At 69.0% G+C, this 57,671-nt stretch carries 48 protein-coding genes and 1 tRNA gene (1 of these 49 running past the window's edge); 31 read left to right on the forward strand and 18 right to left on the reverse strand.

The features are described from left to right. Nucleotides 1–111: 111 nt before the first annotated feature. Both KLK06_RS33330 and KLK06_RS33335 read right to left on the reverse strand, forming a co-directional pair. A complete protein-coding gene (locus tag KLK06_RS33330) occupies nt 112–408 on the reverse strand; it encodes a sialidase family protein (protein ID WP_214639572.1) in 297 nt (98 codons plus the stop codon). A gap of 148 nt (nt 409–556) precedes the next feature. Next, nucleotides 557–1,366 (reverse strand): AfsR/SARP family transcriptional regulator, encoded by an 810-nt coding sequence (locus KLK06_RS33335; RefSeq protein ID WP_214639573.1) that lies wholly within the window; start codon nt 1,364–1,366, stop codon nt 557–559. A gap of 236 nt (nt 1,367–1,602) precedes the next feature. Here KLK06_RS33335 and KLK06_RS33340 point away from each other — a divergent pair, with 236 nt between their 5' ends. Continuing rightward, nucleotides 1,603–1,818: a DUF397 domain-containing protein gene (locus KLK06_RS33340; protein WP_214639574.1), complete on the forward strand. Its 216-nt coding sequence runs from the start codon at nt 1,603–1,605 to the stop codon at nt 1,816–1,818. An 18-nt stretch (nt 1,819–1,836) separates the two neighbouring features. Here KLK06_RS33340 and KLK06_RS33345 read toward each other — a convergent pair whose 3' ends face one another. After that, complete coding sequence (locus KLK06_RS33345; RefSeq protein WP_214639575.1) at nt 1,837–2,718, reverse strand: helix-turn-helix transcriptional regulator; 882 nt, start codon at nt 2,716–2,718, stop codon at nt 1,837–1,839. A gap of 321 nt (nt 2,719–3,039) precedes the next feature. On the opposite strand from KLK06_RS33345, the gene KLK06_RS33350 reads away from it, so the two are divergent. Continuing rightward, the gene (locus KLK06_RS33350; protein ID WP_214639576.1) at nt 3,040–3,618 is read left to right on the forward strand and encodes a calcium-binding protein; all 579 of its coding nucleotides are present in this window, start codon (nt 3,040–3,042) and stop codon (nt 3,616–3,618) included. Nucleotides 3,619–3,736: 118 nt separating this feature from the next. Here KLK06_RS33350 and KLK06_RS33355 read toward each other — a convergent pair whose 3' ends face one another. Further along, the gene (locus KLK06_RS33355) at nt 3,737–4,525 is read right to left on the reverse strand and encodes an MBL fold metallo-hydrolase (protein ID WP_214639577.1); all 789 of its coding nucleotides are present in this window, start codon (nt 4,523–4,525) and stop codon (nt 3,737–3,739) included. Between the two features lie 61 nt (nt 4,526–4,586). Between KLK06_RS33355 and KLK06_RS33360 the strand changes: the two genes are divergently transcribed. Next, nucleotides 4,587–4,985 carry a MerR family transcriptional regulator gene (locus KLK06_RS33360; protein ID WP_308168552.1) on the forward strand — a complete coding sequence of 133 codons (399 nt, stop codon included), beginning with the start codon at nt 4,587–4,589 and terminating at the stop codon, nt 4,983–4,985. A 10-nt stretch (nt 4,986–4,995) separates the two neighbouring features. On the opposite strand, the gene KLK06_RS33365 is transcribed toward KLK06_RS33360, so the two are convergent. Beyond that, on the reverse strand, nt 4,996–6,180 hold the full coding sequence (locus KLK06_RS33365; protein ID WP_214639579.1) for a hypothetical protein: 1,185 nt from the start codon (nt 6,178–6,180) through the stop codon (nt 4,996–4,998). Between the two features lie 113 nt (nt 6,181–6,293). Beyond that, nucleotides 6,294–7,826 (reverse strand): dolichyl-phosphate-mannose--protein mannosyltransferase, encoded by a 1,533-nt coding sequence (locus tag KLK06_RS33370; protein ID WP_250906405.1) that lies wholly within the window; start codon nt 7,824–7,826, stop codon nt 6,294–6,296. A 189-nt stretch (nt 7,827–8,015) separates the two neighbouring features. Here KLK06_RS33370 and rsmI point away from each other — a divergent pair, with 189 nt between their 5' ends. Continuing rightward, nucleotides 8,016–8,864, forward strand: coding sequence for a 16S rRNA (cytidine(1402)-2'-O)-methyltransferase (gene rsmI / locus KLK06_RS33375; protein ID WP_308168554.1), 849 nt, complete (start codon nt 8,016–8,018; stop codon nt 8,862–8,864). Between the two features lie 10 nt (nt 8,865–8,874). Beyond that, nucleotides 8,875–10,461, forward strand: a complete 1,587-nt coding sequence (locus tag KLK06_RS33380; protein WP_308168555.1) for a phospholipid carrier-dependent glycosyltransferase — start codon at nt 8,875–8,877, stop codon at nt 10,459–10,461. On the opposite strand, the gene KLK06_RS33385 is transcribed toward KLK06_RS33380, so the two are convergent. After that, the gene (locus KLK06_RS33385) at nt 10,397–11,941 is read right to left on the reverse strand and encodes a hypothetical protein (protein WP_250906406.1); all 1,545 of its coding nucleotides are present in this window, start codon (nt 11,939–11,941) and stop codon (nt 10,397–10,399) included. The two genes, KLK06_RS33380 and KLK06_RS33385, sit on opposite strands and share 65 nt — an antisense overlap. Before the next feature lie 99 nt (nt 11,942–12,040). Here KLK06_RS33385 and KLK06_RS33390 point away from each other — a divergent pair, with 99 nt between their 5' ends. Both KLK06_RS33390 and metG read left to right on the forward strand, forming a co-directional pair. Further along, a complete protein-coding gene (locus KLK06_RS33390; protein ID WP_214639582.1) occupies nt 12,041–13,264 on the forward strand; it encodes a glycosyltransferase family 2 protein in 1,224 nt (407 codons plus the stop codon). A 61-nt stretch (nt 13,265–13,325) separates the two neighbouring features. After that, a complete protein-coding gene (gene metG, locus KLK06_RS33395; protein ID WP_214639583.1) occupies nt 13,326–15,107 on the forward strand; it encodes a methionine--tRNA ligase in 1,782 nt (593 codons plus the stop codon). Here metG and KLK06_RS33400 read toward each other — a convergent pair. Beyond that, complete coding sequence (locus tag KLK06_RS33400; RefSeq protein WP_214639584.1) at nt 15,052–16,275, reverse strand: FAD-dependent monooxygenase; 1,224 nt, start codon at nt 16,273–16,275, stop codon at nt 15,052–15,054. The genes metG and KLK06_RS33400 overlap by 56 nt on opposite strands. Before the next feature lie 24 nt (nt 16,276–16,299). Continuing rightward, nucleotides 16,300–19,482, reverse strand: coding sequence for a BTAD domain-containing putative transcriptional regulator (locus KLK06_RS33405; protein ID WP_214639585.1), 3,183 nt, complete (start codon nt 19,480–19,482; stop codon nt 16,300–16,302). Between KLK06_RS33405 and KLK06_RS33410 the strand changes: the two genes are divergently transcribed. From KLK06_RS33410 to dnaE, 3 genes are all read left to right on the forward strand, one after another. Next, nucleotides 19,481–20,356 (forward strand): TatD family hydrolase, encoded by an 876-nt coding sequence (locus KLK06_RS33410; protein WP_214639586.1) that lies wholly within the window; start codon nt 19,481–19,483, stop codon nt 20,354–20,356. The two genes, KLK06_RS33405 and KLK06_RS33410, sit on opposite strands and share 2 nt — an antisense overlap. A 142-nt stretch (nt 20,357–20,498) precedes the next feature. Then, a complete protein-coding gene (locus KLK06_RS33415; protein ID WP_214639587.1) occupies nt 20,499–21,356 on the forward strand; it encodes a resuscitation-promoting factor in 858 nt (285 codons plus the stop codon). Nucleotides 21,357–21,510: 154 nt separating this feature from the next. Further along, entirely contained in the window at nt 21,511–25,065 is a 3,555-nt protein-coding gene (gene dnaE, locus KLK06_RS33420) for a DNA polymerase III subunit alpha (protein WP_214639588.1), read from the forward strand. A gap of 17 nt (nt 25,066–25,082) precedes the next feature. On the opposite strand, the gene KLK06_RS61800 is transcribed toward dnaE, so the two are convergent. Next, nucleotides 25,083–26,294, reverse strand: coding sequence for an FG-GAP repeat protein (locus tag KLK06_RS61800; protein WP_214639589.1), 1,212 nt, complete (start codon nt 26,292–26,294; stop codon nt 25,083–25,085). After that, nucleotides 26,291–28,138 (reverse strand): serine/threonine-protein kinase, encoded by a 1,848-nt coding sequence (locus KLK06_RS33430; protein WP_214639590.1) that lies wholly within the window; start codon nt 28,136–28,138, stop codon nt 26,291–26,293. Before KLK06_RS33430 ends, KLK06_RS61800 begins: the two co-directional genes overlap by 4 nt. 70 nt (nt 28,139–28,208) lie before the next feature. On the opposite strand from KLK06_RS33430, the gene rsmA reads away from it, so the two are divergent. Both rsmA and KLK06_RS33440 read left to right on the forward strand, forming a co-directional pair. Next, nucleotides 28,209–29,069 (forward strand): 16S rRNA (adenine(1518)-N(6)/adenine(1519)-N(6))-dimethyltransferase RsmA, encoded by an 861-nt coding sequence (gene rsmA / locus KLK06_RS33435; protein ID WP_214639591.1) that lies wholly within the window; start codon nt 28,209–28,211, stop codon nt 29,067–29,069. Between the two features lie 410 nt (nt 29,070–29,479). Continuing rightward, entirely contained in the window at nt 29,480–30,400 is a 921-nt protein-coding gene (locus KLK06_RS33440) for a C40 family peptidase (protein WP_214639592.1), read from the forward strand. A gap of 75 nt (nt 30,401–30,475) precedes the next feature. Here the strand turns inward: KLK06_RS33440 and KLK06_RS33445 are convergent, their stop codons facing one another. Beyond that, nucleotides 30,476–31,447: an arginase family protein gene (locus tag KLK06_RS33445; protein WP_308168586.1), complete on the reverse strand. Its 972-nt coding sequence runs from the start codon at nt 31,445–31,447 to the stop codon at nt 30,476–30,478. A 485-nt stretch (nt 31,448–31,932) separates the two neighbouring features. On the opposite strand from KLK06_RS33445, the gene KLK06_RS33450 reads away from it, so the two are divergent. Together KLK06_RS33450 and KLK06_RS33455 are read left to right on the forward strand one after the other, a co-directional pair. After that, a complete protein-coding gene (locus tag KLK06_RS33450; protein WP_214639594.1) occupies nt 31,933–32,835 on the forward strand; it encodes a 4-(cytidine 5'-diphospho)-2-C-methyl-D-erythritol kinase in 903 nt (300 codons plus the stop codon). A gap of 436 nt (nt 32,836–33,271) precedes the next feature. After that, complete coding sequence (locus tag KLK06_RS33455; RefSeq protein ID WP_214639595.1) at nt 33,272–35,068, forward strand: ABC-F family ATP-binding cassette domain-containing protein; 1,797 nt, start codon at nt 33,272–33,274, stop codon at nt 35,066–35,068. Between the two features lie 391 nt (nt 35,069–35,459). Here KLK06_RS33455 and KLK06_RS33460 read toward each other — a convergent pair whose 3' ends face one another. After that, nucleotides 35,460–35,960 (reverse strand): MarR family transcriptional regulator, encoded by a 501-nt coding sequence (locus KLK06_RS33460; protein WP_308168556.1) that lies wholly within the window; start codon nt 35,958–35,960, stop codon nt 35,460–35,462. 109 nt (nt 35,961–36,069) lie between these two features. Here KLK06_RS33460 and KLK06_RS33465 point away from each other — a divergent pair, with 109 nt between their 5' ends. Genes KLK06_RS33465 through KLK06_RS33480 form a run of 4 tightly spaced genes read left to right on the forward strand, consistent with a single transcriptional unit; the run spans nt 36,070 to nt 39,891 of the window. Continuing rightward, the gene (locus KLK06_RS33465) at nt 36,070–36,831 is read left to right on the forward strand and encodes a trans-aconitate 2-methyltransferase (protein ID WP_250906407.1); all 762 of its coding nucleotides are present in this window, start codon (nt 36,070–36,072) and stop codon (nt 36,829–36,831) included. Continuing rightward, nucleotides 36,828–37,163, forward strand: coding sequence for a glyoxalase (locus KLK06_RS33470; protein ID WP_214639597.1), 336 nt, complete (start codon nt 36,828–36,830; stop codon nt 37,161–37,163). Before KLK06_RS33465 ends, KLK06_RS33470 begins: the two co-directional genes overlap by 4 nt. Nucleotides 37,164–37,216: 53 nt before the next feature. Then, nucleotides 37,217–38,719, forward strand: a complete 1,503-nt coding sequence (locus KLK06_RS62570) for a CYTH and CHAD domain-containing protein (RefSeq protein ID WP_214639598.1) — start codon at nt 37,217–37,219, stop codon at nt 38,717–38,719. After that, on the forward strand, nt 38,716–39,891 hold the full coding sequence (locus tag KLK06_RS33480; protein WP_214639599.1) for a cytochrome P450: 1,176 nt from the start codon (nt 38,716–38,718) through the stop codon (nt 39,889–39,891). Before KLK06_RS62570 ends, KLK06_RS33480 begins: the two co-directional genes overlap by 4 nt. Before the next feature lie 4 nt (nt 39,892–39,895). Here the strand turns inward: KLK06_RS33480 and KLK06_RS33485 are convergent, their stop codons facing one another. The 4 genes from KLK06_RS33485 to KLK06_RS33500 are packed head-to-tail and all read right to left on the reverse strand — an operon-like array spanning nt 39,896 to nt 44,735. Beyond that, complete coding sequence (locus tag KLK06_RS33485; protein WP_214639600.1) at nt 39,896–40,729, reverse strand: NUDIX hydrolase; 834 nt, start codon at nt 40,727–40,729, stop codon at nt 39,896–39,898. Further along, nucleotides 40,722–42,782, reverse strand: a complete 2,061-nt coding sequence (locus KLK06_RS33490) for an RNA degradosome polyphosphate kinase (RefSeq protein WP_214639601.1) — start codon at nt 42,780–42,782, stop codon at nt 40,722–40,724. The genes KLK06_RS33485 and KLK06_RS33490 overlap by 8 nt, the downstream gene beginning before the upstream one ends. Before the next feature lie 53 nt (nt 42,783–42,835). Next, the gene (locus KLK06_RS33495; protein ID WP_214639602.1) at nt 42,836–43,738 is read right to left on the reverse strand and encodes a TetR/AcrR family transcriptional regulator; all 903 of its coding nucleotides are present in this window, start codon (nt 43,736–43,738) and stop codon (nt 42,836–42,838) included. A gap of 58 nt (nt 43,739–43,796) precedes the next feature. Then, nucleotides 43,797–44,735, reverse strand: a complete 939-nt coding sequence (locus KLK06_RS33500) for an acyl-CoA desaturase (protein ID WP_214639603.1) — start codon at nt 44,733–44,735, stop codon at nt 43,797–43,799. A gap of 232 nt (nt 44,736–44,967) precedes the next feature. Here KLK06_RS33500 and KLK06_RS33505 point away from each other — a divergent pair. The 13 genes from KLK06_RS33505 (at nt 44,968) to KLK06_RS33565 (ending at nt 57,517) form a co-directional block, all read left to right on the forward strand. Further along, nucleotides 44,968–45,039 (forward strand) — tRNA-Gln (locus KLK06_RS33505). 118 nt (nt 45,040–45,157) lie between these two features. Beyond that, nucleotides 45,158–46,609 (forward strand): bifunctional UDP-N-acetylglucosamine diphosphorylase/glucosamine-1-phosphate N-acetyltransferase GlmU, encoded by a 1,452-nt coding sequence (gene glmU, locus KLK06_RS33510; protein ID WP_214639604.1) that lies wholly within the window; start codon nt 45,158–45,160, stop codon nt 46,607–46,609. A gap of 64 nt (nt 46,610–46,673) precedes the next feature. After that, complete coding sequence (locus KLK06_RS33515; protein ID WP_214639605.1) at nt 46,674–47,651, forward strand: ribose-phosphate diphosphokinase; 978 nt, start codon at nt 46,674–46,676, stop codon at nt 47,649–47,651. Nucleotides 47,652–47,744: 93 nt separating this feature from the next. Continuing rightward, nucleotides 47,745–48,353: a 50S ribosomal protein L25/general stress protein Ctc gene (locus KLK06_RS33520; protein WP_214639606.1), complete on the forward strand. Its 609-nt coding sequence runs from the start codon at nt 47,745–47,747 to the stop codon at nt 48,351–48,353. Between the two features lie 60 nt (nt 48,354–48,413). Continuing rightward, nucleotides 48,414–48,998: an aminoacyl-tRNA hydrolase gene (pth, locus tag KLK06_RS33525; protein WP_214639607.1), complete on the forward strand. Its 585-nt coding sequence runs from the start codon at nt 48,414–48,416 to the stop codon at nt 48,996–48,998. A gap of 112 nt (nt 48,999–49,110) precedes the next feature. Then, a complete protein-coding gene (locus KLK06_RS33530; RefSeq protein WP_214639862.1) occupies nt 49,111–50,550 on the forward strand; it encodes a sugar transferase in 1,440 nt (479 codons plus the stop codon). Continuing rightward, a complete protein-coding gene (locus KLK06_RS33535; RefSeq protein ID WP_214639608.1) occupies nt 50,550–51,326 on the forward strand; it encodes an inositol monophosphatase family protein in 777 nt (258 codons plus the stop codon). The genes KLK06_RS33530 and KLK06_RS33535 overlap by 1 nt, the downstream gene beginning before the upstream one ends. Before the next feature lie 18 nt (nt 51,327–51,344). Further along, nucleotides 51,345–52,259 (forward strand): sulfate adenylyltransferase subunit CysD, encoded by a 915-nt coding sequence (gene cysD / locus KLK06_RS33540; protein WP_214639609.1) that lies wholly within the window; start codon nt 51,345–51,347, stop codon nt 52,257–52,259. Nucleotides 52,260–52,263: 4 nt separating this feature from the next. Then, on the forward strand, nt 52,264–53,526 hold the full coding sequence (cysN, locus tag KLK06_RS33545; RefSeq protein WP_214639610.1) for a sulfate adenylyltransferase subunit CysN: 1,263 nt from the start codon (nt 52,264–52,266) through the stop codon (nt 53,524–53,526). A 198-nt stretch (nt 53,527–53,724) separates the two neighbouring features. After that, on the forward strand, nt 53,725–54,633 hold the full coding sequence (locus tag KLK06_RS33550; RefSeq protein ID WP_308168557.1) for a sulfotransferase: 909 nt from the start codon (nt 53,725–53,727) through the stop codon (nt 54,631–54,633). A gap of 97 nt (nt 54,634–54,730) precedes the next feature. Beyond that, nucleotides 54,731–55,651: a glycosyltransferase family 2 protein gene (locus tag KLK06_RS33555; protein WP_214639611.1), complete on the forward strand. Its 921-nt coding sequence runs from the start codon at nt 54,731–54,733 to the stop codon at nt 55,649–55,651. A 396-nt stretch (nt 55,652–56,047) separates the two neighbouring features. Next, nucleotides 56,048–56,851, forward strand: coding sequence for a WecB/TagA/CpsF family glycosyltransferase (locus KLK06_RS33560; RefSeq protein WP_214639612.1), 804 nt, complete (start codon nt 56,048–56,050; stop codon nt 56,849–56,851). A gap of 39 nt (nt 56,852–56,890) precedes the next feature. Beyond that, nucleotides 56,891–57,517: a hypothetical protein gene (locus KLK06_RS33565; RefSeq protein ID WP_214639613.1), complete on the forward strand. Its 627-nt coding sequence runs from the start codon at nt 56,891–56,893 to the stop codon at nt 57,515–57,517. Here KLK06_RS33565 and KLK06_RS33570 read toward each other — a convergent pair. Continuing rightward, nucleotides 57,492–57,671, reverse strand: the final stretch of a protein-coding gene (locus KLK06_RS33570) for a sulfotransferase (RefSeq protein ID WP_214639614.1). Its footprint extends 726 nt past the window's final position; the window shows 180 of its 906 coding nt (coding positions 727–906); the start codon falls outside the window, past its right edge — the gene reads right to left on this strand; it ends in the stop codon at nt 57,492–57,494. The genes KLK06_RS33565 and KLK06_RS33570 overlap by 26 nt on opposite strands.

Raw genomic sequence — 57,671 nt, forward strand, 5'->3', positions numbered from 1 at the left:
CGTCATCAAGACCACCGCCCGCGACGCCTACGGCTTCCGCAACCCAGGAAACCAGCGACTACGCACCCGATGCGCCACCACCCGAAAAGGCCGCGGACACCTCAACCCCGCTTAACTTCGAAGAGCCCGCATGACGATGTCGAAGGCGCCGTGATCCGCGCAGTTGTTCTTGTTGCGCCGCTCGGCGAAGGCGAGCAGCACGCCGTTCTTGGTCTTGACGACCGCCGGAAGCCTGAAGCAGGTCGTCACCGCCGATCCGGTGGCCGGATCCGTCGTCGTGTACTGCTGCCACAAGGTCTGCTTGTGGAAGGTGTAGGTGGGCGCCTGCGCGGCCGCCGCGGGCGACGCGGTGATCGCCACAGCCATCACCGCCCCGATCGCAGCACCTGACGTGCGTAACGTACGCATGGCTACCTCCCCATTCGTGTCCGCGCCATCATGATCCAGCGCTCGCGCCATGATCAAGAGAAGATCGATCTTCTGGTCGCGGATGGGGTCCCGGTAGGCGGCGATCGTCCACAGGGCCGCTCGTGAAGTGGCCCTGTGGCGAGGACGGCTATTCGGCCTTCTTCGCGTCGCCCTTCCTGGCGGCCTCGGCCACCCGGCGGACGGCGCTCTTCGCGGTCTCACGGGGGGATCGCATCTCCCCGCCGGAAGGGGCGAACCTGTGCGAATCGCTGAGGTCCGGGTCCTGCTGAAGGATGCGCCGGTGGAGGTGCTCGATGTCCGGGCCCGGGTCGGCCCCGACCTCGTCGGCCAGCCGTTTCCGCAAGGCGGCGAAAGCGCCGAGGGCTTCGGCCGACCGGCCGGCGCGATGGCAGGCCAGCATGAGCAGGCCGGTCAGCTCCTCGTCGGGCGGCCCGGCACTGGCGAGGTCCAGGATCTCGGGTACGAGCTGCGCGTGGTGCCCGAGCCGTAGCTCGGCCTCCAGGCAGTCGATCACCGCGGCGCGGTGTTCCGCCTGCAACTTGGCGCGGGCGTTCGCCGCGGACTGACCGGTCAGGCCGCTGAGCGGTTCGCCGGCCCGCAGGCCGCGGGTGCCCCACTGCCGAAGAGCGTCGCGCAGGATCCGTACGGCCTGCTCGTCGTCCCGGCCGATCAGCGGCCGGGCGTCGTTCACCAGATCGCGGAACCGGTACACGTCGACCTGGTTCCGGTCGGCCAGCAGCCGGTAGCCGCCCTGGTACTTGGGCAGCATGTCACCCAACCCCGGCCCGCTGGAATGGCCCAGATGAGCACGCAGGTCACTCGCATAGTGCTGGATGACCTTGCGCGCGCTGTTTATCGGCTCCGCGCCCCAGATCTTGTCGATCAGCTCCTCCATGGTGACCGGCCGGGCACCCGCCAGCAGGAGTAAAGCCAGCATCAAACGTTGTTTTCGGTCACCGACATAAACCCGCACACCGTCTCGGTACGCCTCCACGCCGTTCAACAATCGAAACTGCATCGCTCCAACTCCTTCGTACCACGCGTATTGGATATGACTAAAAGCATTCATAGAATTCCACTGGCAGACCTACGGCGCGGCACTCTGCCGGATACCCAAGCCGACCGCACCACCGGGCGGCCCAAAGGCTCCCCGAAACGAACAGGAGAGAAATAATGGGTACTGCCAAGGAAAGCCGGTCGCAGCGCGCCGCATGGTTCAAGGCGACCTTCAGCGACAACGGCGGCGGCTGCGTCGAGGTCGCGCTGGGTGAAGACGGGGTGGCGGTTCGCGACTCCAAGGACCCCGAGGGTCCCGTCCTGTACTTCAGCGACGAGGAGTGGGGCGCGTTCCTCGCGGGGGTGTACGCGGGCGAATTCGACCTGAGGTGAGGCCGCGCGCATGGCGGGTCACCGGGCCGTGGCGCGGACGTCGGCGCTGACAGTGGCGAGGAACTCCCGCGCCGCGTCGTCGAAGATGGCCATCTCGCTCAGCAGGGACCACTGCCGCTGATAGACCGCGATGTCGTCGGCGTGTCCGGCGGTCAATCTCACATGCGCCGTCTCTATCTCCACAAAAGTATCCGCCGTGCTGCCGTCGCTCTCGTAGAGGGTGAAACCATGCGGTGGGCAGACAAGTGCTTCTGTGTTGTGCGGTATCAACCCGATGCTGACGTTCTCCAGAGTGCTGAGTGAGGCTATCCGGTCCAATTGGGCCAGCAGGAGTTTGGGCGGTCCCGGACGGCACCTCAGCGCCGCCTCCGTAATGAGGAATTCGAAACTCCGGCTTTCCTCATAGAGCGCGAGCTGCCGTTGCAGACGAGCCGAGACGGCCATGGACAGCGCGCTCTCGGAGTAGGGCGGATCGAACAGCGAGAAGACGCGCCGGGCGTACTCGGCGGTCTGCAACAGCCCCGGGACGAGGGTGGGCTGGAATCCGCGGACCAACCGCGCCTGGTCTTCCTGCTCCCGGATCTCGTCCTGCAGGTGCGCCTGCCGCTGTAGCGCGGCCCGCCAGGTGTGCATCTCGGTGAACGCCGCTTCGGTGAGATCGGTCAGCCATTCCCTGGTCTGCGTCGAGGCCTCCACCGCCTCACCCCATGCCGTCACCTCCGGCAGTGAGGGGATCACGGTCCCGGACTCGATGCGGGAAACCTTGGACTGGCTGATGCCGACCCGGTGCGCCAGGTCGCGCCCGGAGATCCCGGCCTGGTCACGCAGGCGCCGCAGCTCCGTCGCGAGACGCTCGCGCTTGGTGCGGTGTTCGGCGCCGTCACTTGCGACTGTGCTCATCCGCTCCGCATCCTCGACAGCATCCGGCGCACCCATTCCCTACGACCCAGTTTGATGCCAATTGATGATGCACTAAATCAGCTAATGTCGCATACGTCAAACCAGGGAGCACTGGCTACGTGGTCCTGGTCGTAACAGGGATCGCTGGTCCAGGCGGCGCCGCCGCAAGCCGGATGATTCAAAATGATTCACACCTGCGCGACGAGGTGGCCGTCAACGAAGGAGTACACGACACCACTGCGTCGTTCTGCGCGGAGAAGGACAGGCGAGTGACTCACAGTGATGCGGGGCCCGGAACACACATCACGAGGGGAAACACAGATGTTCAGCAGAAACGCTCTGCTCCGCGACACGGGCATGGCCCTGGGGTTCGTCACCGTCCTGTTCGCCGGCGCGACGGCGCTCGCCGGGCCGGCATCGGCGGCGACGGTCAACGCGCAGGTGGACGGGACCAGGATCCTCGTCAACGGGAGCGCCGTGGCGGACGGGATCGACGTCAGCCCGCTCGGCGGCTTCGTCACCATCGGCAACACGCTGGGATCGGTCGCCGCCGGCCCCGGCTGCCAGCAGTTGGGGGCCGGGGTGCGCTGCCCGACGAGCGGGATCACCCGCGTCGACGTGTTCGCGGGGGCCGGTAACGACGCGATCCGCAACAACACCACCCTGCCGAGCACGCTGTCCGGCGACAACGGCGCCGACACCGTCAACGGCGGCTCCAAGGCCGACCTGCTCGCCGGGGGCTTCGGCGACGACGTGATCAACGGCGGTGCGGGCGACGACCAGATCCGTGGTCTGGCCGGCAACGACCGTCTGAGCGGTGGCGCCGGGCTCGACCGGATCGACGGCGGTGGCGACACCGACAGTTGCAATGGCGAGAGCGAGATCAACTGCGAGCTTTAGGCTCCGGGCCCGGCCACCGCGTTCTGCGCGCCGCGGTGGCCGGGCAGCCAGAGATACGTGCGCGGACGATAACCGGTTCATGCCCAGTAGAACGCGCCCAAGGGGAACTGACCAGACCTCAAGCCATGCGGCTTAGCTCCCACGGGTCGTGCGCGGAGAACACCTCCACTCCGTGCACGTTCGCCAGGTCCCGCAGCCGGGCCTGGCTCGTCAGCCGCGACTCCTCGTCCACCTGCGCGTCGAGCTGCACGATGTCCATCAGCGGATGCGAGAGCGGCTCGTCGGGCGACAGCTCGCGGTGGTAGAAGTAGGCGTCACCGGCGTGCAGCAGCCATCGGTCGCCATCCCTGACCGCCACACCCGCGTGGCCCAGGGTGTGCCCGCCGAGCGGCACCATCAGGAAGTCCGTGGAGAACGTCGAAGGCCGCACACCCTCGACCCCGAACCAGGTGTCACCGGTGCCGGGATAGGTGACCCAGCGCGGGCCGTGCGCCCAGTGGCTGGGGCGGTAGCGGCGGTTCGGCGCCTCCGTGAGCGCCGCCTGCAGCTCGGCCGCCATGACGTGCACCTCGGCCTGCGGGAAGTCGGGCAGCCCGCCGCTGTGGTCGACGTCCAGGTGGGTCAGCAGGATGTGGCGTACGTCCGCCGGGTCGTGGCCGAGCGCGGCGATCTGCCGGACGGCGGTCTCCGCCGGCAGGAGCGCGGGCCCGACCAGCTCGACCCACTCGGTTTCGAGCGTGTCGCCGGGGCGTGTCACGTCGTCCAGCCCCAGCCCCGCCTCCACCAGCACGAGCCCCGAGTCGGGGGTCTCGACGAGCAGGGCGTGGCAGACGGCGGGCGCGGAGGGCAGGGACTCGGTCGAATCGATCTCGCGCATCGAGCCGAGGTTCAGGTGATGAATTTTCATGTGTCCTAGACTCCTACTTGAAGCGCGGTTCAAGTCAAGGAGCGAAGTTAAGGAGTGCGTTGTGGACGAGACGTTGCTCGACATCGGCGAGGTGGCGCGGCAGTCCGGCCTGGCGCCGTCGGCACTGCGGTTCTACGAGCGTAAGGGGCTCATCGAGGCCGTCGGGCGCAACGGCCTGCGCCGCACGTACCTGCCCGCGACGCTCGAACGGCTGGCGCTGGTCACCTGCGCGCGCGACGCCGGGTTCACCCTCGCCGAGATCGCCGCGTTCCTGCGCGCCGGGCCGTCCGACGCCGTGCTGCGCGAGGGGATGGCCGCCAAGGAGCGCGCGGTGGACGAGCGGATCGCGCAGCTCACCCGGCTGCGGGACAGCCTGCGCCACGCCGTGGTCTGCGACCATGACCCGCTCGTCGAATGCCCCGCCTTCAAGCAGGCCATCCGCCGCGTCAGCGTCCCTTAGGAACCAGGCGTCAGGCCGCGCTCACATACTGCCTCGGCCGCAGCGCGTGGGCGCGGAGCGCGGCCAGGGCCGCGAGCTGACCGGGCCGGGTCACCCGTACGGCGAGATCGTCGGCGAACGCCAGGCCGAGCGCGGTCAGCTGCCCGACCAGCTCGATGACCGGTGTGGCGATGTCCTCGAGGTTCGTCGCGGGATGCCAGCCCTCTCCGCCGACCACCTCCGCCACCCGCTCGCGCAACTGGGTGGGCGACATCAGCGTGCCGTCGGCGAGCAGCATGAGCGCGGCCTCACGCGCCGAGACCTCGAACTCGTGCTCGCCCCTGGCCAGGAGCAGCCGGGTGACCGCGTCCCACATGGCCTCGGGCGAGTCGAGCAGCCGCCGGCCGCGTTCGGTGATCGACAGCCTGGCGCCGTCGCGGCTGATCGCGCCCAGCTCTCGTTCGGCCAGCTCGCGCAGCCGGAGCGCCTCCGGCGACGGGGCCAGCCGCATGGGCAGGCTGCCTTCCGAGGCGGCCAGCGACAGCAGGCCGTGGAGCCCGGGTAGCGGCTGGACCGACACCGGAGCGTGCAGTCGCACCTCGAACGGCTGGGCCAGCTCGCGCCGGGCCGGGCCGCGGCCGAGCACCCAGCGGTTGAGCCGCTCGCCGTGCACGCGATGCAGCCAGCTGTCGCCGCCCAGCTCCGCCCGTGGCTCGGTCAGCCAGCGCTTGGTGAGCGCGCCGGGATCGACGCTCTCGCCCGAGACGATCGCCAGCTCCAGCGCCGCGGAGCAGGCGACGTGCGCGCCCAGCTCCTCGGGGCCCATGATCATGCTCCACTGCAGGTCGGGCACATCGGGCGGGAGCACGCCAGTGGCTTCGAGCGCCGCCTGGTAAGCGCTGGTGCCCGCGTCCTCGCCCTCGCGGGAGTAGGTGCGCAGGATCTGAGCCGTGGTCGTCGACTCACAGAGCCCGGCGTAGCGGTCGAGCCCGCCGAGCTGCAGCAGCCGGCCGAGGGAATGGGCCAGCCGCTCGTGGTCGCCGCCGACCTTGAGCGGCAACGTGTACCAGAGGAACTCGCAGACGTCGAGCTGAGTAACCGTCTCCAGGGGCTCCCCGCCTGTCAACCACTCCACGGCGGTCCTGGCCTCTTCGGCCAGATCCGGCTCGGAGCGCTCCAACTCGGCGAGCAGGGCGGTGACGTCTGGTGCACTCATGCCTCGAAGTTTGCCGTATCGACCCCGGGCCTGACGATGACCGAAACCGGTGCGTATTGGGTCTTGCACTGCGACTACCCTATGAAATTAGTAAATATGGAACTGTAACCGGGTCATATCCACCGCTTGTCGAAGAGCATCCTTGCCTTCCACTCGGTGTAGGGGATCAGCTCGGCGGACAAAACCGGATGCAGCCACCAGAAGTTGATCAGTGCGAGAAGTGCGAACGCGCCGACGGCCGCGGCCCCGAGCGTTCGCCTCAACGGTACAGCCCCACCCGCCGTCTTCGCTGAGGGGCCTATCAGCAAACCCGCGCACAGCGTGATTGCCAGCACCATGAACGGCACCATCGGCACCGCGTAGAACAGGAACATCGTGCGGTTCTGGGCGATGGCGAAGTAGAACCAGGGCAGCCAGCCCATCGCGTAGGCCAGCAGCACCGCGCCGGCCCGCCAGTCACGCGTGGCGACGTACCAGGCGATCAGGCCGATCAGCGCGGCCAGCGCGCCGAACCAGATCACCGGGGTGCCCACGCCGAGCACGGCCTCGGAGCAGTCCTTGGCGCCGCAGCCGGTCTGTTTGCCCTCGTAGTAGAAGGCGACCGGGCGCAGCAGCAGCGGCCACTGCCACGGATCCGACATGTACGGATGCGAGGTCGCCAGCCCGTTGTGGAAGGAGAAGACCTGCCACTGGTACTGGACCCATGACCGCATCGAGTCGAAGACGAAGTAGAGCGGGCCCGACGAGGTGGCCTGGTCCCAGTTGCGGCCGTAGCCGGTTGCGGTGGCGAACCAGCCGACCCAGGTGGCCATGTACGTCACGAACGGGACCAGTGCGAAGGCGGCCAGACCGGTCGGCACGTCCTTGGCGAAGGCGCCGGCATAGGGCTGGCGCAGGCCGACGGCCCGCCGCGCGCCGAAGTCCCACAGCAGCGACATGACGGCGAAGGCCACCGCGAAGAACAGGCCCGACCACTTGACCGCCATGGCGGCCCCGAGGCAGACGCCCGCGGCGATCCGCCACGGCCGCAGCCCCAGCCAGGGCCCCTGCGGTGACAGCGGCGACGTCTCGTACCAGTCGATCAGCCGCTCGCGCGCCCGGTCGCGGTCGACCACCAGACAGGCGAACCCGGCCAGCACCCAGAACATCAGGAAGATGTCCAGCAGCGCCGTACGCGAGAGCACGAAGTGCAGTCCGTCGAGGGCGAGCAGGAGCCCGGCGAAGCAGCCGAGCAGCGTCGAGCGGGTCATCCGGCGGGCCACGCGGGCCAGGACCAGGATCGACAGCGTCCCGACGACCGCGGCGGCGAACCGCCAGCCGTACGGGTTCATGCCGAACAGCCACTCGCCCGCGCCGATCATCCACTTGCCCAGCGGCGGGTGGACCACGTAGGAGGCGCACTTGTCGAGTGTCGCCTCGGTGCACTTCTGCCAGATGTCGGTGTTGCCGGCGATGAGCGCCTTGTCGGCGTCCTTGATCGTGACCCGTTCCACGAGCCACGTGATCAGCGAGAAGCCGTCCTTGGCGTAATAGGTCTCGTCGAAGACGACCGCGTTGGGGTGGCCGAGCCCCATGAAGCGCAGCACCCCGCCGAACAGGGTGACGAGCAGCGGCCCCAGCCAGCCCCACAACACGCTGCCGCGCATCGGCGGGACCAGGCGATCTCGGATGGATCGCGTCCCGGGACTGCTCTCGTCCGCCGCCGGTTGACCATCAGACTGGCCAAAGGTTTGGTACGGGAAATCGGTCACCGCCATTCGGACATCGTACGGGCCTCAAGCCAGTGCTTACCCAGGAAACAGGGTCTTATCGGCATGCCCTGCCACAATGGCCGGGTGACAGTAGAGGGCAAGTTGGTGCTGGCAGGGGCCCCCATCGGACAGGCGGGAGACGTTTCGCCACGGCTGCGTGAGGTGCTCGAGAAGGCGGACGTGGTGGCGGCGGAGGACACCAGACGGCTGCGGAGGCTGGCAGGCGAGCTCGGCGTGGAGATCGGCGGGCGGGTGGTCTCCTACTACGACGCCAACGAGGCCGGACGTGCGGCGGAGCTCATCGAGACGCTCAAGCAGGGGCAGACGGTGGTGGTCATCACCGACGCGGGCATGCCGGGCGTGTCGGACCCCGGATACCGCCTCACGCACCTGGCGGTCGAGGAGGGCATCACGGTCACCGCGCTGCCGGGCCCGAGCGCCGTCACCACCGCGCTGGCCGTCTCCGGCCTGGCGAGCGACCGGTTCTGCTTCGAGGGCTTCCCACCACGCAAACCGGGCGAGCGCGGCCGCCGCCTGGCGGCGCTGGCCAAGGAGGAGCGCACGATGGTGTTCTTCGAGGCGCCCCACCGGCTCCAGAGCTCGCTGGAGGCGATGGCGGAGGCGTTCGGTCAGGAGCGGAGTGCCGCCGTCTGCCGCGAGCTCACCAAGACCTACGAGGAGGTACGGCGCGGCGGCCTGGGCGAGCTGGCCGCCTGGGCGGCGGCGGGCGTCAAGGGCGAGATCACCGTGGTCGTCGCCGGTCACGTCATGGACGACACCGAGCCCGACATCGAGTCGCTGGTCGCGGAGGTGGACCGCCGGGTGGCCGACGGGGAGCAGCGCAAGGTGGCCGTCGCCGACGTGGCCAAGGAGGCGGGTCTGCCCAAGCGGGAGCTCTACGACGCGGTTCACAGGAGATCATCCACGCCATAGGGTGCACATCGTGAAGAATTGGGGGTCTTCCGCGCGCAGGCTGGTCCCGCCGATGCAGGGCACCGCCCTGTGGGGGTGGCTGGGCCCGATCGCGGTCGCCCTCTTCGGCGGGATTCTCCGGTTCGTCAGGCTGAGCGAGCCGCGGGCCGTCGTCTTCGACGAGACGTACTACCTCAAGGACGCCTACTCGCTGCTCAGGTTCGGGGTGGAGCGGGTCACGCTCGGCGATGCCAAGAACCCGGTGGCCGACCGCCGGCTGATGGCCGGCAACCTCGACATCTTCAAGCACTGCCCCAATACGACGGACTGCGCCTCGTTCGTCGCCCACCCGCCGCTGGGCAAGTGGATGATCGGGCTGGGGGAGTGGCTGTTCGGCATGAACTCGTACGGCTGGCGGTTCGCCGCCGCGGTCGTCGGGACGCTGTCGATCCTGGTCCTGGCCCGCGTGGCCCGCCGGATGACCCGCTCGACGCTGCTCGGCTGCCTGGGCGGGCTGCTGCTCTCGCTGGAGGGGCTGCACCTGGTGCTGTCGCGTACGGCGCTGCTGGACATCTTCCTGATGTTCTGGGTGCTGGCCGGGTTCGCCTGTCTGGTGGTCGACCGCGACTGGTCACGGCAGCGGCTGGCCGACTGGTACGACAGCTCCCCGCTCACCCCGGCCGGGCCGCGGCTGGGCCTGCGGCCGTGGCGGCTGGCCGCCGGGGTCTGCCTGGGCGCGGCCTGCGCGGTGAAGTGGTCGGGGCTGTTCTTCCTGGTCGCGTTCGCGGTCATGAGCCTGCTGTGGGACATGGGGGCCAGGCGGGCCGTCGGGTTGCGCCGGCCGTACCAGGGGGCCCTCTCGCTGGACGCGCCGTCGTGGCTGGCCGCGCTCGGTCTGGCGCCCGCGCTGACCTTCGTGGCCTCGTGGACGGGGTGGTTCGTCACCGCGGGCGGTTACGGGCGCAACTGGGAGCAGGCCACGTCGTCGGGACCGATGTTCTTCGTCGTCGACTCGGTGCGGTCGTGGCTGAAGTATCAGGTGCAGGTGCTCGGCTACCACACCGGCCTGCACGACTACCACCCGTACATGTCGGATCCGTGGACCTGGCCGATCCTGATGCGGCCGGTCTCCTTCTTCTACCCGACGGACCTGCCGCCCTCGGCGTGCGGGGCCGACAAGTGCTCGCAGGCCGTGGTGGGGGCGGGCACGCCGGTGCTCTGGTTCGCCGCCGCGCTGGCCCTGCTGGGACTCATCGCCTGGTACGTCGCCACGCGCGACTGGCGGGCCGGCGCGGTGCTGCTGGCCTACGCCGCCGGCTGGCTGCCCTGGTTCTACTACGCCATCGCCGACAAGCGGACGATGTACCTCTTCTACATGATCCCCGTGGTGCCGTTCATGGTGCTGGCGCTCGTCCTGGTCGCGGGGCTGGCGATCGGGAAGGAGAACGCCTCACCCGTACGGCGGGCGGTGGGGGCCGCGGCCGTGGGGGCGTTCACGCTGATCGTGCTGATCAACTTCTGGTGGCTCTATCCGGTGCTGGTGGCCGAGACGCTCACGCAGGCACAGTGGTGGGCTCGGATGCTGACGCGTTCTTGGGTCGTACCCGCTCCCAAGTGATGCCCCGGCGCAGGGTGATCGCCGCCGCGATGCAGGCCAGAGGGACCGCCGGCAGAACGTAGCGGTAGTCGAACTCCGCCGTCGCGGCGGGTGCGAGCAGCAGGCCGAACGCGCCGAGCCAGGGCAGGACCACCGGCCCGCCGAACCTGCGCCAGCGGACCACCGTGCCGTACAGGCCGATCAGCATCACGCCGCCCAGCACGATGCCGGGCAGGTAGACCACCTGCTGGTAGCCGCTCATGATCTGCGCCCAGGGCGCGACGATCCTCGTCTCGGGCGGGCCCTGCTCGTAGGTGTAGGCGTCGGTGTCGGTCCGGCCCTGGAAGGAGGGCCACTGGGGCAGACGCTTGGGATTGCCGCCGTCATCGAGCTCGTAGAACGGGATGAAGCGATACATGTTGTACGTCTTCTCATCGGGGAAGCGTGGCCTGCCCCAGTTGAAGGCGCGGAAGAAGTCGCGCGCGACCACCCGCAGGTAGTCGCCGGGCTGCGAGAGGATCGCCCGCTGGGCGAACGCGCTGGCGGCCTCGTTGGTGATGTCGGTGAACTTCTTGCCCGCGCCCCAGCGGTGCAGCACCTCGCCGGTGCCCTGGCCGTCGCCGTTGCCCTGGCCCCACAGATACCACTGCGCGTAGTCCTTGCGCTGGTTGACCGGGTCGTTGATGCACAGCAGGAGCATCTGGAGCTCCCTGTATTTGTCGATGTGCATCTTGTTGCAGTCGGCGAAGATCGCCGTGCGCATGTAGAGGATGAGCCCGTCGCTGTTGGTCATCGCGAATTTACCGAAATTTGTTGAGAACCAACCCATGTAGGCGAGGACCGGGACCGCGCAGGCCATGATCACGGCCACGATCGCCTTCCACCCGGTCCGCTTGATGAGCAGGTAGGCGACGACCAGGACGAGGATCGGCAGGCCGATCGAGCGGGTCAGCGCGGTCAGCGCGAGCAGCAGCCCGACGACCGCGCCCACCTTCCACGACATCCGCCTGTTCCACAGGACCATCGTGACCACGCCCACCACCAGCAGCGTGAACAGCGTGTCGGACATGATGAGCTGTTCGAGCTGGATCTGGTAGGCGTCGAACAGCACCGGGACGGCCGCCAGCGTCGCCCCCCATTTCGGCAGCCCGAATTTCCGGCGCAGCAACGCGTAGATGAGCACGCCCGTGGCCAGGCCCATCAGGTGCTGGGAGAGGGTCACCAGAGAGAAACTGTGGAACGGCTTGAGCAGCAGCAGCCAGAACCCGTAACCGTCGGGCCTGATGGGGTGTGGCCTGGGGTGCAGCGCGACGGAGACGTACTCATAGGAGTCGTTGAACCACATCGCCGGGCCGTACCCGAGCATGGTGACGAGCCGCAGCACCCCGCCCACGGCGAATGCGGCGGCGAACACCCGATGACGGCCCAGGAACGCCAGCGCGCGTGCTAGCCGGCCAGGGGCGGAGGGGTCCACAGGGGTAATCTCCGCAGCGCTCACCATGCTGTAAAGAATGCCAGTCGTTTTTAGGACTTGACCCGACCATCCTCGGGCACAGGGCATGATGGTGGGCTGGAAGAGCCTTAACTGAAGGGTTGAGACGTGGAACTGACGGTGGTCATGCCCTGCCTCAACGAGGCGGAGACCGTGGAAGTCTGTGTACGCAAGGCACTGGCGTGCATGGAAGAGCACGGCATCGAGGGCGAAGTCCTGATCGCCGACAATGGCAGCACGGACGGCTCGCAGCAGCTCGCCCGTGACGCCGGCGCTCGCGTCGTCCACGTCGATGAGAAGGGCTACGGCAACGCGCTCATGGGCGGCATCCGTGCCGCACGTGGCAAATACGTCATCATGGGCGATGCCGACGACTCCTACGACTTCACCTCGTTGCTCCCGTTCGTCGAGCAACTGCGCGACGGTGCCGATCTCGTGATGGGCAACCGGTTCAAGGGGGGCATCGCGCCTGGCGCCATGCCGCCGCTCCACCGCTACCTGGGCAACCCGGTGCTGTCGTTCGTCGGACGGCTGTTCTTCCCGTCGGCCATCGGCGACTTCCACTGCGGCCTGCGCGGGTTCAGGCGCGACTCGATCCTGCGGCTCCAACTGCAGACGGGCGGCATGGAGTTCGCCTCCGAGATGGTGGTCCGCTCCACGCTGTCGGGCCTCGACGTGCGCGAGGTGCCCACGACCCTGGCGCCCGACGGCCGCTCCCGGCCGCCGCACCTGCGCTCCTGGCGTGACGGCTGGCGCCACCTGCGCTTCCTCATGCTGTACAGCCCCAAGTGGCTGTTCTTCTACCCCGGCCTGCTGCTGATGGTCCTCGGGCTGGTCGTGGGCGGGGCGCTGACGTTCGGCCCCGTCGAGATCGGCGAGCTGGCCTTCGACGTCGACACCCTGGTCGGGGCGTCGGCGGCGGTGGTGATCGGCTTCCAGGCCGCGCTGTTCGCGCTGTTCACCAAGGTCTACGCGGCCGAGGAGGGCTTCCTGCCCGAGTCGCCACGCATCCGCAAGCTCATCGACATCGTCACGCTGGAGAAGGGCCTGGTGGTCGGCGGGTTGCTGGCCCTGGCCGGTCTCGTCGGCCTGGTCATGTCGCTGGTGCACTGGCAGGTCCGCAGCTTCGGCTCGCTCGACCCGCGTGAGTCGCTGCGCATCGTCGTGCCGTCGGCGACGGCACTCATCATGAGTTTCCAGACCATCTTCGCGGCGCTGTTCATCAGCATCCTGGGCATCCGCCGCACCCGCGAGAGCTCGATAGACGTCGCCGCCAAGGTGGCCGAGGAGGCGGCCGAGGCCGTGTCCCGCGAGGAGTCCACGACGCGTTGATCAATCGCCTCGTGCCGGGATTCGGTACGAGGCGACCGCGGTCGCACCGTAGGCTTGACCCATGTCCCAGCACATCTTGACCGCCGTAGCGTGGCCGTACGCTAATGGCCCTCGCCATATCGGGCACGTATCCGGATTCGGCGTGCCGTCCGACGTCTTCAGCCGCTACCAGCGGATGGCGGGCAACAAGGTGCTGATGGTGTCCGGCACCGACGAGCACGGCACGCCCATCCAGGTGCAGGCCGACAAGGAGGGCGTCACCGCCCGCGAGCTCGCCGACCGCTACAACCGGGTGATCGCCGAAGACCTGACCGGCCTGGGGCTGTCCTACGACCTGTTCACCCGCACGACGACGAAGAACCACTACGCCGTCGCGCAGGCGATCTTCAAGGGCCTCTACGACAACGGCTACATCTTCCCCAAGACCACGATGGGCGCGATCTCCCCGTCCACCGGACGCACCCTGCCCGACCGTTACGTCGAGGGCACCTGCCCCATCTGCGGCTACGACGGTGCCCGCGGCGACCAGTGCGACAACTGCGGCAACCAGCTCGACCCGATCCAGCTCATCAACCCCAAGAGCCGCATCAACGGCGAGACGCCGATCTTCACCGAGACCGAGCACTTCATGCTCGACCTGCCGGCCTTCGCCGAGGTGCTCGGCTCCTACCTGCAGTCCAAGCAGGGCGAGTGGCGGCCCAACGTGCTCAAGTTCGCCCTCAACCTGCTCGGCGACCTGCAGCCGAGGGCGATCAGCCGCGACCTCGACTGGGGCGTGCCGATCCCGCTCGACGGCTGGCGCGACCAGCCCAACAAGCGGCTCTACGTCTGGTTCGACGCCGTCATCGGCTACCTTTCCGCCTCCATCGAGTGGGCCAAACGCTCCGGCGACCCCGAGGCGTGGCGCCAGTGGTGGCAGAATCCCGACGCCCGTGGCTACTACTTCATGGGCAAGGACAACATCGTCTTCCACGCCGAGATCTGGCCCGCGATGCTGTTCGGCTACAACGGCCAGGGCGCCAGGGGCGGCTCGCCGGGGGCGCTGGGCGCGCTCAATGTGCCCTCCGAGGTGGTCTCCAGCGAGTTCCTGACCATGGAGGGCAAGAAGTTCTCCTCCTCACGGCAGGTCGTCATCTACGTCCGCGACTTCCTGGCCCGCTACGACGCCGACGCGCTGCGCTACTACATCTCCGTGGCCGGCCCGGAAAACCAGGACACCGACTTCACCTGGCAGGAGTTCGTCAACCGCAACAACGGCGAGCTCGTCGCGGCCTGGGGCAACCTGGTCAACCGGTCGATCTCCATGGCGGCCAAGAACTTCGGCTCGATCCCCGAGGCCGGTGAGCTGACCGACGCCGACCGGGCGCTGCTGGAGCGCTCGCGCAACGCCTTCGGGCCCGTGGGTGCGGAGCTCAACCGTTCGCGGTTCAAGAACGCCATCACCGAGGCGTTCGACGTGGTCCGCGACGCCAACCGCTACCTGGCCGAGCAGGAGCCGTGGAAGCTCAAGGACGACACGGAGCGGCAGAAGTCGATCCTGCACGTCGCCCTCCAGGTGGTCGACGACGCCAAGACCATGCTCACGCCGTTCCTGCCCGGCTCGTCCAACAAGGTCCACGCGATGCTCGGCGGCGAGGGCGTCTGGTCCGGCATGCCGGAGATGCACGACGTCGACGAGGACGGTGGCACCCCCTACCCGGTGATCACCGGCGACTACCAGGGCGCTGCCCAGTGGGAGCACCGGCAGATCAAGCCCGGCACCCCGCTCGCGCCGCCCGTGCCGCTGTTCAAGAAGCTCGACCCGAAGGTCGTGGACGAGGAGCTGGCCCGGCTGGTCGACTGATCTCATAGTCCTTGAGCCTGATGGCGGCGGCCGTCTTCCGTGCGTGCCGCGCCATCAGTCCCTTCCAGGGCAGGTACGGCAGCAGCTTGTAGTTCTGGTTCATGAACCACTGCATGAACCTGCTCTCCGGCACCATGAACTTACTGACCCCCTCGCCGGACTTCTGGCAGGTGAGCACGTAGTCGCGCATGGCCGCCTCGTACCCGGCGAAGGCGGCCTGGTGGTCGGGGGTCGCCGCCAGCTCGCCCGCCAGCACGTACGCGCCCACCATGGCGAGCCCGGTGCCCATGCCCGACAGCGGCGAAGGGCACCAGGCGGAGTCGCCGAGCAGCACGACCCGGCCGCGTGACCAGCGGTCCATCCGCACCTGGGCGATGGCGTCGAAGTAGAAGTCGCCGGCCCGCCGCATGTCGCGCAGCAGCCGGGGAGCCTGCCAGCCGACGCCCGCCATCGCCCGCTCCAGCAGGTCCTGCTGCTGGCGGGTGTCGCGGCGGTCATAGGTCAGCTCCGGCGAGCCGAACCAGAACATGGCCTTGGCCTCGGTGTTCTGCCTGGCGCTGTAGAGGGCGACCATCTTGCCCGGTGTGTTGTAGGCCTGGCCGCTGTAATCGAGGCCGAGGTAGTTCTCCGTCGTGAAGACCGCGCAGTACAGGCCCAGGTACGAGATGAACTGCCGTTCCGGGCCGAAGGCCAGCTCACGCACCTTCGAGTGCAGGCCGTCGGCGCCGACCACCAGGTCGAAGCGCCTGCTCGGACCCCGCTCGAACGTGACCGTGACCCCGTCGGCATCCTCGTCGAGCGCGGCGACGGAGTCGTCGAAGATGTACTCGGTGTGGTCCCTGGTGAGGTCGTAGAGGATCTCGGCGAGGTCGCCGCGCAGGATCTCGACGTCGCCGGCGAACAGGTCGGCCGGCAAGGCGCTCAGCTTCTTGCCCGCCTCGTTGACGTTCCACATGGCGCCCATGTGGGTCTGCCGTCGCTGGATTTCCTGGAATATGCCCATCTTGCGGAGCACGGTGAGGTGGACGTCGCCGCGGAAGTCGACCGAGTAGCCGCCGTCACGCAGGGAGGGCGCCCGTTCGACGATCGTGGTGGAGTGTCCGGAGCGGTTGAGCCAGTAGGCCAGGGCGGGGCCGGCGACGCTGGCGCCGGAGAGCAGAATGTCCATGCGGCCGAGTTTCGTTGGGCGCGCTCACCCCGGGCTCACCCCGAGCTCACCGGGCAGGGTGGCGATCATGCGCAGCGGTGAGGAGTCGATCGCCGCGTCGGGCACACCCGCCAGGAGGGCCGCCTGGGAGTAGGTGAGCGCCGCGCCTTCGTTCCAGGCCCGCTCGTACGCCTCATCGCCCAGGACGGCCCGCACCCGGGCGGAGACGTCCGCGGCTGTGGGCGTGTCGAGCCGGATCCCGCCGAGCATCACGGTGCCGGCCCCCAGCAACCTGGCGGCCGGCCAGGCACCGCCCTCTTCGATGAGCGCGAGCCGGGCGAGCGACTCGAACGCCCGGGCGCTCTCCGGCAGCGCACCTGTCACGACCGCCACCTCGACCGCCTGCCGGTGCGAGGTCCCGGCCGCGTGCGGGTCGCCGTCGGCCTCCGCGAGCCGTCCCAGGCCGACCAGGAGCCGGATCCTGCTGCCCGTGGTCCTGAGCCACCGGGGATCCGAGCGCCGCAGCGCCTCCTCGTACAGCTCCCGCGCCCTGGACAGGTCGCCCTCCTCCAGGGCCACGTCGCCGAGCCCGCGCAGCGCCGACGCCACGTTCGTCGGCACGCCCACCCGCCGGGCCAGTTCGGCGGCCCGCTCGTAGTCGGCCTTGGCGGCGGCGGGGTCGGCGTGCAGGCGGTGATCGCCCCGGTTGCACAGCAGATCGGCCAGGTCCTCGGTCGCGCCCAGCTCCTCGGCCAGCACGATCGCCTCGTCGGTGCGGGCCAGCGCGGTGGCCCGGTCGCCGTGGATGCCCGCCAGCCAGGCCAGCGCGTCGAGCGAGATCATCGACCCCCAGCGGTCGCCGAGCGCGCGCAGGGCGTCGAGCGCCGAAACCAGGTCAGCCCGCGCCCGGGGGTACTCGCCGCGGGCCATCAGCGAATAGGCCCACATCATCCGGGCCATGCCGCGCTCCCACGGGTCGGGACTCTTCGTGGCCCTGGTCATCACCGCGAGAGCCGGCTCGGGGGCGTGCATGGCCGCCGTGATCATCGGCCACAGGAACGTGAGAACCGGGTATTCCCGCGTCCCCTCTCCAGCCGACACGATCGCGATGGCCGCGGCGGAGTGGCGGGCCCACAGCCCGCCGGCCGCCTCGCCGCCGGCCACGGTCAGCAGGCAGAGCACGTAGGCGTCGCCGAGCTCCGGATCCGGCGCCGGCCCGGCCGCCTCCAGCAGGGCGACGGCCGAGGCCGTGGCGGTGCCGCGCATCCCGCGCATCCACAGGTAGGTGGACTGCGCCGCCAGCAGCCGTATGCCGAGCCGTACCTCGCCCGCCTCGGCCGTCCAGCGCAGGGCCGTACGGAGGTTGTCGTGCTCGGCGGACAGCGCCTCCAGCCAGTCGAGCTGCTCGGCCGCGCGCAGGTGCGGGTCGGCCTCCTGCGCCAGGCCGAGGAAGTACGTCGCATGCGCCCGCCGTACGGAGGCCTCGTCGGCGAGCTGCTCGGCGCAGAAGGCGCGGATGGTCTCCAGCATGCGGTAGCGGCCGTTCGTGACGGTCACCAGCGACTTGTCGGCGAGCGAGTCGAGCAGCTCCTCGGCGTCGGCCAGGCCGCAGACCTCGGCGGCGGCCGTCGCGGTGGCGCCGCCGGAGAAGACCGTGAGGCGGGCGGCCATCGCGCGTTCGGGCTCGGTGAGCAGCTCCCAGCTCCACGCGACGACCGCGCGGAGCGTCTGGTGCCGGGCGTCGGCGGTACGGCTGCCGCGTGACAGCAGCCGGAAGCGGTCGGTGCCGGCGAGGCGTTCGGCCAGCTCGGGGGCCTCGTGCGTACGCATGCGGGCGGCGGCCAGCTCGATCGCCAGCGGCAGGCCGTCCAGCGCGGAACAGATCCGCTCGACCGTCTCGTCCGGCGTGAAACCCGGGCGGACCGCCGTGGCCCGGTCGGTGAAGAGGCGGACGGCGTCGGCGGTGGCGAGCGGGCGTAGCGGCCAGAGGTGCTCGGCCGTGATGCCGAGCGGCTCGCGGCTGGTGGCCAGGATGCGCAGCCGGGGGCAGGCGGCGAGTAACCGCTCCGCGAGGGCGGCGGCGTCCTCGATCAGGTGCTCGCAGTTGTCGAGCACGAGCAGCAGCGGGCGCTCGGCCAGTGCGGCGATCAACCGCCACAGGGCCGCGGGCTCGGCCGAGGGCTCAACCGGGCTACCCAGCAGGCCGCCCTCACGCACGCCCAGCGCGCCGAGCACCGCCTGCGGCAGCCCGGCGCCCTCGGTCAGGGAGGCCAGCTCGGCCAGGCAGGTGTCGGGACGCTGCCCGGCGACCTCGACGGCCAGCCGCGTCTTGCCCGCGCCGCCCGGTCCCAGCAGCGTCACCAGCCGGGCCGAGTCGAGCAGCGCGCCGACCGCGGCCAGATCGTAGGCCCGGCCAACCAACGTGGTGAGCCGGATCGGCCTCCCCAACCTGCCGGAATCGCCGGACCCGACTGCGGCCGGGGCGGGTGCGGTCTGTTCGGCGGGTGATGGCAGGCGGGCGAGCTCGCCGCGTAACAGGCTCTGGTGCAGGCCGGACAGCTCGGGTGAGGGGTCGGCGCCCAGTTCGTCGGCCAGCAGCCGCCTGGCCTGCTCGTAGACGACCAGTGCCTCGGCCGGCCGGCCGTCCGCGCTGAGCGCCCGCATGAGCTGGCCGCGCAGCCGCTCGCGCAGCGGGTGGCGTTCGATCAGCCCGCCGAGCTCCGGGATGACCGCCCGGTGCGCGCCCCGCCGCAGGTCGGCCTCGATCCGGTCCTCCTGGGCGGCCACGTGCCGCTCCTCGAGGGGTACGGCATGCGCCGCGTCGAGGTCGGCGAGCGCGGCGCCGCGCCACAGGGACAGCGCCTCGCCCAGCAACGCGGCGGCCCGGTCCGGATCGGCGTCGAGAGCCTGCCGCCCGGCCTCGGCCAGCCGCAGGAACCGGTGCGCGTCGACGTCGCCGGGATCGACGGCCAGCCGGTAGCCCGTGGCCGCCCGCTCGACCATGATGCCGTCGCCGCGCAGCCTCGACACCTGGGAGTGCAGGGCGTGCTGGGCGTTCTTGGGCGGCTGCTCGCCGTACAGGACATCGATGAGCCTGTCGTAGGTGACGACCTCGCCGGGCCGGATGAGCAGGAGAGCCAGCAGGGCCCGCCGGGCCCGGCCGCCGAGTGGCACCTCGCCGCCGTCCGCGCGCCAGGCACGGGTGCTGCCGAGGATGCCGAAGCGCATGGAGGTTACTTTAGAGGGCGTGAGCAAGATTCCCAGCCCGCCGGAGCCGCTGTCCGCGCCGGTGTTCGACAGCCACTGCCATCTCGACATCATGGTCGGAAACCGGCAGGCGTCCTCGGGCGATCCGGTGGCTCAGGCCGCGCAGGCGGCGTCGGCGAGCGTACGGAGCATCCTCGACGACTCGCGCGCCGTCGGTGTGACCCGGCTCGTCACGATCGGCTACGACCTGCCCTCCTCCCGGTGGAACGCCGAGGCGGCGGCGGAGCACGAGGGGATCTACGCCGGCGTCGCGATCCATCCCAACGAGGCGCACGCGGCCACGCCCGAGACGCTGGCCGAGATCGAGGCGCTGGCCGGGCGCGACGAGGTGCGGGCGGTGGGGGAGACCGGGCTGGACTACTACCGTGACTGGGCGACCAAGGACGACCAGCACGCGAGCTTCCGGGCGCACATCGAGATCGCCAAGCGCACCGGCAAGGCGCTGGTCATCCACGACCGTGACGCGCACGACGACGTGCTGAAGGTGCTGGCCGCCGAGGGCGCGCCGCCGGTGGTGGTGTTCCACAGCTTCTCGGGCGACCCCGAAATGGCGAAAAAGTGCGCTGAAGCCGGATATTTCATGTCTTTTTCTGGGCCGGTTACCTACAAGAACGCCTCCTACCTGCGCGAGGCGGCCCAGGTCGCGCCGATGGAGCTCATGCTGGTCGAGACCGATGCTCCCTACCTGCCGCCCGTGCCATACCGGGGCAAGCCCAACGCGCCCTACCTCATCCCGCTCACCCTGCGCTGCCTGGCGGAGGTCAAGGGAGTCCATCCGGATGAGCTGTGCGAGGCCATCAGCGTCAACGGAGTCACGGTCTTCGGAGAGTGGTGACCATCTTTCCGTGAACCGGTGGAGGGGACGGCACGCGCGCCGCTAACGTCGTGCCGCCCGAAGCCGCTACCGGAGGTCGACCGTGCGAGGAAAGAGGCGCGCTCCACGCCCTCGGATTGCCTGGCGCTCGCCGTGGACACCGGTGTTCTGCCTGCTCGCGGTCATGGCCGTGGGCGGCATCGTGACCGTCGCGACGCTGGTCAAGAGCGTGGTGCTGGTCGTCGACGGCAAGCAGATCGCGCTGCGCAGCTTCGCCGGCTCGGTGCGGGAAGTCCTCGGCGAGGCCGGGGTGCCGGTGGGGTCCGGCGACTCCGTACGGCCGGCCGGGCAGGAGAAGCTCGTCGACGGGACGTGGATCGAGGTGCGCCACGCCCGTCCCATCACCCTGACCGTCGACGGGCGCACCACCCAGCACTTGGTGACCGCCACGAACGTCGGCGACGCGCTGGCCGAGCTCGACATCAGCCCCGCGGGCGGAAGGCTGTCGGTCCCGCCGGGCCGGAACGTGCCGCTGTCCGGCATGTCGCTCTCGATGTACACGCGGCGTGAGGTGTACGTCGAGACGGGCGGCGTCCGGATGGCGACCACGACCACCGGCCGTACCGTCCGCGAGGTGCTCAGGCAGCGCCGCATCCCGCTGCGCCGCGGCTACCGGGTACGGCCGCCGCTCGACAGCTTCCCGTCGCAGGGGACCGTCATCAGGGTCAGCCCGCCCCCGCCGCCGCACACCGTGGTCGTGCCGGCGGCCGTGGCGGGGCTCAACTGGGCGGCGCTGGCCCAGTGCATGTCGAACGGCAACCCGCTGGCGGTCAACCCCGCCGGGCCCTATTACGGGATGTACGGGTTCAGCGTGCCCATGTGGGCGGCCGTCGGCGGCACCGGACTGCCGCATACCTGGCCGGCGGAGGAGCAGACCTATCGGGCGCAGCTCCTCTACCAGTTGGTCGACGGCCGGTGGCAGGGCCAGTGGCGGGAGTGCGGGTCACGGCTGTTCGGCTAGCCGCTTTGACCAGGAGGAACACGGCCACCGCGGGCCGGCCCGGCAACAGGCTGACAACAAGGTGCCGAGCCCTCGCGCTCAATGCCCCAACAGCCTCATGGGACGGAATAGGCTCATTCGAGATGTCCGGCCGGCGCCGAGGTAAGGGGAACGGGTGAGCGAGTCTTTCGTGCATCTGCACGTGCACACCGAGTACAGCATGCTTGACGGGGCGGCCAAGATGAAGCCGCTGTTCAAGGAAGCCGAGCGGCTCCAGATGCCCGCCATCGCGATGTCCGACCACGGCAACATGTTCGGTGCGTACGAGTTCCAGAAGGTGGCGAAGGGCAGCCCGGTCAAGCCGATCGTGGGCATCGAAGCGTACGTGGCTCCCGAGAACCGGTTCGTGAAGAAGCCGGTCTTCTGGGGGCAGCGCGCTGAGACCGGTGTGGCGGACGGTGAGGGCGGCAAGGACGTCTCCGGCGGCGGCCGGTTCACCCACATGACCATGTGGGCCAAGAACGCGGACGGGCTGCGCAACCTGTTCCGGCTGTCCTCCTTGGCGTCGTTCGAGGGCTATTACTCCAAGCCCCGCATGGACCAGGACCTGATCTCCAAGCACGCGAACGGGATCATCGCCACCACCGGCTGCCCGTCCGGCGCGGTGCAGACCCGGATCCGGCTCGGCCAGTACGACGAAGCGGTCAGGGTCGCCGGCGAGTATCAGGAGATCTTCGGCAAGGAGAACTACTTCCTGGAGTTGATGGACCACGGCATCAGCATCGAGCGGGAAGTCCGCGCCGATCTGCTCCGGCTGGCCAAGCAGCTCAACATCCCGCTCCTGGTCACCAACGACTCCCACTACGTGACGGAGGACCAGGCCGACGCGCACGACAGCCTCCTGTGCGTCGGCGTGGGCAAGAACAAGGACGACCCCAACCGTTTCCGGTTCAACGGGTCGGGCTACTACCTCAAGACCGCCGACGAGATGCGCAAGCTGTTCGCCGAGCTGCCAGAAGGATGTGACAACACGCTGCTCGTGGCCGAGATGGTGAGCGACTACAGCGACGTGTTCCAGCACATCGACCGGATGCCGCAGTTCCCCGACGTGCCCGAGGGGGAGACGCAGGAATCCTGGCTGCGCCAGGAAGTGGAGCGCGGCCTGGAGCTGCGCTACGGCACACCCGTCCCCGCCGAGGTGATGGAGCGGTATGAGACCGAGATGAAGGTCATCGGTCCCATGGGGTTCTCCTCCTACTTCCTCGTGGTCGCCGACATCTGCAAGTACGCCCGTGACAACGGCATCGCCGTGGGTCCGGGCCGAGGAAGCGCCACCGGCTCGATCGTCGCCTACGCCACCCGCATCACCGAGCTCGACCCGCTGGAGCACGGCCTGCTGTTCGAGCGCTTCCTGAACCCCGAGCGCATCAACCCGCCGGACGTCGACCTCGACTTCGACGACCGTCAGCGGGACCGGATGGTCCAGTATGTGACGCAGAAGTACGGCAGCGAAGCGACCGCCCAGGTCAACACGTTCGGCACGATCAAGGCCAAGGCCGCCGTCAAGGACGCGAGCCGGATTCTCGGCTACCCGTTCGCCATGGGCGACAAGATCACCAAGGCGATGCCGCCGGACGTCATGGGCAAGGGCGTCCCGCTCGCCGACATCTTCAACGAGAACCACCCCCGCTACAACGAGGGTGGCGAGCTCCGCGCCCTGTACGAGAACGACTCGGACGTCCGCAAGGTCATCGACACCGGGCGTGGCATCGAGGGCCTGATCCGTGGCACCGGCGTACACGCCGCCGCGGTCATCCTGTCCTCGGAGCCCCTGCTGGACCTGATCCCCATGCACATGCGGGACAAGGACGGCGTGATCATCACCGGGTTCGACTACCCGTCCTGTGAAGACATGGGCCTGGTCAAGATGGACTTCCTGGGGCTGCGGAACCTGGGCATCATCGACCACGCCATCAAGATCATCGAGCAGAACCGGGGCGTCAAACTCGACACCCTCACCCTTCCGCTCGACGATGTGCCCACGTACAAGCTGCTGGCCCGCGGCGACACCCTGGGCGTGTTCCAGCTTGACGGCGGCCCGATGCGCCAGCTTCTGAAGCTGATGGAGCCGAGCCGATTCGAGGACATCGCCGCCGTGCTCGCCCTGTACCGGCCGGGCCCGATGGCGGCCAACGCGCACACCAACTACGCGCACCGCAAGAACGCCCGCCAGGACATCGAGCCCATCCACCCCGAACTGAAGGAAGCGCTCGAGCCGATTCTCGGCCCGACCTTCCACCTGCTCGTTTACCAAGAGCAGATCATGGCCGTCGCCCGCGAACTGGCCGGCTACACCCTGGGCGGCGCCGACCTGCTGCGTCGCGCCATGGGCAAGAAGAAGAAAGAGATCCTGGACGCCGAGTTCGCCAACTTCCAGGCCGGCATGCGCGGCAACGGCTACACCGCCGAGGCCACCCAGGCGCTGTGGGACGTCATGCTGCCGTTCTCCGGATACGCGTTCAACAAGTCCCACACCGCCGGCTACGGGCTGGTCGCCTACTGGACCGCCTACCTCAAGGCCAACTACCCCGCCGAGTACATGGCCGCCCTGCTGACCTCCGTGGGGGACGACAAGGACAAGGCCGCTGTTTATCTGGCCGAGTGCCGCAAGATGGGCATCCAGGTGCTCGCCCCCGACGTGAACGAATCCCAGCTCGACTTCGTCGCGGTCGGCGACGACAAGGTCAGGTTCGGTCTGGGCGCGGTCCGCAACGTCGGTGAGAACGTCGTCGAGGGCATCGTGAAAGCCCGCACCGAGAAGGGCCGCTACGAGAACTTCAACGACTTCCTCGGCAAGGTGCCGTTGACGGTCTGCAACAAGCGGGTCATCGAATCGCTGATCAAGGCGGGCGCCTTCGACTCGCTCGACCACCAGCGCAAGGCGCTGCTCATGGTGCACGAGCCGGCGGTCGACTCGGTCATCGACATCAAGAAGAACGAGGCCCACGGCCAGGACTCGCTGTTCGGCGGCCCGAGCGACGACGCGGGCACGGCGGCGTTCTCCGTACAGATTCCCGACATGGAGTGGGACAAGAAGACGCGACTGGACTTCGAGCGGGAGATGCTCGGCCTGTACGTGTCGGATCACCCCTTGGCGGGCACGGAGCGGCTCCTGGCCCGCCACCGGGACACCACCATCGCCGAACTGCTCGAAAGCGGCCGTGACGACCGCGGGGACGTCCGGGTGTGCGGCCTGATCACCAAGGTCGACAAGCGGGTCAACAAGGCCGGGAACGTGTGGTCGATCGTCACCGTCGAGGACATGGACGCGGCCATCGAGTGCCTGTTCTTCCCCAGGAGCTACGAGCTGTACGCGCCGGAGCTGCGTGGAGATGCCGTGGTGTCGGTCGGCGGCAAGGTCAACAACCGCGACGGCGCCATCAGCATCTTCGCGGAAGACCTCACCCCGCTCGATGTGTCCGGTATCACCAGCGATTCCGGACATCCCGTCACCATCCAGGTGCGCGAGGAACGTCTCACGCAGCAAGCAGTGGAGGAACTCCGTAACGTGCTGAAGCTGCACCAGGGCAACGTGCCGCTGCGGATCAATGTGCAGCGGCTGACCGGGAAGATCATGGTGTGTGCTCTGCCGGAGTTCTCCGTCAATGCCGAACCCAGCTTCGCCGCGGACGTCAAGCAGTTGTTCGGCCCGGAAGCGATCATGCTGTAAGTCCGCGGCCTGCTGGGTCAACCGGCGATCGAGGTACCGAAGTCGGCGCCGGCGGGTGGTTGGAGCGGACGCAGCTCGTCGGAGTTGCGGGCCAGTACCAGGACCTTGCCGGCCGGCACGGCGTCGGGCTGGCCGATGTAGAGCTTGTTGCCGCCGTAGGCCAGCGACCAGCCGAACAGGCCGTCCGACGTCGGGAGCCTCTTGTCCTCGGCCGCGTTCTTGAACGACAGCACCCGTACGCCTCCCTCATAGGGCGCGCCGACGGCCACCTTGCCGTCGGCCGAGGCGGCCATCGAGAACCCGAACCCCGCCCCCTGCCCCACCCGCCTCGTCGGGCGCATGCCCGGGTCGTAGAGCTGGACATAGCCGTGGCCCGGCGCGGTCACCGCGAACCCGGCCCCCTCGGCGTACGCCACCGCGTAGCCGTACCGGTCTCCGGCGGCCTTGGTGGGCGAGTCGAGCTTGACCCCCGAGAGCGTCGACGCCAGCACGTTGTCGATGCGGACCGCGGCCCCCGAGTCGGACTTGCCCGCGTCGACCTGGCGGCCGGCGCCGTCGTCGTTCTCGTACGGGACGCCGACGAGCAGGCTGTTGCCCGGCCCGACGGCCAGTGACCAGCCGAACTGGTCGCCGACCTCGCCGTTGCCCGGCACCTCCGCCGAGTCCTGATTTATCCTGATCAGCCGACCGGTGCCCTCGCGCACGTAGACGGAGCCCGCGTCGGCGATCTGGGCTTGGTCCTCGTACGGCGCGCCGATCGCCACCAGGCTGCCGCGAGATGCCAGGGACCAGCCGAAGTGGGCATCGCGCTGCGGCTCGGGAGCCACCAGGCGTTGCGGCGCCGGACTGCCCCCGCCGTACACGACATAGACCGCCCCCGCGTCCCTGACGCCGTTGACGTCCGTGTACGGCGCCCCCACCACCAGGTCGGCGCAGGCGTTGCCGGGATCGACCTTGGCCAGCGTCACCGACCAGCCGAGCGCGTCCCCCTGCTGGAGGCCGGGCACCGAAACCGGGATCACCTTGTCCCCGGAGAGGATGTGCACGGCGCCCTTGCCGCCGTCGGCGAACGGGTCGCCGACCGCCACGTCCTCCAGGCCGTCGCCGTCGAAGTCACTCGTACCCGAGCAGGCGGCCTTGCTCGTGGCGGCTGTCGCGGCGGTGCCGGTGGCGAGCGTGCCGCCCACGGCAAGGGCGAGCGCCAGGAGCGCCGCACCGATCGTCTTCACAGCCGGACCTCGATCTGGTTGCCGTTCTTGAGCCTGGTGGCGGACAGCTCTAGGGGTTTGCGGTACAGCGGCATATCGAACACGAACGCGTTGTCGATACGGGCACCCGCGGTGATCACCGCCGGGAACGCGGGCTCCACCGGATCGTGGCGCCCGCCCCTGTCGTCGAGCAGCGAGACGATCGGGTCGCCGATCTCCTGGCGTTCGCCTCCGGGGTTCAGCATCGTCCAGCGGACCACGCACAGCTGGCCCTGCGTCTGCGTCTTGCCCTCGAACTCCTTCAGCCCGCACTGCGGGGCCGCGACCACGATGAGCTGCGGGGCGTCGAAGGACTTGCCGAGGGCGAACCGGTGACCGAGGTCGTTGGGCCGCGCAGAGGCGGTCGCCGACTGGGTCTGCGTCCGGGCGGGCGGCGCGATGTTGCGGCTGGAGGTGACGATGAGGACGGCGACGGTGACGGCGATGGCCGCCACGGCCGCGGCGGCCGCGATGAGCCAGCGGGTGCTGAGGGAGCGGCCGGGGAGGGCGGCCTGGGTGTCGTCCGTGGACAGTTCCTCGGCCTGGCGCCCCGGGTCCGTCTGGCGCGCCTGCACGCTCAGCTCGTCATCGGCCTGAACAGCCTGAACGGTCTGAACGGCCTGTTCGGCTAAGCGGGCCTTTTTCGGCTTCTTGGGCGTCTTGGGAGTCGGCTGTTTGGGGATCGGCTTCTGGGGGGTCGGAACCTCCCAGCGCGCCAGCTCCTCGCGGGCCGCCTGCTCCTCCCGGCGGGCCAGCTCCTGCAGATCGGCCTGCTCCTGCTGCGGCTCCTGCTCTCTCTGGGGCCCCGGCTGGGACCCTTGTTGGGGTACGTCGGTCGCCACGGCCGGCCCCTTGGCCGTCGTGTCGCTGGGCGGCGGCGTGGCGAACGTGGCCGTGATGTCGGGTTCGTCCACCACGTTCTGCGGCGGCTCCCAGTCGTTGAGCAGCCCGGGCGCCACCAGGGTCGGCGGATCGACCACCGTCGTCGCCGCGGGCTTGGGCGCGGTGCCTCCGACCAGGGCGATCAGCAGGTCCTGGGCCGTGGGCCGCTGGGCGGGATCCATGTCGGTGGCCCGCCGTACCAACTCGTCGAGAGGCGCGGGCAGCGCGCCCAGGTCGGGCGGCGTGTTGAGGACGCGCGTCGCGAGCGTGATGGGGTCGCCGCGCCCGAACGGGTGGCGCCCATTACCGGCGTACGCGATCAGGCAGCCCCAAGCGAAGATGTCGGCGGCGGGAGTGACCGTGTGCCCCCGTACCTGTTCGGGCGCCCACCAGCCGGGACTGCCCAGCAGTTCGCCGGACATCGTGAACCCGGTCTCCCTGTCGAGCGCCCTGGCGATGCCGAAGTCGATCACCCGCGGCCCGGACAGCGACAATATGACATTGGCCGGCTTGAGATCCCGGTGCACCAGCCCGGCGACGTGGATCGCCGCCAGCGCCGCCGCGACTCCCAGCGCGACGCCGTGCAGCGGCCCCGGGTCCAGCGCGCCGTACTTGGCGATCTGGTCCGACAGCGGGGTGCCGCCGATGTACTCGGTCACCATGTACGGCCGGCCGTCGCCGGTGTTGCCGTTGTCGAGCACCTGCGCCGTACAGAACGACGCCACCCGCCGCGCGTTCTCCACCTCGGCGTGAAAGCGGTCCGCGAACCCTTGCTGGTTGGCGAACTCGGCCTTCACCACCTTGACCGCGACGAACCGCCCCGTCGGTGCCCTGGCCAGGAACACCGTCCCCATTCCACCCTCGCCGAGCCGGCCGAGCAGTCGGTATGGGCCGATTTCTCGCAGATCCGTCGGGCGGAGCGGCGCGGCGCCCGTTGGCTCCATCAAGGACGTCCCTTCCTGTTCCACGCCATCCTCCCCTGTGGTGCCCCCATCCGCCATCGCAGGTTCTTCGATGCGGGAGACTGGTTGGATGATGAGCCTGTTGGGCCCTACAGAAATACGTATTTTGGCGGATAAGCTAAATCTTCGTCCGACGAAAAAGCTAGGCCAAAACTTCGTGATCGACGCGGGAACCGTGCGGCGCATCGTCAGAGTCGCCGCACTCGCCCCAGAGGACGTGGTCATAGAGGTCGGGCCCGGCCTCGGCTCACTCACCCTCGCGCTGCTCCCCGCGGCCCAGCACGTGGTGGCCGTCGAGATCGACCCCGTACTGGCGGCCCAACTCCCGGTAACCGTCGCCGACCGCGGCCTCGACGACAAGCTCACGGTCGTGGAGGCCGACGCCATGCGCATCACCTCCGCCGACCTGCTGGGCCACACCCCCACCGCCCTGGTCGCGAACCTCCCCTACAACGTCGCCGTCCCGGTGGTCCTGCACCTGCTGCAGGTGCTGCCGTCCCTGCGCAAGGGCCTCGTGATGGTCCAGTCGGAGGTGGCCGACCGCCTCGCGGCGGGCCCCGGTTCCAAGGTGTACGGGGTGCCGTCGGTGAAGGCCGCCTGGTACGCGGACGTACGACGGGCCGGGCCGGTGGGGCGGACGGTGTTCTGGCCCGCCCCGAACGTGGACTCCGGCCTCGTCTCCATGGTCCGGCGGGACCCGCCTGAGACGTCCGCGTCGCGGGAGGAGGTCTTCGCGGTGATCGACGCCGCGTTCGCGCAGCGGCGCAAGACGTTGCGGGCCGCGCTGGCATCGTGGGCCGGCAGCCCCGCCCAGGCCGAGGCCGCGCTGCGGGCCGCTGGGGTGGATCCCTCGGAGCGGGGAGAACAACTCGACGTGACGGCCTTCGCCCGGATCGCCGAGGTCAAGCCCTAGATCGAGTTTGCTCTGGCACGTTTGCCGTAGGGGGTGGGACGGTCTGGGCGGTGCCTGACGACGTTGCGCTTGCCCGTCGGAGTGCATCGCAGTTGCGTTGCCCGGCACGCGCCTGCTGTCCACTGAAACCCGCCTTGCCCGGCTTCCGGGATGTCTGCAGTGCGGCTGTGCCCGGCGCGCCTGCTGTCCACTGAAACCCGCCTTGCCCGGCTTCCAGGATGGCTGCAGAGCCGCTTTGCCCGGCGCGCGCCTGCTATCCACCGAGAACCGCGTTCTCCGGAACCCCCTGGATATCCACAGACTCCGCCCCCCGCGCCCTGGCTATCCACAGAACCCCGCTCGGCTCCCCGCAGCCCAACCCGATCGCAAGATCCTGGGGCCTCCATTCCGCACGTCGCAGGAGGCCCGCCATGACACCCCGCCCCGCCTTGACCCCCCGCCCCGCCTTGGACACCCGCGCCGTCCTGGACACCGGCCCCGTCTTGGACGCCGCCCCAGTCCTGGCCACCCACCCCGCCCCGACCACTCGCTCTACCCCGACCACTCGCTCTACCCCGGCCATTTGCTCTGCCCTCACCTGGCTCGCGATCGGCGGCGGCACCCTCGCGGCCCTCATGGCATTCCCCACCGCGGTGGCCGCCGCGACCGTCACCTCACTCAAACCGCCGACCACCCCGTGTTTCCGCCTGATCGCTTTCCCCGCCAAACCCCCTGCAGCCAACGGCCAGGATACGAAGCACCCTCAGGACATCCCCGTCCCACCAGAGACGTTCTTCGCCCTACCTCCTGATGACGTAGCACTCGACAACCAGCCCATCTACGTCCTCGTCCCCCTGCCCCCAGAGTCCTGCCCCGCCCCCAACCCCCCAGCCAAGACCCCTCGAGACAATCCCCCCAAGCCGACCCCCACCACGCCCCTGCCCAAGGGCGACATCGCAACGGCAGCCGCCATCGACCAGCTAGGCACCCCGTTCTCGTGGGGCGGCGGCGCACCATCCGGCCCCACCACAGGCGTAGGCAGAGGAGCCCACACCAAGGGCTTCGACTGCAGCGGCCTCACCCTCTACGCCTGGTCCAAAGCCGGCATAAGGCTCGGCCACTACACAGGCACCCAGTTCCGCCAGGGCCGCAGAGTCACGCTCGGCGACCTACGCAAGGGCGACCTGGTCTTCTTCGGCGGCGGCACCGGTGACCCCACCCACGTCGGCCTCAACCTGGGCGGAGGCGTAATGATCCACGCCCCCAAAACCGGCGACGTAGTCAGAAGAACCCCGTTCCTGACCTCCACCTACTATCGCCCCCTCTACCGAGGCGCAGTACGCCCAGGCTGACCCACAGCCCGTAACAGGGCTCCTCATACCCGGACCGCACCCAACCCCCCATTCCCCTGGGTGCGGTCCGGCTACTCAAATACGGGCGCAGACTCTGACCAACCCGTCGACCAGAGGCACAAGCAGCTCCTGATCCTCCAGCCTGCCCGGCTCATACTCCACGATCCCCAGCCCTGCCACCTCGAACCGCTCCGCCAGCGCCCCGACCAACCCAAGCAGCTGTTCAGGAAGCAGCCCACCCGGCGCCGGCGTCCCGACACTCGCGAACACCTCCGGATCCAGCACATCAAGATCAATATGAATGTAAACGGCCTTCTCCTCGACCCCGCCCCCCTGCCTACGGCGGGACTTCTCGACCCCGAGCGCCAACCCACGATCGAACCCTTCAGCCCCAACCCTCAACCCAGGACCGGATCCTTCAGTCCCAACCCCCAACTCAGGACCGGACTCTTCAGCCCCAACTCCCAACCCAGGGTCGGGTTTCTCCGAGCGTCCACCCTGTCCCCGACCGAGGCCAGCCGAAGCAACTGCGTCGACCAGCGCCACGGAGTCCGTCACACCCAGGTGGCGCACCCCGCTCGCCTCAACGAACGCGACCTCGGCCTGATCGAGATCCCGCACCCCGGCAAGCACGATCTGCCACGGACGGACCGGCTCCTCGGGCACCAACCCCTCCGGCCCTTCACCGGTGAGGGCTCGCAGCACCATGCCGTGAAACGCCCCAGAAGGCGAACTGGCCAGCGTATTGAGATCCCCATGAGCATCGAACCAGAGGACCACCAGCCGATCCCCGTACTTCCGACGAGCCGCCGCCACCGACTCCAACTCAACTCCGCAATCACCCCCAGCAGTGACCACGAGCCCATCGCCCAGCTGCGACATGACCGCCCGCACCCGAGAAGCCGTGACGACCAGATCATCATCCACATCAACCCGCAGCCGCCGCCCCGCAGGCACCATCCCGGCCACCAGCCGAGCCCCCTCCCGCAGCCGCTCCGCCGTACCGGACCCAGACCCCCGCCACTGCGCCACCTCAACAACCGTCACTTCCGACAAAACACCCTCCTCATATCAAAGGCCCATATTTCCCCTGATACAGCGCCCTGCCCACATCCAGCCACTAGCCTCCGCACTCCGGCACTCCGGGCGGTCCGGCACTCCGGGCGGTCCGGCACTCCGGGCAGTACGGCACTCCGGGCAGTCCAGGGTTCGCAGTCCGGGCAGTACCGTCCGCCATGCAGGGTCCGTGGTCCTCATGGTCCGAGGGTCCGCAGTGCCTGTGAATTTGGGACCTGCAGTTCCAGTGGGTCAGGCGATCCGCTTGTTCCGTCCAGCCGTCCAGCCGTCCGTCCGTTTGGTCCGTCCAAGCGCCCTAATCCCTACCTATGTCACTGACCCCCAGGGGTACGGGCGTTGGCTCGGTCCCATGCAGGGCTTCACCACTTCTGCCGAGAATCGCGTGACCAGGAAGCGAGCCACTATAAGCTCATGAGTCCTCGACCCCGCCAAGCGACGAAAGTGACAGAAGATCGATGAGTTCGGTTACCGTACGGGTGCCCGCGAAGGTCAACGTGCAGCTATCCGTCGGACCGCTCCGCGAAGACGGCTATCACGACCTGGTCAACGTGTTCCACGCGGTATCGATCTTCGACGAAGTGGTCGCCAAGGAGTCCGAGTCGATCACCGTCACGGTGGGCGGAAACTGGGCGGACCGGGTCCCGCTCGATGACGAGAACCTCGCGATTCAGGCCGCAAGAGCTCTGGCCAAGCACGCGGGCCGCACTTATGGTGTGGCGCTGATCATCCATAAGGCCATTCCCGTGGCCGGTGGCATGGCCGGGGGGAGTGCCGACGCGGCGGGGGCTCTGGTGGCGTGCAACGAGCTGTGGGGGCTTGGCCTGCCGTTTGAAGATCTCATGGAGATCGCCGGCGATCTGGGTAGTGACGTGCCCTTCTCGATGCTCGGGGGCACGGCGGTGGGGATCGGCCGGGGCGAACAGCTCAGCGAGTTGCCGACCGGTGGTCAGTTCCACTGGGTGTTCGCGGTGGCGGAGGGTGGGCTGTCCACTGCCGCTGTCTACGCCGAATGCGATCGGCTCCGCGCCGCGACCAGTGCCGAGATCCCCTGGCCGCAGTTGAGCGACCCCCTGCTGGAGGCGCTCGGCGCCGGTGACGCCCGCAAGCTGGGCGCGTACCTGACGAACGACCTCCAGCCCGCTGCCTTGACGCTCCGCCCGCAGCTGGCCCGCACCCTCGAAGCCGGTCGTCAGTACGGCGCACTCGGCGCGATCGTCTCCGGTTCCGGTCCCACCTGCGCCTTCCTCGCGACGGATGCCGCCCACGCCGACCAACTGGCCACCGCCCTCTCCACCACCAACATCACCCGCACCGCCATCCCCGCCCACGGCCCTGTCCCGGGCGCGGTAGTGGTCTAACGCCGTCAGCGCACTACGCCCCTTCCCGGGTGACGGCCCCTCCAGGGTGCGGTGGAACTGTTCGGGGACGGATGCAAGCGCTTGGGGAGCAGGCAGCGCGGGGCCGCATGAATGCCACTTCCGCCCGCCCGCTCGCCCGCCTGGCCACTAGCTCGTTCGCCCGGCCATCCGCCTGCCCGCCTGCTCGCTCGCCCGCCTGGTCGGCTGCCGACTCGCTTGCCCGGCCGCCCGTTCGCTTGCCCAGCCGCTCGCCCGGCCGCCGGTTGGGGGGATGCTCTCGGGGTGGTGGCGGTTTGGAGCGGTGGGGCGTATGGCGGGTCCGCCGGTCTTAGGTGTGAGGGTTTAGTGCGGACGAGGCGTTGCGGCTGGGTTTGGGGGTGCCGGTGGCTTGGCGTCGTCACCACACCGTCGCGCGGGCCGATACCCTGGTAAGGCCATGAATCTGGTAAATCTCGAGTCTGTTTCCCATGCCTACGGGCCCAAACCGCTGCTCAGCGACGTCTCCCTCGGCGTCGAGGTCGGAGAGCGCATAGGTGTCGTCGGACGTAACGGCGGCGGTAAGACCACACTTCTGTCGGTGATCGCGGCGGATGTCCGGCCGGACAGCGGCCGGGTTACCCATACCCGGGGGCTGCGGGTGGGCATGCTGGCGCAGCATGACGCGCTCGATCCGGCGATGCCCATCCGGGAGATCGTGCTGGGTGAGAAGGCCGAGCACGAGTGGGCGGGGGATCAGGGCGTCCGCGAGATCCTCGGCAATCTCATCGGTGATCTCGATCTCGAGGCCAAGGCCGGGGATCTGTCCGGTGGTGAGCGGCGGCGCACCGCGCTGGCCCAGTTGCTCATCGAAGAGCACGACCTGATCATGCTCGACGAGCCCACGAACCATCTCGACATCGAGGCCATCGCCTGGCTCGCCGGTCATCTGGCCGGACGTAAGAGCGCGCTGGTGGTCGTGACGCACGACCGGTGGTTCCTCGACGCGGTCTCCACCAGGACGTGGGAGGTCGTGGACGGGCGAGTTGAGCGGTATGAGGGCGGTTACGCCGCGTACGTGCTCGCGAAGGCGGAGCGGGCGCGCATCGCCCAGGCCGCCGAAGAACGCCGCCAAAACCTCATGCGCAAGGAGATCGCCTGGCTGCGGCGCGGCCCGCCCGCGCGTACGTCGAAGCCCAAGTTCCGGGTGGAGGCCGCTCAGGCGCTGATCGCCGACGAGCCACCGGCTCGCGAGAGCGTGGAACTCCTGCGGTTCGCGGCGGTCCGGCTCGGCAAGACCGTGTACGACCTCGAAGACGTCACCCTGCACGCCGGTGGCCCCGGCAGCGGCCCGCTGGTGCTCGATGACTGCACGTGGCAGTTCGGGCCGGGCGACCGTGTCGGGCTGATCGGTGTCAACGGTTCCGGCAAGTCGTCCGTGCTCCGGCTGCTCGCCGACACGGTCCAGCCCGACTCGGGTCGGATGACCAGGGGCAAGACGGTACGGTTGGCGCACCTGTCGCAGGAGCTGGCCGAACTCGACCCCACCCGCCGGGTGCTGGAGACGGTCGAGGAGATCCGCAAGTACATCCAGGTGGGCAAGAAGGAGTGGTCCGCCTCCCAGCTGCTCGAACGCCTGGGCTTCAAGGGCGAGGCGCAGTGGAAGGTCGTCGGCGACCTGTCGGGTGGCGAGCGGCGGCGGCTGCAACTGCTCAGGCTGCTCATGGACGACCCCAACGTGCTGCTGCTCGACGAGCCGACCAACGATCTCGACATCGAGACGCTGAACGAGCTCGAAGACCTCCTCGACGGCTGGCCCGGCACGCTCATCCTGGTGAGCCACGACCGCTACTTCCTGGAGCGCGTCACAGACAAGTGCGTAGCCCTCCTGGGCAACGGCAAGTTCTCGTTCCTTCCGGGGGGCGTAGACGAATACCTGGCCCGCCGATCGCAGGGCACCGCCCTGACGGCGCGAACGACCTCACCCCAGCCCACTCCCGGACAGACCCAGCCCGCAGCCCCCCAAGAGGGCATGTCGGCCAAGGAAGAACGAGAGCTCCGCAAGGAACTGAACCGCCTCGAACGCCAACTCGACCGACTTGGCGACCAGGAAGCCAAGCTCCACGCCGCAATGGCGGACGCGGCCAGCGACTACGCCAAACTAGGTTCCCTGGACGCCCAGCTCAGAGACATCCTCGACCAAAAGGACACAGTCGAAGCCGAGTGGCTCGAACTCGCCGACCGCCTAAGCGACTGAGCGGCTGGGGCGCCTGACTCGAAAGAAGGCGCTCACGTACGCGCCGTAGCGGCGTGCGGGTGGCGTGCGGGTGTCTGGCTTCCGGAGCAGGCGCCCAAAGGCGGCCTACGGCTGACGGGCTTTCGAAGAAGGCGGCCAAGAACGAGTCGTTACGGGGAGCACTCCGTGAGCCTTCACGACCGGCGCTTGACGGTCGCGCGCCCACGACGGCGGCGCGGGCAACCCATGCGAAGCCGTACAAGAAAAGGAGCGTGCTCGGAGGAGAGCCGCTGAGCTCAGCGTGGCTTGGAGAGGTGCCGCTCGGCTCAGCGAAATGGGAGGAGAGTCGCTGAGCTCAGCATGGCTCGGAGAAGAGCGGCTGAGCGCAGCGAGACGTGCCCTGCGAAACGAGTTAGGAGTCGAAGGGGGCAAGGAGGGTGCGGAGCAGGGCGGATAGGGTGCGTTGGTCGTTGGGGGCCAAGGCGACCAGTAGGTCGTGCTCGCGTCGCAGCAGATCGGCGAACGCGGCATCCACCCGTGCCAACCCGCTCTCCGTGAGCGACACCAGCACCCCCCGCCGATCCTCCGGATCCGGTCGGCGCCGGACCAGGGACGCCTGGGCGAGGCGGTCGATGCGGTTCGTCATCGTGCCCGATGTGACCAGCGTGGCCCGGATCAGGGCCCCCGGGCTCAGCTCGTACGGCTTGCCCGCCCGCCGCAGCGCCGTCAGCACGTCGAACTCCCACGGCTCGAGATCGTGCTCGGCGAACGCGGCCCGCCTGGCCCGGTCGAGATGCTTGGCCAGCCGCGAAACCCGCGACAGCACCTGAAGCGGCTCGACGTCGAGGTCCGGGCGCTCCGTTCGCCAGGCCGCCACCAGCCGGTCGACCTCGTCCTGCGGCTCCTCGTTCACGACACCGCCTTGCCATGAGATCGCCAGATCGGGGGGAGCGCATCCTGCGTCATGCGTCAGATTGTACTGTCTTGACATCGAGATACATATCTCGATATCAATAATCTCTATGTCGAGAGATATCTGGGATCCCACAACGTACGCCAGGTACGCCGACGAGCGATCACGCCCGTTCTTCGAGCTGACCGCCAGAATCGGCGCCGACAGTCCCGATTATGTCGTGGACGCCGGCTGTGGCACCGGCGAACTCACCGTCGAACTCACCCGCCGCTGGCCCCAGGCTACCGTGGACGGCTTCGACGCCTCCCCAGCCATGATCACCGAGGCCCGCAAGTACAAGCAGATCAGGTCCACGGTCGCCGACGTCACCACGTGGCGCCCCGACCGGCCGGTGGACGTGCTGGTCTCCAACGCCGTCCTGCAATGGGTGCCTTCGCACCGCGACGTGCTGGAGCACTGGGTCGAGTCGCTGAGCCCGGGCGGCTGGCTGGCCTTCCAGGTGCCGGGCAACTTCGACGCGCCCAGCCACGTGGCGATCCGCGAGCTCTGCGCCACGCCCGCGTGGGCCGATCGGCTCGGCGACTTCGACCGGGGCCGCCCGGTCGACAACGCCGTCGACTACGTCGACTTCCTTAGTGGCTGCCGGGTCGACGCCTGGGAGACGACGTACGTCCACCTGCTCGAGGGCGACAACGCGGTGCTGAACTGGATCTCCGGCACCGCCCTGCGCCCGATCTTCGACCGGCTGGACGCCGACGAGCAGAAGAGGTTCACTGCCGAACTGGCGCAGCGGCTCGACGAGGTCTATCCGGCAAGGCCGTACGGCACCCCGTTCCCGTTCCGGCGCATCTTCGTGGTGGCGCAGAAATGATCAAGGGTCTGCACCACGTCCAGCTCGCCGCGCCCGCGGGGAGCGAGCCGGTGCTGAGGGAGTTCTACGGTGGGGTCCTCGGGCTCCAGGAGGTCCCCAAGCCGCCTGATTTGGCCAAACGTGGTGGCGTCTGGTTTCGTGGCGCGGGCGTGGAGGTGCATCTCGGCATCGAGGACGACTTCCGGCCCGCCAGGAAGGCGCACCCGGCGTTCCTGGTGGACGACCTCAACGCGTTCAGCGCGGAACCACCCGAGGACCTGCTCCCGGGCTACCGCCGGATCTATCTCTCGGACCCGGTCGGGAACAGAATCGAGCTTCTCCAAGAAGTGTGAAGTTCATCCAGCGGTGGCATGATTGTCCAAATCGGCCAAGGCTGTGAGGTGCTGTGGGCATCGAAATCGAGGACAAGTTCGACGTTCCCCCCGACTACGCGATACCCGACCTGAGCAAACTGGCGGAGATCTCGGGCCCGAAGAGCTATCAGCTCGTGGCGCTCTACTACGACACGCCCGATCTGCGGCTGGCGACCCGGGGCGTCACACTCCGCCGAAGACGCGGCGGTAACGACGCGGGCTGGCATCTGAAACTGCCCAAGGCCAAGGGCGTCCGCCAGGAGATCACCCACCCGCTCACCCGGAGCACCAAGGTCGTGCCCCCCGAACTGGCCGAACTCGTCCGCGCCTACACCCGCGGCACCGAGCTCCAGGTGGTGGCCGAGCTCGACACCCGCCGGACCGTCACGCTGCTGCACGACGGCCGGACCGGGCTCATCGAGATCGCCGACGACCGGGTCAAGGGCACAGTCTTCACCAACAAGCCGGACAGGCCGGACGCGCCAGACGACTCCAGGGTCGTGCGATGGCGTGAGGTGGAGGCGGAACTGCTCGAAGGCGACCAAGCCCTGCTCGCCAAGGTCGGCAAGCGGCTCATGAAAGCCGGCGCCACCCCCTCAGCGGCGGCCAGCAAACTCGCCAGACTCCTCGAACCCCCACCCCCCGCCCAGGTCGTGACAAAAGACGGCACAGCAGGCCAGATCCTCATGAACTACCTGGCAAGCCAGGTAACAGCCCTCCTCTCACAAGATCCCCGAGTGCGCAGAGCGGAAGAAGACGCCGTCCACCAGATGCGCGTCGCCGCCCGCAGGCTGCGCAGCGCGCTCAAGGCGTTCGACACCATCATCACCGGCACGAAGCCGGTCCAGGACGAGCTGCGCTGGCTGGGCACCACGCTCGGCGAGGCCCGCGACCTGGAGGTGATCAGAGCCAGGTTCGCCCGCGAGCTGGCGGCGCTGGCCCCCGAACTGGTCACCGGCCCCATCCTGACCAGGCTCGGCGAGGACCTGCTCGCCCGCGAGCACGAGGCGTACGAGCGCATCAAGGAGACCCTCAGCGGCGAGCGCTACTACACGCTGCTCAACGCCCTCGACACGTTGACGGCCACGCCGAGGCTGACCAAGGCTGCGGCGAAACCGGCAGAGGACAAGCTCAGTGACGTGGCCGCAGGTAGCTGGGACCGGGTGACCAAGGCCTACGACACCGCCCAGGCGATCTCCGACCTCGAGCGCCGCGAGATCGCCATGCATGACGTACGCAAGGCGGCCAAACGCGCCCGCTACACCGCCGAAGCCCTCCAGCCCACGCTCGGCAAGAGCATGGCCAAGCTGGCCAAGCACGCCGCGGCCGTGCAGGAGGTGCTCGGAACGCATCAGGACGGTGTGGTGGCGCAGGAGATGCTGGCCAAGGAGGCGGAGACCGCGCGGCAGGCAGGCGAGGACACCTTCACCTACGGTCTGCTCATCGGCCTCGAACGCGGCACGGCGGAGCGAGCACACGCGGACTTCCCCAGAGTCTGGGCCGAAACAGTGCAAGCCATCGGGAAACTGCTATGAGCGACTTACCAGTCATACCTTTCGAACGACAGGACGCGCTCGAGGTCCCCGCGGCCTATCGGGAGCTGCGGGCCGAGAAGGGCATCACCCGGGTACGGACCCGGGTGGGCGGTGAGGTCTGGCTCGTCAGCGGCTACGAGGATGCCCGCAGACTGTTCGCCGACTCCCGGCTCGGGCGCTCGCACCCCGAACCGGAGAAGGCCGCCCGCGTCTCCGGCTCCGCGCTGCTCGGCGGCCCCCAGGGCGAGAGCGCGACCGAGAAGGCCGACAACGAGCGGATGCGCAAGCTGTTCATGCCCTCGTTCTCCGCCCGCCGGATGAAGGCGCTCAGCGACCACGTGGGCGCCCTGGTCGACGAGCGGCTGGAGCACCTGGCCGGCCTGACGCCGCCCGCCGACCTGCACGCCGAGCTGTCCTTCCCGCTCCCCGTGCTGGTCATCTGCCAGTTGCTCGGTGTCCCCTTCGAGGACCGGATCTACTTCAGCGGCGTCTCCGCCCGGATGGGCGACGTCGCGGACGAGGCCAAGGGCATGGCGGCGCGCGAGGAGCTGAGCGCGTACATGGCCGGGCTCATCGAGCGCAAGCGGCACGATCCCGGCGAGGACGTCCTGTCGGACCTGGCCGGGGTGCTGGACGACGACGGCAGGGTCGCCCAGTTGGCCGGCGTGCTGCTGTTCGCCGGGCACGAGACCACGGTGAACCGCATCGACTACGGCGTGCTGTTCCTGGAGGCCAACCCCGACCAGCTCGCGCTGCTCAAGGCCGACCCCGGGCGGGCGCCCGCCGCCGTCGAGGAGATCCTCCGCATGGCCTCGCCCAGCCTGCACGGCCTGCCCCGCTACGCCCACGACGACATCGAGATCGGCGGCGTCACGATCCGCAGGGGCGAGGCCGTGCTGATCATGCCCGGTGCGGCCAACAGGGACGAGCGGATCTACCCCGACCCCGACACCTTCGACGTGGGCCGCACGTCCAGCGACCCGCACCTGAGCTTCGGGTACGGCCCGCGCTACTGCATCGGCGCCAGCCTGGCCAGGGTCGAGCTGGAGGCGGTGTTCAGCCGGCTCTACCGGCGCTTCCCCGACCTGCGGGTGGCCGTGCCGTTCGACGAGCTGCGGCGCAACGAGGGCCGGATCACCGAAGGGGTCGCCGAACTGCCCGTCATCTGGTGACCCGTCACGTCGGGTAACGCTCCACGCTGACGACCCGCTCGCCCAGCCGGTGCAGGACGGCGAACGCCCCCTTGCGCAGGGTCACGTCCTTGCCGCTGAGCGACTGGATCAGGTCGGGCAGCACCTTGCCGTGGCTGCACACGGCCGCCGCCGTCCTGAGCTCGCCGACCAGCGCGCTCGTCTTGTCCGGGTCGCGGTCCTCCTCGCTGAGCAACGGCTCGGTCCTGATGTCCGCGCCGTACGGCTGGAGCGTCTGAACGCACCTGAGGCTGGGCGAGCTCACCAGGACCTCGGGACGGTAGGCGGGCAGCACCCGGGCGATGGTCTCGGCCTGCGCCCTGCCGTCCGTGTCGAGGGGGCGCAGCGCGTCATCGCCCTCCCACGCCTGCCTGGAGCCCGCGGAACCATGGCGTACCAGGACGAGCGGGACGGTGTCCAGCGGCGCCGCCTCCAGTGAGTGGAGCAGGCCCGCGTCCCACTCCCAGGTCAGGAGCTCGCGGGCGCGGTCGAGCGGCAGCCAGCGCAGCTCGTCCACCTCGTCGCCGGGGGCGAACGCGTCGCTCTCGGGCGTGGCCTGGGCGGCCCAGTAGTCGACCCGCTTGAGCCGGTCCGTGATCAGGTAGTGGACGGGCGGCAGGGCGCGGCCGAGCTCCGTGACCAGGCCCGTCTCCTCGCGCACCTCGCGCAGCGCGGCGGTGATCACGTGCTCGCCGTGTTTCAGCTTGCCCTTGGGAAAGGTCCAGTCGTCGTAGGCGGGGCGGTGGATGACGGCCACCTCGGGGCGGCGCTCGTCACCACGCCACACCACGGCTCCGGCGGCACGGAGCGGGTCAGTCATCAACGGTCCTCCAGCGGCGGGTGCTGATCAGATGGCTCTGCAGGTCCTCGCCCGGGTGGCGCACCCAGGTTCCGTCGGAGTTGAGCTGCCATGCGCTTGTCGTGTCGGCGGTGGCGAAGTCCATCAGCTCGATGAGGTACGCCCTGTGCTGCTGGCTGGTCACCTTGACCAGGGACTCGACCCGGCGTTCGAGGTTGCGGCGCATCAGGTCGGCGCTGCCGATCCACACCTCGGGCCGCCGGCCCAGGCCGAACTCGTAGATCCGGGAGTGCTCCAGGAAGCGCCCGAGGATGGACCGTACGCGGATGTTCTCCGACAAATCCGGAATGCCTGGGCGGAGAGCGCAGATGCCCCGCACCCACAGGTCGACCTGCACGCCGGCCCGGGACGCTCGGTAGAGGGCGTCGATGAGGGGCTCGTCCACCAGCGAGTTCGTCTTGATCCGGATGCGCGCGGGACGGCCCGCCTCCTGGTGGGCGATCTCCCGCTCGATCCTGGCCATCAGGCCGCCGCGTAGCGAGTGGGGGGCGACGAGCAGCCTGCGGTAGGCCGAGTGGTTGGAGTAGCCGGTCAGGTGGATGAAAAGGTCTGTGACGTCCTCGCCGACCAGCGGGTCCGCGGTGAGCAGGCCGATGTCCTCGTAGTGCCTGGCCGTCTTGGGGTTGTAGTTGCCCGTTCCGATGTGGCAGTAGCGGCGCAGCTCGCCGGACGGCTCCTGTCGTACGACCAGAGCCAGCTTGCAGTGTGTCTTCAGCCCGACCACGCCGTAGACCACGTGGCAGCCGGCCTTCTCCAGCTTGCGCGCCCACTCGATGTTGGCGTGCTCGTCGAAGCGGGCCTTGATCTCCACCACCACGACGACCTGCTTGCCCGACTCGGCCGCGTCGATCAGCGCGTCGACGATGGGGGACTCGCCGCTGGTCCGGTAGAGGGTCTGCTTGATCGCCAGGACGTTCGGGTCCTCGGCCGCGGCCTCGATGAAGCGCTGCACGCTGGTGGCGAAGGAGTCGTAGGGGTGGTGCAGGAGCACGTCCCGCTCGCGCAGCGCCGCGAAGATGTCGTCATCCGCCAGAACCGCCTCCCTGGGGACGAACGGACGGTAGCTCAGCTCGGCCCGGTCCAGGTCGGCGAGGGCGTGCAGCCCCGTCAGGTCCAGCGGGCCGGCGAGCCGGTAGATCTCGTGCGGCGCGACTTCGAGCTCCTCGACCAGCAGATCGAGCACCTCGGGCGTGATGGTGTCCTCGACCTCCAGCCGTACGGCCGGGCCGAAGCGGCGGTTCTTCAGCTCCCGCTCCAGCGCCTGCATGAGGTTCTCGGTGATGTCCTCGTCCACGTCGAGGTCCTCGTTGCGGGTCACTCTGAAGGCGTGGTGCTGGACGATCTCCATGCCCTTGAACAGCTGCCCCAGATGTGCCGCGATGACATCTTCCAGGGGTACGAACCGATCCTTGGAGGCGGTGACAAACCTGGGCAGCTGCGAAGGAACCTTGACCCGAGCGAACACGGTGTGATCGTTCACCGGGTTCCTCACCAGGACCGCCAGATTCAGGCTGAGTCCCGAAATATACGGAAATGGGTGTGCGGGGTCGACGGCCAGCGGCGTCAGCACCGGCCGGATCCGCTCCCTGAACAGTTTGCGCAGCTCCGTACGCTCCTCGCGGCCCAGGTCGTCCCACCTGACGATCTCGATGCCCTCGGCTGCCAGCTGCGGGCAGACCTGCTGGTGGAAGACCGCCGCGTGCCGCTTGGCCAGCTCGTCGGAGATTGCCGCGATCCGGGCCAGCTCCTCGCGCGGTTTCAGCCCGCTCTTCGTCCTGAGGAGCAGCCCGGTGGCCATCCGCCGTTTCAGCCCGGCCACCCGTACCCGGAAGAACTCATCCAGGTTGCTGGCGAAGATCGCCAGGAAGCGCACGCGTTCGAGTAGGGGCAGAGAGGAGTCCTCAGCCAGCTCCAGCACCCGCAGGTTGAACTGCAGCCAGCTCTCCTCGCGGTTGAGGAACCTCTCTTGTGGCAGGGGGAGATCGCTCTCAGGACGAAGTGGTTCCGCGGACATATGAGAAATATGCCCCATTTGGTTGAACAGAACGTGAACTAACCGGCAACGGGTTATTCTGCCTGGTCAATCTGCTCCAGCCTGGCCGCGCGTTCGGCCAGGCGGGCCTCCCGCTGGCGCAGCTTCTCCTCGCGCTCGCGGGCCTTCTCGGCGTCCTTCAGCAGCTTCTCGCGCTCCTTGAGCTCGCGGACCCTGATCTTCTCGGCCTCCCTGAGCTCCCGCTGGCGGGCCTTCTCGGCCTCCTTGAGCTCTTTGTCGCGGGCCTTCTCCAGCTCGCGCAGCTCCTTCTCGCTGGCGCGCGGCACGACGACGGTCGGGTGGGCGCGCCCGCTTTCGGTGATGGCCGGCTGGGGGTTCAGTCCGGTCAGGCCGTTCCAGGCCAGGTTCACCACGTGGGCGGCGACCTCCTCGCGGCCCGGCTTGCGCACGTCGAGCCACCACTGACCGGTCAGCGCCACCATGCCGACGAGCATCTGCGCGTACATCGGCGCCAGCTTGGGATCGTAGTTGCGCGAGACGAACTCGTCGGCCAGGACGTCCTCGACCTGGCTGGCGATCTCGCTGATCAGGCTCGCGAACGTGCCCGTGCCCGAGGCGGCGTGGGAGTCGCGCACCAGGATGCGGAAGCCCTCACTGCTCTCCTCTATGTAGTGGAGCAGGGCCAGGGCCGCCCGCTCCAGCTTGATCAGCGAGTGGGAGGCGGCCAGCGCCTCGGTGATCATGCTGAGCAGCTTCTGCATCTCCCGGTCGACCACGACCGCGTAGACGCCTTCCTTGCCGCCGAAGTGTTCGTAGACCACCGGCTTCGAGACCTGGGCCGTTGCCGCTATCTCCTCGATGGAGGTCCCGTCGAACCCCTTCTCGGCGAAGAGCGTACGGCTGATCTGGATCAGCTGCTCTCTTCGTTCCCTGCCAGTCATGCGCCTGCGCGATCGGGGTTCGGTCACGGTTTCCATAATGGCGGTGCCCGATGATTGACCGGTCATCAAAGAGCCGGTCATCGAGGAACCGGGCTTATCCAATGCGCTTCGCCGCCAGGCGTTCGGGGGTCGGCCAACGTACGTCGTACACCCAGCCGAGCCGCTCGAAGATCCGGATGACTTCGGCGCTGAGGTCGATCTGGCCCTTCAGCGCGCCGTGCCTGGCGCAGGTGGGGTCGGAGTGGTGCAGGTTGTGCCACGACTCGCCGAACGAGGGGATGGCCAGCCACCACACGTTGCGCGACTTGTCGCGGACCTGGAAGTCCTCCTCGCCGAACACGTGGCAGATCGAGTTGATCGACCAGGTCACGTGGTGCAGCAGGCCGATGCGGATCAGCGAGCCCCAGAACAGCGCGGTCAGCGCGCCCTGCCAGGACCAGGTGAGCAGGCCGCCGAGGATGCCGGGCAGCAGCAGCGAGGTGAGGGCCAGCGGGCCGAACCACTTGTGCAGCTTGACGACGTCGTCGTCCTTGACCAGGTCGGGGGCGTACTTCTCGCGGTTGGTCCGGTCGGCGTCGAACATCCAGCCCATGTGCGCGTACAGCAGACCCTTGGACAGCGACTTGAAGCCGGGGCCGAAGCGCCACGGCGAGTGCGGGTCGCCCTCCTTGTCGGAGAACTTGTGGTGCTTGCGGTGGGTGGCCACCCAGTCGAGCACGGACATCTCCAGGGAGAGGCTGCCCGCGATGCCCAGCGCGATCTTCAGGGGGCGCTTGGCCTTGAACGAGCCGTGCGTGAAGTAGCGGTGCAGACCGACGGTGACGCCGAGGCCGGTCACGACATAGAAGACGAAGGCGATGACGATGTCGGTCCAGCCGAGCCCCCATCCCCACGCGAACGGCACCGCGGCCACGAGCGCGATGAGGGGGAGCCCCACGACGAGGGTGAAGGTGACGAGCTCGGCTTTGCTCCGGGGTTCGGGTTCGACGTCGGGCTTCGGTCCGGGGGACGTGCGCTCGGCGATAACGGTCATGGGCTACCTCTCACGACGCATATGCGAATGAATGTCCTGGCTACGCAACCGTAACCTACGCCATCGTAAGTTAGTAAGACCTAAGCCGCGAGTGTGGTGAAGGCGACTCTCTGCCCCAGAGAGGAGTAGGTTCTTTACCTTGCGGCTTTTCGGGCGGTCTGTTATGTGGCGCGCGCGTGGGCCAAGGATCGGTATCGTAGGAGTGCGTCGGGCGCTGCGGTGCCCGATTTAGTCCCGGATCGTCTAATCGGCAGGACAAGTGGTTTTGGTCCACTTTGTAGGGGTTCGAGTCCTCTTCCGGGAGCTTGGAGGCTCTCCCGCCGAGTAAGCGCGAGTGTCCGTTGGGTATCCTCACGGTGTCGGGAGGGTGGCGGTGCGAGAGCCGCTACCCTGAACCGCCCAGCCACAGGGAGCCCCAGTCCGTGAGTGTGCCGCGCCCGGCCGCAGTCATCGTCCTCGCCGCAGGCGAGGGCACCCGGATGAAGAGCCGAACCCCCAAAGTCCTGCATGAGATGTGCGGCCGCGCCTTGGTCGATCACATGCTCACCGCCGCTCGCGACCTAGGTCCCGAACGGCTCATCGTCGTCATCGGCCACGCCTCCGAACGGGTCGGCGCGCACCTGGCCGAGTCGAGCCCAGACGCGCGCGCCGTCGTCCAGCGGGAGCAGCGTGGCACCGGCCACGCCGTCCGCACCGTGCTCGAAGAGCTCGGCACGATCGCCGGCACCGTCCTCGTCACCTACGGAGACGTGCCGCTGCTGCGTACACAGACCCTCGCCGAGCTGCTCGAACGGCACGCGGGTGACGGCAACGCGGTCACCGTGCTGACGGCCGAGGTGCCCGACCCGACCGGCTACGGGCGCATCGTCCGCGACCCCGGCGGCGCCGTGCTGGAGATCGTCGAGGAGAAGGACGCCACGCCGGAGCAGCGTGCCATCAAGGAGATGAACTCCGGCATCTACGCCTTCGACGGGCTGCTGCTCGCCGACGCGGTCAAACGGGTCTCCACCGACAACGCCCAGGGCGAGGAATACCTCACCGACGTGCTGTCCATCCTGCGGGAGGAGGGCCACCGGGTCGGCGCGCACATCGCCGCCGACTTCGTCGAGGTCGAGGGCGTCAACGACCGCGTACAACTCGCCTCCGCCCGCAAGGTGCTCAACCAGCGATTGCTCGACGGCCACATGCGGGCCGGAGTCACGATCATCGACCCGGCCAGCACCTGGATCGACGTCGGCGTCGAGATCGAGCCCGACGTGGTCGTCCACCCCGGCACGCAGCTCCACGGGCACACCGTCATCGAGGCCGGAGCGGAGGTCGGGCCGGCCACCACGCTGACCGACACCAAGGTCGGCGCGGGCGCGGTCGTACGCAACGCGGTCTGCGACCATGCCGAGATCGGCCCGGAGGCGAGCGTCGGCCCCTACGCCTACCTGCGCCCCGGCACCGTGCTCGGGCACAAGTCCAAGGCGGGCACGTTCGTCGAGATGAAGAACACGCAGGTCGGCGAGCGGTCGAAGGTGCCACACCTGTCGTACGCGGGCGACGCCACGATCGGCGACGACGTCAACATCGGCGCAGCCGTGATCTTCGTCAACTACGACGGGGTCAACAAACATCGCAGCACGGTGGGCGACGGCGCGTTCGTCGGCTGCGACTCCATGCTCATCGCCCCGGTGACCGTGGGCGACGGCGCTTACACCGCGGCCGGTTCGGTCATCGACGGTGACGTCCCACCGGGCGCGATCGGCGTGGCCAGGGCGCGACAGCGCAACATCGAGAAATGGGTCTTGCGCAGGCGCGCGGGTACGAAATCGGCTGCGGCGGCCGAAAAGGCGCTGGCCAAGCAAGAACAGCAGGAGAGTGGCATATGACCGAGCTTGTCGAGGTCATCAGTAACAACCGCACCTTGGTCATGGGACCGACGAAGGAGGTCTCATGACCAGCATCAAGCAGCCGGGCGAGAAGAACCTCATGCTCTTCTCCGGCCGGGCCTACCCCGAGCTCGCCGAGGAGGTCGCCGAGCACGTCGGTGTCTCACTCACCCCCACCAAGCTGATCGACTTCGCCAACGGCGAGATCTACGCCCGCTACCTCGAATCCGTCCGCGGCTGCGACGCCTTCGTGATCCAGAGCCACACCTGGCCCATCAACCAGTGGATCATGGAACAGCTCATCATGGTCGACGCGCTGAAGCGGGCCTCCGCCAAGCGCATCACCGTGGTCATGCCGTTCTTCGGCTACGCCAGGCAGGACAAGAAGAGCCGCGGCCGCGAGCCGATCACGGCCAGGCTGATGGCCGACATGTTCAAGACCGCGGGCGCCGACCGGCTCATGTCGATAGACCTGCACACCTCGCAGATCCAGGGCTTCTTCAACGGCCCGGTCGACCATCTGTTCGCGATGCCGGTGCTCGAGAGCTACCTGAAGAACCGGCTCGACCTGGCGACCACCACGATCGTCTCGCCCGACACCGGCCGGGTCCGGCTGTCGGAGCGCTGGGCCGACACGCTCGGCACGCCGCTGGCCTTCATACACAAGCGCCGCGACCTCGACGTGGCCAACTCGGTGAAGGTCAGCGAGGTCGTCGGCAAGGTGCGGGGACGCACCTGCGTGCTGATCGACGACATGATCGACACCGCGGGCACCATCTGCAAGGCCGCCGACGCCCTCTACGAGCAGGGCGCCACCAACGTGATCACCGCCGCCACCCACGCGGTGTTCTCCGATCCCGCGGTCGACCGGCTGAAGAACTCCCGGATCTCCGAGGTCATCGTCACCAACACCCTGCCGTTGTCGCAGGCCAACAGGTTCGACAAGCTCACCGTTCTGTCGATAGCGCCGCTGATCGCCCGCGCGATCACCGAGGTGTTCACCGACGGCTCGGTGACCAGCTTGTTCGAGGGCGACACCTGAGCCGGTAGACTTGGACGGTTGCGTTCGTAACGCCTTCCGCTAGGGCGGGTGAGGGGGAGCGCAAAATCCTGAACTGCATCCCTAGGAGATGTCGTGTCTGAAGTTCGTATCGCCGCCGAGCCGCGCACCGTGTTCGGCAAGGGCGCCGCGCGCAAGATCCGCCGTGACAACAAGGTGCCCGCCGTTCTCTACGGCCACGGCACCGACACCAAGCACCTGACGCTGCCCGGCCACGAGGTGCTGCTCGCGCTCCGCACCGCCAACGTGCTGATCCACCTCAAGGGCGACGGCGTCGACGAGCTCGCGCTGCCCAAGGGCGTTCAGCGTGACCCGATCAAGGGCTTCGTCGAGCACGTCGACCTGCTCCTGGTCCGGCGCGGCGAGAAGGTCACGGTCGACATCCCGGTCACCACGGTCGGCGACGTCAACTCCGATGGCCTGCTCGACCAGCAGCTCGTCTCCGTCTCGGTCGAGGCCGAGGCCACCCACATCCCGACCGGCGTCGAGGTCGACGTCGAGGGCCTGACGATCGGCACGGTGATCACCGCCGCCGACCTCAAGCTGGCCAAGGGCACCACGCTGATCGCCGAGCCCGAGACCGTCATCCTCCAGGTCATCTCCAAGCCGGTCGAGGAGCCCACCGAGGCCGAGGCCGAGGAGGCCGCCGCGGCCGCCACGCTCAGCGCCGAAGGCGCCGAGTAACACGCCGCTGTTCAGCGACGGGGCAGCCGATGGCTGCCCCGTTTCGCGTGAGGGAGACACATGGACCGCTGGTTGATCGTCGGGCTGGGCAATCCAGGTTCCGAGTACGCCGGCAACAGGCACAATGCGGGCTTCATGGTGCTCGACGAGCTGGCCGCCAGGGCCGGCGGGCGGTTCAAGGCGCACCGGAGCCGGTCCGAGGTGCTGGAGTCCAGCCGGGCGGTGCTGGCCAAGCCGCTGACGTACATGAACCTGTCGGGCGGGCCGGTCAAAGCGCTGTCCGACTTCTACAAGCTCGCCCCCGACCGGCTGATCGTGGTCCACGACGAGCTCGACGTCCCGTACGGCGCGCTGCGCGCCAAGCTCGGCGGCGGCGACAACGGCCACAACGGGCTGAAGTCGATCACCAAGGTGCTCGGCACCCGCGACTACCTGCGGGTCCGCTTCGGCATCGGGCGCCCGCCCGGCCGGATGGACCCCGCCGCCTACGTTCTGAAGGACTTCGCCACGGTCGAGCGCAAGGACCTGGCCTTCCTGGTCGACCGGGCGGCCGACGTGGTGGAGTCGCTGATGGAGCGCGGCCTCGAAGTCACGCAGAACGAATTCCACCGCGCTGATCTGCACATTTCCGGCCCTCCTCGCTGACCATCGCATTGGGTCGTTCGTGGGTTCCCATGCCTCACCCGGCGCTACGATCTGGTGACTGTCTGTTGATCAACGGTCACGTGGAGGATTCGTGCGCGACGGCGAGGGGCTGATGACCCTAGTCCGGTCTGGCCACGCCAGGTCCAGGCGGGTCAGTCCCTACCTGCCTACCTGGATACGCGCTTATCGCATCCGTGCCATGCTCGGCGACTTCCTGTGCGCGGGCATGGCGTCCGGCTCCGCGTTCTACGTCAGGTTCGGCGGCTTCACCGCCTACTCCGCTCCCTACTTCGCGGTCAGCGTGGCGCTGCCGCTGCTGTGGATCTGCACGGTCGCGTTCAACCGGGCTTACGAGCCGCGCATGATCGGCATCGGCTCCGAGGAGTTCCGCCGCGTCGTGCAGTGCGGCGTCGCGCTGACCGCCGCGACGGCCATCGGCTCCTACGTGACCAAGACCGACGTCGCCCGCGGTTATGTGGTCCTCGCCCTGCCGCTTGTCACGCTCTTCACCCTTTTCTGCAGGTACAGCCTGCGCCGCTCGCTGCACCGGCGCCGGGCGGCGGGCTCGTGCATGCGCAAGGTGGTGGCCGTCGGGCACGCCTCGGCGATCGCCGAGCTGGTCCAGCTGTTCCGCAGGGAGCCCTACCACGGCATGGAGGTCGTGGCCGCCTGCCTGCCCGACGACGCGCCCGACGAGCGGATCGCGGACGTGCCCGTCGCAGGTGGCTTCAGCGACGTGTCGATCGTGGTCGACCAGTCCGGCGCCGACACCGTGGCCGTGCTGGCCTGCCCCGAGATGGACGGCCAGGCGCTGCGGCGGCTGGCCTGGCGGCTGGAGCGCACCCGGACCGACCTGGTGGTCGCCCCGGCGCTGATGGACGTGGCCGGGCCGCGCACGATGATCCGGCCGGCCGCCGGGCTGCCGCTGCTGCACGTCGAGCACCCCGAGCTGGCGGGGGTCAGGCAACTGGTCAAGAACGGCTTCGACCGGGTGGTGGCCGCCCTGCTGCTGGTGTGCCTGGCTCCGCTGCTGGGCGGGTTGGCGCTGGCCGTACGCGTGACCAGCCCCGGGGCGGCGCTGTTCCGGCAGATCAGGGTCGGCAAGGACGGCAAGCTGTTCATGATCGTGAAGTTCCGCACGATGCGGCGCGGCTCCGAGCAGCAGAAGATCACCCTCGTCAGCGATGGCGACGGCGTGCTGTTCAAGGTCCGCAACGATCCCCGGGTGACGCCGCTCGGCACGCTGATGCGGCGCCACTCGCTCGACGAGCTGCCGCAGCTCATCAACGTGGTGCTCGGGCACATGTCGCTGGTCGGACCGCGCCCGCCGCTACCGGAAGAGGTCGCCCGCTATGGCGACGACGTACGCAGAAGACTGCTGGTCCGGCCCGGACTGACCGGGCTGTGGCAGGTCAGTGGGAGATCCGACCTGTCCTGGGAGGAATCCGTCCGCCTCGACCTGCGTTACGTGGAGAACTGGTCTCTTATGTTGGATCTTCAGATCCTGTGGAAGACCTGGTCGGCCGTCGCCCGCGGGCAAGGAGCTTATTGATGACGATTCGGGACGACCATGCCCTCGCCGCCGACCTGGCGACGGAGGCGGGCGAGCGGTTGCTGGAGATCCGCAGACGCACCGGCTTCGGTGACGCGTCCGCGCTGCGGACCGAGGGTGACCGCGGCGCGCACGTCTTCCTGATGGAGTCGCTGGCCCGGCTGCGGCCGAGCGACTGCGTGCTCTCCGAGGAGGCCACTCGCGAGGAACGCCTGGACCCGCGCAGGCAGAGCGCCTCACGGGTGTGGATCGTCGACCCGCTCGACGGCACCCGCGAGTTCGCCGAGGAGGGCCGGGCCGACTGGGCCGTCCACGTGGCGCTCTGGGACCGTGGCGCGCTGGCCGCCGGCGCGGTGGCGTTGCCCGCGCAGGGCCGCACCCTCACCACCGCCGAGCCGCCCACGCTGCCCACCTACGACCCCGCCTTCAACAACGGCCGGTTCCGCATCGCGGTGAGCCGCACGAGGCCGCCCGAGTTCGTGCAGAAGCTGGCCTACCTGGTCGGCGCCGACCTCGTGCCGATCGGGTCGGCCGGGGCGAAGATCTCCGCCGTGCTCACCGGCGAGGTCGAGGCGTACGTGCACGCCGGAGGCCAGTTCGAGTGGGATTCAGCCGCGCCCGTCGCCGTCGCGCAGGCGGCCGGGGCCCATGCCAGCCGCATCGACGGCTCGCCGCTGACCTACAACCAAGTTGACCCCTCACTACCGGATATCCTTGTTTCCCTACCTGACTTGGCGTCTGCCCTGCTCGCCGGGATTCGGGATCTGCACCGCTGAAGGCCGGAGGAAGTCCCCATGCTCCAGCGCGACTATACGACGTCGCAGCTCGACGTACTCGAAGCCGAGGCCATTCACATCATGCGTGAAGTGGCGGCGGAGTTCGAGCGCCCTTGTCTGCTCTTCTCGGGCGGCAAGGACTCCATCGTCATGCTGCGGATCGCCGAGAAGGCGTTCTGGCCGGCCCCGATCCCGTTCCCGCTGATGCATGTCGACACGGGCCACAACTTCGAAGAGGTCATCGAGTTCCGTGACCGCCGTTCGGAGGAACTGGTCGCCCGCCTGATCGTGGCCAGCGTGCAGGACTCGATCGACGCCGGGCGCGTGGTCGAGGAGACCGGGCGGCGCGCCTCGCGCAACCGCCTGCAGACCACGACGCTGCTGGATGCGATCGAGGAGCACGAGTTCGACGCCGTCTTCGGCGGCGCCCGCCGCGATGAGGAGAAGGCCCGCGCCAAGGAGCGGGTCTTCTCCTTCCGCGACGACTTCGGCCAGTGGGACCCGAAGAACCAGCGCCCCGAGCTGTGGAACCTCTACAACGCGCGGATCCGCAAGGGCGAGCACATCCGGGTGTTCCCGCTGTCCAACTGGACCGAACTCGACGTCTGGGACTACATCCGGCGCGAGGGCATCGAGATCCCGTCCATCTACTTCTCCCACACCCGCAAGGTCTTCGAGCGCGACGGCATGCTGCTGCCCGACTCCGAGGTCGTCAAGCGGGGCGACGATGAGCCGCTGTTCGAGGCGGTGGTGCGCTATCGCACGGTGGGCGACATGACCTGCACCGGGGCCGTGCAGTCCGCGGCCGGCACGGTGGAGGAGATCATCGAGGAGATCGCGGTCACCCGGATCACCGAGCGCGGGGCCACCAGGGCCGACGACCGCGCCTCGGAGGCCGCCATGGAGGATCGCAAGCGGGAAGGCTACTTCTAAACCTATGGACATCCTGCGTTTCGCCACGGCCGGAAGCGTCGATGACGGCAAGTCCACCCTGATCGGCCGCCTGCTCTTCGACTCCAAGGCGATCTTCGAGGACCAGCTGGAAGCGGTCGAGCGCACCTCGCGCGACCGCGGCACCGAATACACCGACCTGTCGCTGCTCACCGACGGCCTGCGGGCCGAGCGGGAGCAGGGCATCACGATCGACGTGGCCTATCGCTACTTCGCGACGCCGCGCCGCAAGTTCATCATCGCGGACACGCCCGGGCACATCCAGTACACCCGCAACATGGTCACCGGCGCCTCCACCGCCGACCTGGCGATCATCCTCATCGACGCGCGCAAGGGCGTCCTGGAGCAGTCGAGGCGGCACGCCTTCCTGACCACGCTCCTGCGGGTGCCCCACCTGGTCCTGGCCGTGAACAAGATGGACCTGGTCGACTACTCCGAGGAACGCTTCGAGGAGATCCGCGAGGAGTTCACCGCCTTCGCCTCGAAGCTGAACGTGTCCGACCTGACGTTCATCCCCATCTCGGCGCTCAACGGCGACAACGTGGTCTCCAGGTCCGAGAACATGCCCTGGTACCACGGCTCGTCGCTGCTGCACCACCTGGAGAACGTCCACATCGCCTCCGACCGCAACCTGGTCGACGTGCGCTTCCCCGTCCAATACGTGATCCGCCCGCAGCGGGCCACCGACCACGCCTTCCACGACTACCGCGGCTACGCGGGCCAGGTAGCGGGCGGCGTGCTCAAGCCCGGCGACGAGGTCGTCCACCTGCCCTCGGGCCTGGTCACCCGGATCGCCTCGATCGACACCTTCGACGGGCCGGTGGAGGAGGCGTTCCCGCCGATGTCGGTGACGCTCCGCTTCGAGGACGACATCGACATCTCGCGCGGCGACCTGATCGCCCGGCCCAACAACCAGCCGCAGGTGGCGCAGGAGATCGACGCCATGGTCTGCTGGATGGCCGACACCGCCAAACTGGCGCCGCGCTCCAAGCTCATGATCAAGCACACGACGCGCACCGCTCGGGCGCTCGTTCGCGACCTGCACTATCGGCTCGACGTCAACACCCTGCATCGGGACGAGACGGCGACCTCGTTGTCGCTCAACGAGATCGGGCGGGTGTCGTTGCGGATCACCCAGCCGTTGTTCGTGGACGACTACTCGCGTAACCGGCTGACCGGTGGGTTCATCCTGGTGGACGAGGCCACGAACGGGACGGTGGGGGCCGGCATGATCATGGACGTGCGGTAGTCAAGTCGTTCGAAGCGGGCGTCCGGGGGATCGGGCGCCCGCTTTTGTGTGGCTTGGGACGGCGGCGGCGCTGACCAGGACCGCCGCCACGTCCTTGAACGGTCTTAGGTAGATCCTTTGCCGTTTCACGGATGGAATGATTACTCTCCGCGCTAGCCTCTCCACGTTCCGTATTCTTCGCGCGAAAGCCGTTCCCCCGTGACTCACCGTACGACCGCCTCCCGGGTGATCTACCTGGGCGGCCTCGGCCGTAGCGGCACCACGCTGCTCGAAAGACTGCTCGGCGAGATCCCCGGCGTGGCACCCCTGGGCGAGGTCGTCCACCTCTGGGCCAGAGGGGTGCTGGCCGGCGAGCCGTGCGGCTGTGGCGCCCCCTTCCCGGCCTGCCCGTTCTGGCGCGAAGTCGGCGAGACCGCGTTCGGCGGCTGGACACCGACGCTGGCCGAACGCGTCCTCACCCTGCGGCACCGCCTCGACCGCACCCGCAGGATCCCCCGCATCGGTCACCCGGATCTGGCCGAATACACCGGCATCTACCAGCGCCTCTACGACGCCGCGGCCGTCACCGCCGGCGCGTCGGTCGTCGTCGACTCCGGAAAGCACGCCTCCCTGGCCTTCTGCCTGGCGGCGGCCGGAGTGGACGTGCACGTGGTCCACGTGGTCAGAGACCCGCGGGCCGTCGCCCACTCCTGGCGCAAGACCGTCGAACGCCCCGAGGACGGCCGCCCGATGACCCGCTGGGGCCCCGCCCGCACAGCAGCCCACTGGACGGCCCAGAACCTCGCCCTGGACCTCCTCGCCGCTCGCGGTGTCCGGGTGACGAGGCTCCGCTACGAGGACCTCCTGGCCGACCCAGCGGCCGCCCTGGCGACATTGGCCGGCACCCTGGGCCTGGCCACGGCGCTGCCGTTCCTCACCGGCACGACCGCCCGGCTGACCACCGCCCACACCGCCTCGGGCAACCCCATGCGCTTCACCGTCGGGCCGGTCCAACTGCGGCGGGACGACTCATGGCGATCCGGCCTGTCGCGCCGCCACCGGCGGCTGGTCACCGCGCTCACCTGGCCGCTCAGGTTGAGGTACGGCTACGGGAAGGCGATGGCATGAACGCGCCTCGGACCTGTGACGCCGGGGTGCGGCCCGCACCCCGTGGACCGGTTGCCGACGCCGCGGCGTGGGCCGTACCTCTCGAAGTGGGTGCCGCATGAGCCCGTCCGTCGGCGTGGTGATCCCTACCCGGGGAGACCGGCCCGAACAACTGCGGGCGGCCACCCGAGCCGTCCTGGCGCAGGACTACCCCGGCCGGATCTCGCTGGCCATCGTCGTCGACGGCGGTGATCCCGCCGCCGTCGCCGAGCAGGTGGCCGAGGTGGCCGCCCAGAACAACGGCACGGGCGTCCACCACCGTGTGCTCGTCCTGCCCAACGTCCTCAGCACCGGTCTGCCGGGCGCGCGTAACACCGGGATCGCCGCTTGTCACACCGACTTGATCGCGTTCTGCGACGACGACGACGTGTGGCTGCCGGGCAAGCTCGCCGCGCAGGCGCGGGCCATCGAGGATGGCGCCGAGTTCGTGAGTTGCGGCATCGAGGTCGAGTACGGTCAGCGCCGGGTGCCGAGGCTTGCGGGCACCGACACGGTCACGGTGGCCGATCTGGTGCGTTCGCGCATGGTGATGGTGCACTCGTCGACGTTCCTGTTCAGGCGTGGAGTCGTGTGGGTGGACGAGAGCGCTCCGGCCGGTCAGAACGAGGACTGGGATCTGGCCCTGCGCGCGGCCAAGCGGCATCCGATCGCGAACGTTGATCGACCACTTGTACGTATCCGTTGGGGCAATTCCCACTATGTCGCCTGCTGGGCCGACCGCATCGCCGGGCTGGAGTGGATGCTCGCCCGTCACCCCGAACTGGCCGTGGATCCGCGAGGCGCAGCGCGGGTCTACGGTCAACTCGCCTTCCACCACGCCGCGTTGGGCCGGCGCCGTGAGGCCGGGCGCTGGGCCCTCCGTACGTTCGCCTCCCGCATCGGCGAACCCCGCGCGCCGATCGCCCTCGCCGTCGCGGCCGGCCTCATCTCCGCACGGGCAGTGCTCGCCCTGCTCCACGATCGGGGGCACGGCATTTGACCCACCCCAGACCTCCCTCCCACGGCCAGACCAAGCCGCCGGTGTCGCCGCCGTCTCGTGGCCAGGCCGAGCGCCCCGACGCGGCCGTGTCGTCAGCTCACTGTCAGAGCGGTCGGTCGTATCGAGGCGTGCTGCGCTCTCGCGTCCGGCCTGAGCGGTCGGGGCGAGGGCTGCCGTGGTCTCGCGTCTGGCGTGAGCGGCTGGGTCGAGGCATGGCGCGGTCCCACGAGTGGGCGGGTCGATGGGTGCGGCAATCAGAGGTCTGGCCTGACCGGCCGAATCGAGGTATGGCGCTCTTCCGCACTCCGGCGGGACCGCTTCATCCCGCCCCCGCCGCAAGGAGTCCTGATACGGGGATCGGCACGAGAGGGGCTCACGGTGGGAGAGGGGCGGAGGATGGCTGGGGAGAAGGAGAGGCCGGGGCGGGTGCTGGTCGGGGGCGTTGCCGTCGATCCGCTGACCGAGCGGCAGGTCGTCGAGCACGTGGACGGGGAGCTGGAGGCCGGGCGGGGCGGCCGGATCGTGACGCCGAACGTCGACATCTGCCGGGCTGTCGAAAAGGACGACAAACTGCGCCACCTCGTCAACTCCGCGGACCTCGTCGTGGCCGACGGGATGCCGCTGGTGTGGGCGGCGCGGCTGCTCGGCACGCCGATACCCGAGCGGGTCACCGGGGCCGACCTGATCTGGTCGTTGAGCAAGCTGGCCGCGCGCCGAGGGTGGCCGATCTATCTCCTGGGCGGCCCGCCGGGAGCGGCCGTGGCGGCCGCTCGTGAGCTCACCGCCTGCTATCCCAGGCTGCAGGTCTGCGGCGTGGACGCGCCGCCCTTCCGGTTCGAGAACGGGAACGGCGGGCGTGAGCGGGTGCGGCGGAGGGTCGTGGGAGCGGGGCCGAGACTGGTGTTCGTCGGGCTCGGGTTTCCGCGGCAGGACCGGCTGATCGCCCGGCTGAGCGAGGATCTGCCGGGGTCGTGGTTCGTGGGCTGCGGGTCGGCGATCGCGTTCGCCGCCGGGACGGTGCCCAGGGCGCCCGGCTGGATGCAGGGGGCGGGGCTGGAGTGGGCGTTCCGGCTGGCGACCGAGCCCGGACGGCTGGCCAGGCGCTATCTGATCGACGACCTGCCGTTCGCGGCCCGGCTGCTGGGTGACTGCCTGAGGAAAAGGGCCTCCTCCGGAAGCAGCAGGGCCACGGGCGGATAGGCCTTCTGCCGCCAGCTATCGGGCCCATAGGGTGTCGCAGTGAAATTACCTACCCGGACCCGGTTCGTCGGCCTGCTGATGCTCATCTACTGCGCTCTGCTGGTTCTGGTGGCCGTCCTCGCGATCGTGGGCCCGGCCGCGAGAACGTTCGCAGGGTTGCTCTCGATCCTCGCGTTCCCGGCCAGCCTGGTGATGTTCCTGCTGCCCATTCTCAGTTCCGAAGACCTGGTGGCCGTCGCTCTGCTGACCGGGCTCGGGCTGGTGCAGGCGGTGCCGTTGTGGTGGTTCAGCAGGGGCAGACCCCGTGCCGCCGGCGGCAGCGCGTGGGCCAGAGACGAGACGATCACCGAGTTCACCGGCCGGTACTCACGCGGCCGCCTGGCCTTCTGGGCGAGCACGGGCTATGGCCTGTTCTGTCTGGGGGCCATCGCGGCGGGGGTGTTCGACATGGCCGGAGACATGACAGGCGTGGTGAGCCCGGTGCTGATCTACGCGCTGCTGCCGCTGTCGATCCCCGCCCTGCTCGTGGCGAATCTCCTTCTCTACGTCTACGCGTTCGTGATCGCGGCGATCGTGCAGATCAGGCTGATGTGGGTGCTGCTGCGTGGCCGCGGGGTGGCCGTGGACCTGCCCATGCACCTCAGGCCGGAGAATCTGCGGAAGTGAGTGCTCGTACGCGAGAGGCTTCCGCGGGGGTCAGGCCGCGGGTGGCCGTTTCGAGGGCGCGGCGCGAGTTCATGGGGCGGAAGGCCGTGCGGGACAGGCCCGACCAGGCGAACGCGCTGCCACTGCCGGCGGGGGCCGTGCAGGCTCTGGTGAT

The sequence above is a fragment of the Nonomuraea sp. NEAU-A123 genome, from assembly GCF_018603905.1.
GTDB lineage: Bacteria > Actinomycetota > Actinomycetes > Streptosporangiales > Streptosporangiaceae > Nonomuraea.

What these genes read in the sequence shown, in the direction of transcription:
- KLK06_RS33560 (WP_214639612.1), top strand. Translation starts at nt 56,048, where the DNA reads ATGGCTGGGGAGAAGGAGAGGCCGGGGCGGGTGCTGGTCGGGGGCGTT.
- KLK06_RS33430 (WP_214639590.1), bottom strand. Translation starts at nt 28,138, where the DNA reads ATGGAGCCAACGGGCGCCGCGCCGCTCCGCCCGACGGATCTGCGAGAA.
- KLK06_RS33335 (WP_214639573.1), bottom strand. Translation starts at nt 1,366, where the DNA reads ATGCTGGCTTTACTCCTGCTGGCGGGTGCCCGGCCGGTCACCATGGAG.
- KLK06_RS33370 (WP_250906405.1), bottom strand. Translation starts at nt 7,826, where the DNA reads ATGCGCGGCAGCGTGTTGTGGGGCTGGCTGGGGCCGCTGCTCGTCACC.
- cysD (WP_214639609.1), top strand. Translation starts at nt 51,345, where the DNA reads ATGCTCCAGCGCGACTATACGACGTCGCAGCTCGACGTACTCGAAGCC.
- pth (WP_214639607.1), top strand. Translation starts at nt 48,414, where the DNA reads ATGGACCGCTGGTTGATCGTCGGGCTGGGCAATCCAGGTTCCGAGTAC.
- KLK06_RS33535 (WP_214639608.1), top strand. Translation starts at nt 50,550, where the DNA reads ATGACGATTCGGGACGACCATGCCCTCGCCGCCGACCTGGCGACGGAG.
- KLK06_RS33470 (WP_214639597.1), top strand. Translation starts at nt 36,828, where the DNA reads ATGATCAAGGGTCTGCACCACGTCCAGCTCGCCGCGCCCGCGGGGAGC.
- KLK06_RS33500 (WP_214639603.1), bottom strand. Translation starts at nt 44,735, where the DNA reads ATGACCGTTATCGCCGAGCGCACGTCCCCCGGACCGAAGCCCGACGTC.
- KLK06_RS33480 (WP_214639599.1), top strand. Translation starts at nt 38,716, where the DNA reads ATGAGCGACTTACCAGTCATACCTTTCGAACGACAGGACGCGCTCGAG.
- KLK06_RS33465 (WP_250906407.1), top strand. Translation starts at nt 36,070, where the DNA reads ATGTCGAGAGATATCTGGGATCCCACAACGTACGCCAGGTACGCCGAC.
- KLK06_RS33345 (WP_214639575.1), bottom strand. Translation starts at nt 2,718, where the DNA reads ATGAGCACAGTCGCAAGTGACGGCGCCGAACACCGCACCAAGCGCGAG.
- KLK06_RS33485 (WP_214639600.1), bottom strand. Translation starts at nt 40,729, where the DNA reads ATGACTGACCCGCTCCGTGCCGCCGGAGCCGTGGTGTGGCGTGGTGAC.
- KLK06_RS33405 (WP_214639585.1), bottom strand. Translation starts at nt 19,482, where the DNA reads ATGCGCTTCGGCATCCTCGGCAGCACCCGTGCCTGGCGCGCGGACGGC.
- metG (WP_214639583.1), top strand. Translation starts at nt 13,326, where the DNA reads ATGTCCCAGCACATCTTGACCGCCGTAGCGTGGCCGTACGCTAATGGC.
- KLK06_RS33365 (WP_214639579.1), bottom strand. Translation starts at nt 6,180, where the DNA reads ATGAGTGCACCAGACGTCACCGCCCTGCTCGCCGAGTTGGAGCGCTCC.
- KLK06_RS33490 (WP_214639601.1), bottom strand. Translation starts at nt 42,782, where the DNA reads ATGTCCGCGGAACCACTTCGTCCTGAGAGCGATCTCCCCCTGCCACAA.
- KLK06_RS33330 (WP_214639572.1), bottom strand. Translation starts at nt 408, where the DNA reads ATGCGTACGTTACGCACGTCAGGTGCTGCGATCGGGGCGGTGATGGCT.
- KLK06_RS33410 (WP_214639586.1), top strand. Translation starts at nt 19,481, where the DNA reads ATGGAGGTTACTTTAGAGGGCGTGAGCAAGATTCCCAGCCCGCCGGAG.
- KLK06_RS33355 (WP_214639577.1), bottom strand. Translation starts at nt 4,525, where the DNA reads ATGAAAATTCATCACCTGAACCTCGGCTCGATGCGCGAGATCGATTCG.
- KLK06_RS33450 (WP_214639594.1), top strand. Translation starts at nt 31,933, where the DNA reads ATGAGTTCGGTTACCGTACGGGTGCCCGCGAAGGTCAACGTGCAGCTA.
- KLK06_RS33495 (WP_214639602.1), bottom strand. Translation starts at nt 43,738, where the DNA reads ATGGAAACCGTGACCGAACCCCGATCGCGCAGGCGCATGACTGGCAGG.
- KLK06_RS33455 (WP_214639595.1), top strand. Translation starts at nt 33,272, where the DNA reads ATGAATCTGGTAAATCTCGAGTCTGTTTCCCATGCCTACGGGCCCAAA.
- KLK06_RS33515 (WP_214639605.1), top strand. Translation starts at nt 46,674, where the DNA reads ATGACCAGCATCAAGCAGCCGGGCGAGAAGAACCTCATGCTCTTCTCC.
- KLK06_RS33530 (WP_214639862.1), top strand. Translation starts at nt 49,111, where the DNA reads ATGACCCTAGTCCGGTCTGGCCACGCCAGGTCCAGGCGGGTCAGTCCC.
- KLK06_RS33385 (WP_250906406.1), bottom strand. Translation starts at nt 11,941, where the DNA reads ATGGTGAGCGCTGCGGAGATTACCCCTGTGGACCCCTCCGCCCCTGGC.
- KLK06_RS33400 (WP_214639584.1), bottom strand. Translation starts at nt 16,275, where the DNA reads ATGGACATTCTGCTCTCCGGCGCCAGCGTCGCCGGCCCCGCCCTGGCC.
- KLK06_RS33440 (WP_214639592.1), top strand. Translation starts at nt 29,480, where the DNA reads ATGACACCCCGCCCCGCCTTGACCCCCCGCCCCGCCTTGGACACCCGC.
- rsmA (WP_214639591.1), top strand. Translation starts at nt 28,209, where the DNA reads ATGCGGGAGACTGGTTGGATGATGAGCCTGTTGGGCCCTACAGAAATA.
- KLK06_RS33350 (WP_214639576.1), top strand. Translation starts at nt 3,040, where the DNA reads ATGTTCAGCAGAAACGCTCTGCTCCGCGACACGGGCATGGCCCTGGGG.
- KLK06_RS33340 (WP_214639574.1), top strand. Translation starts at nt 1,603, where the DNA reads ATGGGTACTGCCAAGGAAAGCCGGTCGCAGCGCGCCGCATGGTTCAAG.
- cysN (WP_214639610.1), top strand. Translation starts at nt 52,264, where the DNA reads ATGGACATCCTGCGTTTCGCCACGGCCGGAAGCGTCGATGACGGCAAG.
- KLK06_RS33555 (WP_214639611.1), top strand. Translation starts at nt 54,731, where the DNA reads ATGAGCCCGTCCGTCGGCGTGGTGATCCCTACCCGGGGAGACCGGCCC.